This window comes from Mesotoga sp. Brook.08.YT.4.2.5.2. (assembly GCF_003351125.1).
Classification (GTDB): Bacteria; Thermotogota; Thermotogae; order Petrotogales; family Kosmotogaceae; genus Mesotoga.
In genome coordinates this window covers 1-57,671 of record NZ_JPGZ01000030.1, presented here as the reverse complement: position 1 = coordinate 57,671, position 57,671 = coordinate 1, and the positions used below count along the sequence as shown (strand labels likewise).

The following is a 57,671-nucleotide window of genomic DNA, read 5'->3' as shown; positions in this document are numbered from 1 at the left end:
TATGAGAGACTCGCAGGTAGCTATACTCCAGAAATACTCGATGTCGAAAGGTTCAACGAGATTGCATCTGGCAGATAGACTGGCCAGCGAATGGGATTCAATAGGGCGGACAATCCGCCCTTTTCTTTTGGAATTAGATATTCGGTAGTTTTTAGAGACAATTTTCCACCAAAATGGTTTCAAGTATTAAACGACTTTCTGCCCAAACATTGCTCTGGACTCGTAATGACATATAATCTTATTATATGAACACAGAGGAGGGATACGGTGGTCAGGATAGTGACGGACAGCTCATGTGATCTGCCGGTTGAAACGTTGAAGAAGTATGGTATTCCCTTTGCCTCTCTCAACATTTTCGTTGATGATATGACTTTCAAGGAAGATATCGACATCACTCCAGAGGAATTCTGGCGATTAATGGGCAAATCCCGGGAACTTCCAAAGACTTCTCAGCCTTCGCCGGCCGATTTTGCTGAGATCTTTGAGGATATTCAGAAGAAGGGTGAAACTCCACTTTGCATTACTATTTCATCAAAACTCAGCGGTGCCTATCAATCAGCGATCCTCGGCGCCGAAATGAGCGGAGGCAAGGCGATCGTATTCGATTCTCTTGCAGGTTCGATCTCCCATGGCATCCAGGTGCTGATAGCCGCTAGAATGGCTGAACCGGGCGCTGAACTGGACGAAATAGTCGAAGCGCTGGAGGAGTACCGAGAAAACGTGAAGATTATCATCCCTCTCGCGACAGTGGAGAATATTGTCAAAGGCGGCCGTCTTAGCAAATTCCAGGGTAGCCTGGTTAACATATTGAACATGAAGATTATCCTGCACGGTATAAATGGCGAAGTTAAGCTCCTTAAGAAGGTAAGAGGAAGCAGGAGATTTAGAGAAGCGATAATTGAGTTAATAGAAGCTTCCTCAAAGACCGGGAAGAAGATTTTCGGCATAACTCACGTGGATAATCTCAAAGACGCTGAGTTCTTCGCTTCGGAAATTAGGAAACGTGTCCGAGATTCCGAAGTCATAATCGGAAAGATGGGTCCTGCGATTGCCACATATGCTGGAGAGGGCGGACTGATATTGGCGCTCTAAACTCACCATTTAGAGTACCAATAAGGCCCGGAAGACTTGAGATTACAGGTTGCCATGTAGGAACATAAGAACAAGATTTTGAATCAAGCTGGAAGACAGAATAATTCAGAGCTGGGGAAGACCGTGCTTGGATGCAATGCCGATTCGCAGTTAAGCATTTTCTGTAGATCGACAGAGGCCGTACTCTTAGTCGAGAAAGACATAAGATCGAATTTCTACAAGTATTTCAACAAGAGGAAGAATTGGCTTTCTATTAATTCATTAAACGGCCTTGTTTCCATTGGGCTCAGACGAACTAATTCAATAGAAGGATTACGAATTCTGCCCCGCAGCTTCTTAAGAAAGAAGCTGGACAATGAACTCAAGGAGCAATTGATTATTCTCACGATTCCAACTTACAGATTCTTGTGCCAAACTGAGGATGCTTCTCGCACCCTTGTTTTTTTCCGCTGACAGTCTTACTTATAACCTGAAGGATCGAAGATCTCTCCGTCCCCGGAAGTTCAGTGTCAGCAAACAGCAGTTCTTTGAAGCACAACCTGCACAATTCGAAAAAACATCAGTAGATCAAGTCAATGCTGTGCCAGGCTATCTAAAGAACGGCCTTTTCGGCAATAGTTGATTAGGGACTCCTTTATCGTTTTTTTGACCATATTGGGGAACGACTGATCAGCGACGAACAGCTCTTGTTACGTCTCTTCCTATCAAACGGTATGAAAGGATGAAACTCTCGACAAAGCTTCTGCTTATCGTCACGATATGCTGAGTTCTCGTCTTCTCAGATTGAATCCACTCCTCTCCCTCACCAATACCAGTAACTGAATGTCTCTAGCGCAAGTATTTGTCAAGAAAGGCGAGCATCGCATTTGCACCTCTTATCCTATTTGCCTTCTTCTTAAATCCATGGCCCTCATCATCGAACACTACATACTCAACCGGAACCCCATGCTCTTTTAGTCGCTCAACTATCTCATCAGATTCTATCTTAAGTACCCTTGGATCATTTACTCCTTGAAGCACTAGAAGAGGCCTCTCTATTTTGTCGGCGTGAAAGAGAGGGGAAATGCTCTTGAGGTATTCTTCCTCGGTGAATGGGTTTCCGATTTTCCCGTAAAGGAGATCTTTAGCGATCTTCCACCAAGCTGGCACTTCTTTGAGAGTTCTCACCCAGTTCGAGACACCGAAAAAATCTGTACCAACCTTGAACTCCTTTGGCCTGAAAGCAAGTGCCGCAAGAACCATGAATCCACCGTAACTTCCACCGTTTATTCCTATTCTTTCTTTGTCGATGAAATCAAGGGTGGCCAAATACTTGGCGGCGGCTACGCAATCATCCAGATCCGCTTCTCCGTGTTTGTGATCTGCGGCTTTGAAGAAGCTCTTTCCGTAGCCGGAGCTCCCTCTGTTATTGACTGCATAGATAGCATATCCATGATTTGCAATGAACTGGATCTCAGGACTGTATCTTGGCAGAGACTGACCTCCCGGTCCTCCGTGAACCCATACAATCGCAGGCGCTTTCTCGTTCGGCAGAACATTTCTGGGCGGATAGAAAATCCCAGGCACTTGGAGACCGTCGTATGAAATAAAGCGGAGTACCTTTGCTTCAGAGAGGTCATTACTGTTCACTTCTTCGCTCATAGAATCAGTAAGCTGCTCTGTCTCCTTTGTATTGAGGTCTATCATGAAGATATTAGGAGAGGAGGTTGCTGAGTCACAAAGATAGTACAGGAAGCGGCTATCCTTGCTGAAGTATTGATCGTATACTACACCACCCGTCTCAACGGGAGACATCTTAGGGGTATTGTCTTTTGTATCGATTATGTGAAGTTCGGAAAAACCGTCTCTATTAACTATAAGCACAGCACTTCTCCCGTCTTCCGATATTCTCCCGTCGATTATGTCCCAACTAAAGGCAAGGATCTCTTCACGCTCTTTGCTTTCAATATCCGTTATCCAAAGCGTCATGAATTCCCCTTCAATGTCCGATAGACAGTAAAGCTTCATCGAATCTTTTGAGAAGAAGAGAGGTATGAAATTAGCTTCTCCTTCATGGGGGGACAGAAGTGTTGTATCTCCGCTTAGCAAGTCGTGGAGATATACATTCGAGTTGTTTGCAGTCTCGGGCTTATGAAGAGCGAGAAACCTTTCATTATCCGAAATTGGACCCAGTTCATACAAGTCTTTGTTTTCGAAGACCAGCTCACCTGCTAGATCAGCCTTTTCAAACCGATATAGATCGAATCTACTTCTATCAATCTTGTTAGAGTAGTAGTAAACACTATTGCCAACGGAGACGTGAAATCCTGACTTGGTCTTCTCGAAAGGGGTCAGATCTTTGATTTTCTCTTCTGTTCCTAGATAAAGATGATGTAGTTCATCGCCGCCCTTATCCATTGCAAAAATGAAGCTCCCACCTTTGTAGACGTGAGATACCAATGCGTTTTCGGTGAGTGATGTTATCTGTCTGTGCTTTCCCTTCTCCTGATCTAGTTCAAAGATGTTGTAGTTGCCCGTTTTGTCAGAAGAGTAAAGAATCCTTCTTGAATCGGGTGATACCGCGAATGACGCAATGGTCTCGTTCTCCATAAGTTCTTCAATCGAGTACTTCTTCTCAGTCATTTAATTCCTCCTTTAACGTTCTAAAGCGGATGAACAGTGAATGATCATTGGGAATAGTTCTTTATGATCCAAAGGTTCGTTGGGCTCCCTCATTGCAATCATATAATAAGCAGCCATCAATTGCGCTTGATGGTTTCCAAGAAGTTCACATTTCTTGTGAATAGAAGCTACAAAGCCACATTAAGTGGATTTCGTCATCCTCAGGATTTGAGACTCTCTTTTCTACGATTGAGTACTGTATGCTCTTACAATGTCTCTACGCACGCCGAGCCGTCTCTTGAGCCCACTAGATTTACTGAGTATTAGATTGTTGGCTGTAGAGAACCAAGAAATTCGAATACCGTTTTGCGGACCATTTTAGAGACGTGCCATTACCGTTCAATTCTCTTGTTCCCTTGAATCACTGATTTCGGGCAAGGAAATGCCTGCTGCTTTAGGAACGACTTACACTGTCATCTTGTAGATCTTTTATTCTGGATCTAATCATGTACTCGCGCCAAATGCGAACATCTCTTGATAACCAAAAACAAGATGCAGCATCAAGGTGCGGCATGACGGAGTTTTTAGGGTGTCTCGTGTCTGGAGTTTGGAGTGTGGCAAAAAGGAGACGATTTACTCTGTGGTCCTCCCGGGATCTGTCCTTTGACCCTGTCGAAGGACGGGTCCATGAACTTGGGAAGGACCAAGGACGTCTTTTATCCTCGTCCCAGCGTTCAGCGATCAGCGAAAAGCGGCTCTTGCCCCGCGTGCGCCGATTTGCTTTTCTCTCGCCTTCTTGTGAGCGCAGTGAACCTCTCGGTAACGCACTTTCTCGGTCGCTCTTTTCAGCAAACGGGTTCTTGCTCTTGGACGACTGACGGAGGACGTCTTTGATTCTATTCCGTGCGTAAAGAGGATTTTTGACTTGAAAATTCTTTTGTTTGGTGGTATTTTGTCGAGAGTTGATTGGCAGCGATGTACTAATGGGAGTGATGAAATGAGAGAAAGCAACAGAAAGAGAGGGCTGGCCCTTGCGGGACTTCTGCTGGGAATAGGGCTCCTTTTGATAGGTGCGGCAGTGATAATCCGGCCCAAAATCATGGGATTCAGTTTTGGTTCTGGCAGGTCATTCACAGGAATGAAGTTCAACGAAGACTTCTCGGTGACGATCACCGAGAAGCCGAACTCATTGGGAATCGACGGTCTTAACGGAAAGGTCGAAGTAGTGGGCTGGGATAGAGATTATGTTGAAATCAGGGTCGAACAGTCAATTAGGGTTGCAGACGAGAATCTCAAAGAAGAGTATCTTGAAAAGACTAGGCCGAACATCAACGCAGCAGATGGTAAGCTCACTGTGATTGTTCCCAGATTATCGCAAACGAATGAATTCATGGGGCAGGCGACAACAATTTATATGAATATCCCGTCGGAAACGGTGGAAGATATTTTAGTGAATACCAGCAACGGCGCAATGGTTTTCAAATCACTTAATGCCTCAATAAGAGGCAGAAGCAGCAATGGAGGTTTGGAGCTGATCTCCGTCTCGGGAAGCATGACACTTGAAACCTCTATTTCGCCCATTTTTGTCGAGGAATGCGCCGGAGTCATGGAACTTAGATCCACCAACGGTGCGTTTGAAGGAAAGGGAATATCTGGAACCCTCATTATTGAGACAAGTAATGCTCCGATAACAATCGAAAGGGGAACTCTCAGTGTTTCGGCGAATTCCACGAACGGAGCAATTACAGTCACTGAGGTCACTCTTATCGGTGATAGCAATAGTTTTGAAACCTCAAACGCGAAGATTGTCTGCGACGCGATCCTTCCAGATCTCGGTGTTCTTGAACTGCTGTCAACTAATGGAAGTATAGGAATCTTTTTAGATGACTCGATTCGTGCAGAGATAAGCGCATCTACAACCAATGGAACCGTCAATTTGAAGGGGCTTACCGTAGGCGTAATCAGTTCGAGTTCAACTAGCTTGAGAGGGACACTCAATGGCGGCAACGGCCTCCTCATAACTATGAAAACCAGTAACTCGAACATCAGCATCGACAAGCCCAATGCTGAAGATTCGATCTAGTGACAGAAAAGGGTAGATTTGAATCATGGTCCCATTTACCGAACTCATGCGTTGCGTGGATTTCAAATATCCCTAGAGTGGTAAGCCTGATTATCTTCTTCGAACTCAGGATTGAGATCTCAGAAAAAGGGCTCAAAATCACGAGTTGTGACGCTGCAAAGGATCTATTTGCCTGTCGCCTCCCTGGCACGATGTGAATCTGTACAAAGAGTGGGATTGTCAATCGAGTTAAGAAGGTGGATCATAGGATGAAGAATAATCCGAGTTCATTTGCAAAGGAAGCGGAATCTGATCCTTCGGACTGATCATTTAAGTCTCATTGAGCGGAGCAGATATGTCGAATAAAGCGCTATGTCGAATCTCACTAACTACCGATCTGCTCGGGACTGGGTGTGCGAGATGGAAGGGATGCCCATACAGAGTATTTTGTCTTGCTCAACATGCGTTGGCCGCGAAAGCGCGGATTCTCTGTCTACTCATCAATATTAGCTTCGAGAATATGTAAGTGAATGACAAAAAACCGGAGGCATATTTACCTCCGGTTTTGCTCACGCAAGTGATTCTAGTTAGAGACTGTCTGTGGAACGTTTTCTGCTAGCTCTACGAGATCTACTTCGAAGAGTCGATCTCCGATGTACTTTATGCCCTTTATTCCAAGTTCTTCCGCCAAAGTGGCCGCTTCATCACTGGATGTGAATGTGATTCTTCCTGCTGTCTCAAATGGAACTATAGACCAGTTGAAGGAAGGTGAGGGGGTAATAGTACCCTTCTCGATTATGTAGTCAATTATCACGCTTCGATTCTCGACTGTTGAAGAGAGGACGATGTCGGCATCGACTAGATGATAGCCGCCACCACCTGCGCGGTAGTTATTGGTCACGACGAGGAACTCCATATCATCTTCGATTTCTTCGCCTTCATAAGTAAGCTCGACAATCCTCTGGCCGACAGGGTTTCGAACATCGATCTGATAATTGATTCCTTCGATAATGTCGAAGTTATAGGATGAGAAACGTGCCAGAAGGTTCTGGTCCTCAGTACTGCTTGGATCGATCTGGTTGAAGTTTTCGGCACACTTTTCCAGCCAACCCTTGAGTTCGATGCCGTTCACTCTCACGACGTGTAGAGTGTTCGAGTAGATGTAGATGTCGGCCGCATTCATTATCCTTATGTCGCCAGCTTCCACATTGGTGCTCGTTCTGAAGGGCGCTGCGGCCGAAAGCAAAGGCATTCCTTCAAATTCAGTGCCTTTGAAGTAGTCTCTCGCGTACCACAGCTGGGCTTCGTTGACAAGCTGAGTTACTTCGTTATCGATTACTCTGCTGAAGTATCCCGTGATCGGTACTGTTGTAATTCCTACAGGAGCCATAACATAATCAATAGTTGCCTCATGCTGTTCCTTCACAGCCTCAACTATTTCGGAAGCGGCTTCTATCGTTTCATCCACGTACCAAAGCTGCGGGAACGAGGAGAAGACTTCCCATTTTCCGTCTCTGTTGAGAAGCTGGAAATGGATTAGACCAAGGGAGTTTCCCCAGCTGCCAGCCATGGTAACGGGGACTCCATCGATTTTTTCGGCAATTCTCCCGTGACTGTGACCCATGATAATTGCATCTATTCCTTCGACGTTTTCGAGTATAGCTTCAGCGTCTGAGGTTCCCTGATGGAGAGCAACGATTACAAGATCAACGCCTTCTTCTCTTAGCTCAGGAATATACTTGGCGGCGGCGTCTGCAATCGGTTCAACATAGACTCTTCCTTCCAGGAGAACCCTATCCCACATCATTATCTCGGGCGGCAAGAAACCGATGACTCCAATCTTTATCGGTATGCCATCGACTTCTCTGTCAAGCACTACGTAAGGATCGTATCTTAATTCTTCAGTATCGGCGTTATAAAGGTTTGCCGAAAGCATTGGATAATCAGCGGCTGCCATCGCGAGGTCGAGATACTCAAGACCGAAATTGAACTCGTGATTTCCTATTGCTCCTGCATCATATCCCATGATATTCATTGCTCTAATTATCGAGGGGATTTCTCCCATACTTAGGGGTTCGACTCTCGCTTCACGTTCTGCGAGAACGCTTCCTTGAATAGTATCGCCAGTGTCGATCAACAGGGTGTTGCTATAGATCTCTCTTGCCCATTTGATAAGAGTGTAAGTCTTTGCTGCTCCGTAATCCTCGACTTCCTGAACGGTCAGGTAGTCGAAAGGCATAACGTAACCGTGAAGATCGTTTGTCCCGAGAACAACAAGCTCATGAGCCGTGACTTTAGCGAAAACCGTTACAGGGAGTAACAAAGCGAGAATCAGGACGATGACAACTGCAGGAATTCTTCTCTTCCAGTTCAATAGATCCACCTCCAATTAGGTTGGCCAGCACTGTTGTCTGCCGGACGAATGATTGCCCCCTGACCGTGAGAATGCTTTACCGAAGATAATACAGGATTCCAAAGAATGTTTCGAAACAGTACTATTTTACTACAACCTTGTGGCTTCAACTAGAAAGAAAAAAGCACATCTCAGTAAATGGAAGTAGGCTGTCTAATTAACAGGTAAACGGAAGAACCGGGTCTGGGGTCGTGGGGTCTAGGGTCTGGCAAGAGCAGAAGTGATGCTGCATTTGGCAGGAGGCGATTAGAAAGCCAGTCAGGCTCCGCCTGGCCAGTCTCTGCCTCCGGCAGAGGCCAGTCACCTTCGGTGGCCAGTTCCGCTTCGCGGGCAAAGAACCACCTTTAGGAACGGGTTATGTAAATCGGGTTAGGAGGAGCGGGTTATTGAAGCGGGTCATCAGAACCGAGTTTTGAAGAGCGAGGTCCTGTGCAGAACCATTCACAGGATGACAGTCTCTTCTGCTGACGAAGAAAAACCGCTGCGTGCTAAGAATCAAGGACCCCCTGATCTCTGTTAACAGAGACATCATCTCTATTCTCCTCTTTGGTCATCCCGATATGAAACTGATCGGGATCTCGCATCTAGAAACCGCTTTAAGCTGTGGAGATCAGTTGCAAATTGTCAGTTATGAAAGCCAGGAACCAGAAGAGAGTTTCCGATGAGTGCTGTTTTTTCATGACTGGTTGGAGTCCAAACGCTCTTGAATCATCACCTTGCCCAAGAACGAAGAACAGATCTTCGCTCTGGAACGAATAGCAGGTTTTTTATTCGGAGAACGGAGAACCTCTCAACGGTCAACCAGTCCTATGCTCTTTCCAATCGGTGAGTAGCCCGGGGGGATTTCACCCCCAGGCTCTCTCAGAACCGGACTTGAACCTCTCGATTCATCCGGCTCCCATTATCCAGCCGCATAGATTATCCCCATTGTCCATTGTGCAAAGGAGATTTCATACGACCTCATTTTGTCTGTTTGCTCCTTCCTTGTCTCTGTTCACAGTTCCTCCCTTTCGGTTGTCTGCAGAGAGTTGGTTGACTAACCTACAAAACTGGATAACACAGTCCCTTCGCTCCACTCCCATTACAGGAGCTTCATCACTACTACGGACTGTTCCGCCCCTGAATCTGGCATCGGTACTTTCACCCTCGTGGGTCTTCCACTTGCGGCTTTTCCCTTAACATCCAGATCCAGGTTCCCAAGTTCCTAATCGAAGCCTGTACCAGGGTCACGCCACCTGTATGCCGGTCACCATCTGGACAGTAAGCAGGTTTCCTCCAGACTTATCCCGGGATAGTAGCACCCCCCGGTTTAGATGACACTAAAGGTTGTTACGACACGTTCACGGTGGTTCACTTGTATTCGTCTCCTCTGGTACTCACCTGAGGGGATCGCCGTCCCGCCTTTTCCCGTAACGTTCACTACCATGGCTCTTTACCACAGCAGCTTACGGTGGTTTGAAGCCTCCACCTGCATGGCGGCTTCGAGGGACCCTCCCTCATCTTCAATTAAGCATGGCTTGAAGTTTCCTTCTTCGCCTTCTTGGCACACAGCAACCTGCTGCCACGTTAAAGCAGTACTACGCCGCGTGGGAGCTATCCCCAAAGATCGGTGTGGTAGTTCTCCCTCTTGAGCCTGAATTTAATCTGGAAGTCAACGATTTCTTGCCACTTGAGAGCACTGGTTGTTGAAACGAAGCTTACCATTTCGCTTCCGATTCCGAAGACGGGCTCTATGCTTTTTTCTATACTGGAGTTTTTTATCACGTTATAGTCAAGCCTGTAGTCGCCAATTATGGCATGGTCTTCGTACATCTTTGCCTTCACACTCTTTCCGTTAAAGACTACTTCATCTTCAATCGGGAAGGAAAGACCCATGTTTCCCGGCATTATCTTGTCGTGCAGCTGAATGACTTCATTCACAGTTGGTTTCGTCCAGCTCTTTCCACAAGAGGAACAGGAGAACCCCGATCTGAAGCTCTTAATTGATGCGATTGCTCCACAACTAGGGCAGCGCCAGATTAACTTCTCTATGTGCTTGTAGTTTCTGTATGGCAGTTTGAAGGTGGGATCTTCTTTGCCCAAGAAGTTCATGACCTTCTCTTCAAGTTGAGGATCATCTGCTTCAATGGGGTTTCCAAATTCAACAGTCGAAGTACCAATAGAGAATGTTTTCGACCATCTTGGCCAAAGCCGCTGAACTCCGAAGAACTTCACAGGGATTATGGGTATTTTCAACATCCTGAAGAGTTTCCATATCTCCTTTTTTGTATGAAGAGGCCTCCCATCCCACGATCTTGCCGCCTCCGGTGCAATTCCGAGAGGGACTCCCTGTCTTATGGTGGAAAGCATCTGTCGAATTGCAGACGTATCGACGGCGTATCGCCTTACCGGAATTACTGCCAGCCAACCCAGCAAGCCCAATCTGTCGACATAGATTGCAGTGGCGACGAATCTAATGTAACGCCACGTGGAGTAGAAAATCAAGGGGCCGTCAAAATGCGTTTGGTGCGCCAATGCGATTACAAATGGCCTTCTATCTCGCAAGACTTTTGTGTTCTTCACTTTAGAAGGCAAGATGAAAAGAATTACCAGCTTCACAACGAAGGAAGCCACAATGAACTGCCAGGGGATAGATGTTGATTTGTCAAAGGGAATTTGCTTTCCAGCTTTGGGAATCATGAATGGAAGTTTTTCTTTGTACTCGCTGTAGCCAGTTACTCTCTTAGATGTAAGGTATTCTTGAAGCAACGAGTAAATAACGGCCAATGCACCGATTACGGAGACATATAGCACTCTCCAGTAATCGCCACAGAGGAATCCCATGCCGAAAAGGAAGAGAATGAAACCTGCGTTAAACGGATGGCGAACAAATCTATAAGGACCACTCTGAACTGTAGTTTCCGGTCCAAAAGAAGTGGTTGGAAGTCTTCCAGACCAGTAAAAGACGACCAGCGCAGAGTACACGGACAAAAGAAGTGATCCTGCGATAATTACTGATGCGATAACGGTAATCGCTACTGGTGAAGAAAAAGGCGCTCCGCCGAAAAGAAGAATGGGGATTACGATCCACATTATCACGAGTTCTATAGCTGACATAATGAGCTTCATCTCAACCCCTCCACTCTGAACACTGCCCCTCCATCTTTACAGTTCTCTGCATTGATTGAGAGCCTTAGAACTTTGCATATCTTGCTGGCAATCGAAAGACCTAGCCCGTGACCTTCCCCACCTCTTGAAGTGTCGCTTCTGTAGAACCTGTCAAACACCTTGTCTAATTCGTCTTCATTTATCCCTTTTCCATAGTCTCTAACATTAAGTGCACCATCTGAGAATGTGATCTCTATTGGGTGATCGCCGCCGAACTTCACTGCATTCTCCACGAGCACTTTAAGAACAATCTTAAGGAGGACTTTGTCCGTTTCGACTTCAATGTTCGGAACATCAACCTTGAGTTCGACCGATTGGAATGAAGGAGTTCCCAGTATGAGTTCATGTATAAGCTCCCGTAGATTGAAACTCGTTACCTGGATTTCCATGCTGGGTCGCGAGAGGAATAGCAAGGACTCGGTGATAGTCATCATTTTGGCGGCAGTATCGTAAATACTGTCAGCAGCTTCTTTTACAACTTCGGGATCTTGAGATCCCCAGCGCTGAATCAGTCTCGAGAAGCCGAGGATAGCGGTGAGAGGAGAACGAATTTCATGTGCGATGTCTGAGGAAAACTGTTCCTGCCTGCTGTATCCGTCCTGAATTCTGTCTAAGGCTCTGTTGAGATCCTCTTTCATTTCGGCGAGTTCGGAGGTTTTTGGATCACTCTCGAGCCTCCTTGAAAGGTCGTCCAGAGTTATCTCTTTCAGCAGGCGCGAGGTTTCCTTAAGCGGTTTGGAAACTCTACTTCCAAGAAGGAATCCGCCAATTACCGAAAGTACTATTCCAACGAACAGCGATAGAAGAAGAGTAGTCGACAGACTCTCGAGGAAGAAATCCAGGTCATCCATTCTCGCGCCTAGGATAACCTTCTCATCGCCGTTCCAAAAACCGTAAAGAAGATAAGAGCTTCCCTCCAATCTTGTACGGACGTATCCATCTACATCCGGCACAGAAGCTAGCTCTGTAGGATTCTGGACCACAGTGTTGTCGACTCTTACATAGAATTCAGTAGTTCCTCTGCCGATTGACATTCTGCCCATCCCAAATCTGTAACCCTTACCCATAGGAGAATCCATGAAGATCCTCCGCATCTCTGCAGAGTAATTGCGTATGAAAACATTTTCCGAAACTCCGTACACGAACAGGGCGGAGACACATAGTATGAAGACAACAAGTACTACCGAGTAGATGGCTACCTGCGTCGCAGTCGAAAGCTTCTGCTTATCTGACAACGTAGCCAGATCCCCTTACCGTCTTGATTATTCCGCCGCTCTTTCCCAATTTCTTGCGAAGGTAATTGATATAAACTTCAACAACGTTTGGATTACCCCAGTCCTCGCTTCCCCAGACCTTTTCAAGCAATCTATCTTTCGACATGACAATTCCGGCATTTGACAGCAAGACAGCCAGAAGATCGAACTCAGTTTTGCTCAACTGAAGTTCTTCCCCTCCTAGGGTGGCTTCTCGCGACTGAAGGTCAAGGGTAATCTCATGGTAGCTTATTCTTTCCCCTTTTCCCTTTCTCCGGAGAATAGCTTCGATTCTAGCTAGAAGCTCCTCAATAGCAAACGGTTTAGGCAAGTAGTCGTCTGCGCCGCTCTTCAGGCCGCGTACACGGTCCTTCACTTCGCCTCTTGCAGTAAGCATTATTACGGGTAGGTCGGTCGAAACATACTCCCTGATCTCTTCGAGTACCGAGAAGCCGTCGATTCCCGGAAGCATGACGTCGAGAATCAGAAGATCAGGAAGTTCCTTCTCAAGATACTTCAGTGCTTCCTTCCCATCACCCAAGACTTCTATTTCATACCCCTCGTGGCTTAACTCCATGCGGAGCAGTTTCGCAATATGTACATCATCTTCTACAGCTAAAATCCTTCCCTTCACTTCTTCACTCCTCTATCTCTCAACATGTACGACGAAGTCCCTCCGAATATCATACCTGCCGTCATAAGCAGCAACCCTATTACCTCCATTTTACCCGGAATCTCTCTCAGTATTATCATCGCGAAGAACAAAGCAAATGCCGGTTCGCCAACATAGATAAGTGATGCGCCGACTGATCCGAGAAATCTCTGGAATCTCAGCTGTACTGCCACGGCGAAGATAGTAGCGAATACCGCCGAGAAGAGAGCGACAGTGACTATAGATCCGCTTACCCGTACCCCGCCATCGACAAAAGGAATGAGAACCAGATTAACGATAATGACCACCACAATCTGAGGGACCAGCAGCTCCATCTCTCCTGAGTCTTCTCTTTCTGTGAAATACGAGATGAATACTACATGCAGAGCAAAGGAGATTGCACAAAGGGTTGTGAGCAAGTCGCCAAAGTTGAAACCGGCTTCCGGCGTCGTCAAAAAGTAGAGTCCAACGAGAGACACAGCGAGCGCAAGAATCTGATACCTGTTGGGAATACGCTTTTCCACAAACGGGCCGATTATCGCTACAAGCCCAACGTAGAGAGCGGTAATAAAGGCGCTTTTCGATGCTGTGGTGTGAACAAGTCCCCAGGTTTGAAACACATAACCGCCCGAAAGAAAGAGCCCGAGAATCAGTCCCTGAGTGAAGCTTCTTCTCGAAAGCCTTATTCCCAGCTTCTTCCTTATGGGGATGAGTAGCAAGAGAGCAAATGAAAAGCGAAGAGCATTATAGAAAACCGGGGAAAGCCCTTCCAGTATGTTCTTCTGAACTGGAAAGGTCAGTCCCCAGAATGCAACAACGAGTAGTAAGTTGACGTATGCCTTTGACTTCTGCTTCATCAAAGAAAGAATTATCCCTTTCGGGACACTCTTAGTCGCCTGCGCTAAGTACTATTGCGATTACAATTCCCGCGATCAGCACTCCGATTATCGAGAAGAGTATGATGTTGTCCGTTTTCTTCTCTTGCTCTGTCTTCTCAGTTAATCTGAAATCGACCGAAGTCGTCATGTCTCTGTTGATGTAGACATTCTGTTTGGAATCGTGGTAACCCCACTTGGAGACTGTTACCGTATGGCTTCCAACCTTCTCAAAATCTCTGTAAGGTGTGTCACCGGCATACTGTCCATCCACATAAACCTGACCATCGGGGATCGATGTAACTTCCAGATAACCGTAAATGTAATTTGGCAAGAGCGAGAACTGAAAGTTGCTTGAACCAGGTTGCACGTTTATTGTTGCCGGTCCGTATACGAGGTTCCTGTCTGTGTAGATGTATACCGAGTGCATACCGGCCTCCAAAGTTGTCGTGACCGGTGATTTTCCCATGAATATTCCATCGACATAGACATTTGCATCCTTTCTGTCTGCACTGATTGTAGTCCTAACCGTGAAAGGCACATAGCTGTTATAGAAGTAAGTATAACCTATCCCCCAGCTTGTGTTGAAGACAGGGTTAATCGCAATCGACAAATTGTTCACGTTCTGACCCAAATATGGGAATGGATATCTATCGAACAGAGAAAACACATTCCCTAAGAAATTCAGGGGAGAAGTCGATGCAACGACTACTATCGTCTCTCTTCCTCTGTTTGATTCGACCTGCAGATTGTATTTTGTGGTCGCCTTATCCGTCGGTAGAGTGTAGGTCCTTCCACCCTGGACGTAGTTGTCCTGATCGTAGACATTTGGAAAGAGAACCTGGACCTGCCCCGACTGATCGATATCCAGAACAGCCACATAGGCGCTTCTGTCAACGGAGAAAGACAATCCGAGCGACTCGCCACCGTAGTAAGTTGATCCGGTACCCTTGTTCAAGCTTACGTTTACATTGATGCTAGCTCCTGACCTGTTCAGGAACATAAGTCCCTGAGGGTCATAAGCGACTGACGTGGCAATAAGAGAAACACTGAGAGCAATAATCGCAATAAGCAGTACTTTCTTCACGCTAATCCCTCCTTATCCCTTTAGGCTTTCTATTGCATCGGTGATAACGCCTGTTGATTTCGAAAGTCCCTGAATTTCCTCTTCTGAAAGTCCAACATGCAGTATTCTTTCTACTCCACTTCTCCCTAGAATACTGGGAACGCTGAAAGGCACATCCTGCATACCTTCAAATTCCCTGTGTACAGATGAGACTGTAAGGACTGAGTGTTGATCGTTCGGAATAGTGGAAAGCACCTTTGATACAGCAAGCCCTATTCCGTAGTATGTTGAACCCTTCTTTTCAATAACACGATAAGCAGCGCTTCGTGTCTCTTCAAACAGTTTTTCAAACAAAACGTCTTCGCAGTTCCCGCAGAACTCCTTTATCGGAATACCTGCGATGTCGACATTCGTCCAGTTAACGATCTCACTATCACCGTGTTCACCAATAACATATGCGTGAACGTTTCTTGGGTCAAGTCCACAGTGGTCGGCTATGCTCTGTCTTAGTCTTGCCGTGTCCAAGGTAGTACCGGAACCGATGACTTTGCTCCTGTGAAAGCCAGATGTCCTCCAGGCAACTCATGCGAGTATGTCTACCGGATTCGAGACGACCAAAATAATCGGCTCTTTGCTGAATGAAAGTACTCATCGACTGCTCTCTCAACCATTTTTGCGTTGTTCTTTAAAAGCTGGAGACGACTCTCCCCTTCTTTCTGTGGCCTTCCGGCGGTAATAACAACAACATCGGAATCTGCCGACACATTGTAACTTCCACCGGATATCTTCACCGGTCTCACATACACATTTCCATGACTCAGGTCCATAGCCTGACCCACTGCAAGTTCTGTATTTACATCAACAAGCGCTATCTCTCTTGCAATTCCCTTTATCATTGTTGCATACGCAATTGACGAACCTACCATTCCGGCTCCGATTATCGAGACTTTCATCTATCACCTCCCGACAGGAGTTCATCAAACCAATGTCGGAATCGTGATTCAAGGTTCCGCTTCTCCACCTTCTCGACTATCTCTCCCTTGAGAAAAATGACTCCGCCGGATGCAGTGCCGGCGATCCCAATGTCCGCATCTTTTCCTTCCCCAATTCCGTTTACAACGCATCCCATAACGGCTACAGAAATGTCATCCTCGATATTCCCTACCCAACTCTTCACTTTCCTTGCAAGAGACTCAACATCTATTTCGGCTCTTGCGCACGTCGGACAGGAAATCACGTCAACTCCCTTTCTTAGCCCAAGTGAACGAAGAATGCTCAAGCCTACTTCGATCTCCTGAACGGGGTCTCCCGACATCGATACTCTTATGGTGTCTCCAATGCCTTTCAGCAAGAGTGTGCCAATACCAATAGAAGACTTTACGGTTGAATCAAGCCCGAAACCTGCCTCTGTAACTCCAAGGTGAAACGGATAATCGGTCTTCTCGAACAGGTATTCATTTGCACTCACAGTCTCTGATACCGATGAAGACTTAAGAGAAATCACAATGTCCTCGAACCCTGCACTCTCAAGTATTCTTACTTGCGCAAGAGCGCTCTCTGCAAGAGCGGTGGGTTTGTCGTACGAACCAAAACTTCGGTCGAGAGAGCCAGAGTTTGCGCCAACTCTTATTGGAACACCGAATTCTTTAGCAACCTTCACTGTCTCCCGGACCTTCCATTCCTGACCGATATTTCCCGGATTTATCCTTACCTTTGCTGCACCGTTCTTTATGGACTCAACTGCGAGTCTGTAATCAAAATGAATATCTGCAATTACAGGGATTTTGCTTGATGAGCAAATCTCTTTGATGGCCTGTGCTGACTCAAAATCCGGAACGGAGACTCTTACAAGATCACACCCGGCATCTGTAAGCCTATCGATCTGCTCGAGAGTTGCAGGAATGTCGATTGTCTTGGTATTTGTCATTGACTGAACCGAAACCGGATTTCCGCCACCGACCAAGACATTCCCAACTCTTACGGTTCTACTCATAACCATCTGCCGATATCGATGAACGTAATATAGATCATGAACCCCATGAGTATCATGAAGCCAATCACATTGATTAACCCCTCAATCTTCGGATCCAGTCTCTTTCTGGTAATTATCTCAAGCAAGGCAAGCAACATCCTCCCACCATCCAGCGCGGGGAAGGGAATCATGTTTATCACTCCGAGGTTGAGCGAGATGAAGCCCGCGAGGAAAAGAACTATCCTCGTCCCAAGGCTCACTGCCTGGTCAACTATTGTTACCAGTCCAATAGGACCGGTGAATTCGTTGATGTTCGCTCCTCCAGTGAAGAGGCTGCCAACAACCTTCACCATGGTTATTAGGAGATCGTTTGCCCACTGAACCCCGAGAACTGCGGCCTCAACCGGGCTATCTGGATACCAGTAGTCGCTTCCCTGAGAAAAGGCACCGACCTCACTCACGAGAGCAATCATTTCGTTCTTGGTCATCGTTAAGTCAACTACCTGTCCATCCCGTTCCAGGGTAACGACAAATTCTTCAGGGAAGCCGTATCTAGCGAAGGTAGTCTCTCTTCCTGTGAACTGAATTAGAAGTTCGTTTGGTTTCAAGGAGAGGAGCTGACTCATGGTTGTAAGATCATAACTTGTCTCGGTCGTCATCCCGTTTACCGAGACAAGAACATCTCCCTTCCTGAACTGGCCGAAATCAGTTGCAACTATCGGTTTGAAGTTTGCATAGTAGATCCCCATTGCGTAGCGTTCCTCTGCAGGGGAATAAGTCAGGAGCGTGCCGGAAAGATTCGAACCGTCGGCAAAACCAAGTCTGATAGTGCTCTCAGGAGATAGTATGCCGCCGTATCCAACGTAATCGCCGTTGAACGATGCTCCGTTTATTGAAGAGAGAGCATCGCCAAATTCACCTGAGACATTGCCGATCACAATGAAGGCCTCTTGAGGAAGCATTTCTGGGATTAGAGTTATTTCGACTTCTCTGCCTTCCCTAATAACTACTAGATCTATTTTCTCGCCCCTCACAACGGCTTCACTAAGTCTTGTATTGTCTAGTAGAGTCTTACCATTTACTGAGGCGATCCTATCTCCGGGAAGCATTCCGGACAGAGCTGCAGGAGAACCAAGCTCGACCTTGTCGATCTTGACTTCCTGAAAGCCCCAAACTACTGCTACCAGAGAGAGTATGAGAAAACCCAGAAGCAAAGAAAAGGCCGGACCGGCGAAATAGATAATGAATCTCTGCCAGGCCGGCTTGTTCTGTATCTGCTCGTTATCCGGAACGGAGGAGTCTATAGCATCTAGGTCTTCTCCGGCAGGTCTCACGTAACCGCCAATTGGAAATGCGTTTATCCTGAATGTAGTCTTTTTTCCTTTTTTTGACCAGAGCTTTGGACCCATTCCTATGGCGAATTCTAGAACTCTCACTCCAAAAACCCTCGAGAACAGGTAGTGACCGAGTTCATGAACAACCACTATCCCCGTTAGAATGAGAAGAAAGTACACTATTGCTAATAACATCTATTCACCTCTTCTTGAGCCAATCTTCTTGCCAGAACGTCAATCTCGATAATTTGACTGTAATCGACCGGATTTAGATCATCTGTTCGGGCAACCGTCCTTTCAATTATATTGTAAATGCTCCCAAAAGGCATCCTACCCTTCATAAAAGCATCGACTGCTATCTCATCTGCAGCATTATAAGCGATTTGCTTGCTGACAGTTCCACAAATCTCTCTCGCAAGTGTCAGAGCGGGAAATCTCTCTTGCTGCAGTTCTTCCAGGGCAATTGGTATGCCGGCTATCCTCTCTTCTCCGAAAAGATGGTGGTGCACTGGATAAGTCAGAGAATATGCAATCGGAATTCGCATGTCCGGGCGCCCCACATGAAGTTTCATAACGCCATCATTGTACACAACACCGGCATGAACAAAACTGTTTCTACAAATATAAGTATCAATTTCACTCGATTCGAATCCAAAGAGATATTTCGCTTCAATTACTTCTAGTCCCTTGTTAACCATTGAAGCGCTATCAACGGTTATCCTGTTTCCCATAGACCAAACAGGGTGTTTCATGACATCTTCAGGGCTTGCTTGGTGAATCTTTTCTTTCGGCCAATCCCTCAGGGCGCCGCCAGATGCGGTTATCAAGATTCTCTCAGGGCGAACAGTACCGTCAAGAAGCTGAAAGAGGCCGCTGTGCTCTGAGTCGACCGGGATAAGCTCTACCCCTCTGTCGGCACATCTGTCCGGAAGAAGATTACCTCCACAAACGATAGACTCTTTGTTCGCAAGACATAGTCTGCTGCAAACTTCAGCCGCCTTAAGGCTGAATCTCAGTCCGGCCGCTCCGCTGACCGCAAGCATCACATAATCCGGGCGGGACTTTTCGAGCATCGTTTCTATCCCCTCTTCGCCTTGGAAAAAGGTTGTTTCCGGAAAGGAATCGACTAGATCCTCTTTTTTTTCAAGAGTGGCGGCGAACTTGGGATGAAATTCTGAAAGCTGTTTAGAAAAAGAGACGAAATTGTGGCCACAGGAAATGGCCACAATTTCGATTTCTTCAATCTTGTCTACTATTTCGAGTGTCTGTGAACCTATAGATCCGGTAGAACCAAGAACAGCCAACCTTTTTTTCATGACTCAAACTTCTTTTTTATCTCGGCCGGTTCTCCAGAAGTATCTTCAATTATCTTTTGAATCTCTGATTGGGAAAGCGCCATAATCTTCTCGACTTTTTCGGGCACGTTCTGTCTTTTGCCCGGGACGCATTTGTCTGCGTTCTCTTCCTTGTTCGCGACCTTTATGGCAAAGGCAGCACAACCGGGTGATCCACAGATTCCGCAGTTTATGTTTGGAAGAATCGCAAAGACCACAGCAGCTCTAGAATTCTCTTTCAGTTTTCCCTTGTAACTATCGATTTCTTCCTGAGTCGGTCTTTTTGGTTTTGGCGGCGCTGCTTTTACTTCTTTTCCGGAGACAGCGATCAGTTTTTCCAGTGTCTTTTCCGCATCTTCCTCTGCCTCTTCAAAGAGAGCAGTGAGCTTGTCGACATCCGTGTCCATGATTAGCTTCAGTTTTTCAGGTACGCCGGATCGCTTGCCGGGAATACATCCATCCAGCGGGGCTTTGCCTTCGGCGATAGCTTTTGCAAAGGCCGAACAACCGGGGAAACCACAAGCGCCACAGTTGACGCCTGGCAAAGAGGCTTCGATGAGTGTGATTCTAGGATCTTTCTTGACCGCAAACTTCGCAGAGGCGAAAGCTAGAAAGACACCTGCTCCTATGCCAAGTATGGCCATAAACAGAACTGAATAGACTACTGTCATACACACCGCCTCACAGTTTCACGAGGCCCTGGAAACCCATGAAGGCCATCGAGAGCAAACCGGCTGTGATCAATGCAATGGCAGTGCCCTTGAAGGGCTCCGGAATTTCGGAGAGCTCCATTCTCTCTCTTATAGTTGAGAAAAGAATTAGCGCGAGGGCGAAACCAAGTCCGGCGCCGGCGGCATTAACTATTGTCTCGAGCAGCGTATAGTTCTGCTGAACATTCAGAAGCGCCAGACCGAGAATTGCGCAATTAGTAGTTATTAGGGGAAGAAATATCCCCAGTGCATCATAAAGTGACGGACTGGCCTTCTTCAGGAAGATTTCTACAAACTGCACCAGTGTTGCAATAATCAGGATGAACACTATTGTTCTAAGAAAAGGAATACCGAGCGCGTCAAGCGCGATGTTCAAGAGCCATGTGATTATTGAAGCCATGATCATTACAAATGTAACGGCTATGCTCATTCCAACAGCTGTATCTGTCTTCTTCGAAACACCGAGGAACGGACATATTCCTAGAAATCTAGATAGAACGAAGTTGTTTATTAGAATTGCTGAAAGAAATATGAAAACCAATCTGGTAGCCATCAGTCAACCCTCCTCATTTTGCTGCCTTCTTAGGTTTGCTACGCCTTATTCCAAGGTAGTTGAAGAATGCGGCAAGCATTCCCAGAGCAATGAATGCACCTGGAGGGAGTATCATGGCAAACATCTTCACATCCGAAAGGTGGTAGTTGAAGATTGAGCCATTACCGAGAAACTCTCTTACTGAGCCCAGCAAGACCAGAGAGGCGGTAAAACCAAGTCCCATTCCGAGCCCATCCAGGAAGGATCTGAAGACACCGTTCTTTGAAGCAAAGGCCTCTGCTCTACCGAGAATGATACAGTTCACCACAATCAGAGGGATGAACAATCCCAGAGTCTTCCAGAGATCATAGATGAAACCATGCATCAGCATATCGATCATAGTTACAAAGGAAGCAATTATCACAATGTACGAAGGGATTCTGATCTTGTCCGGAATGAACTTCCTTACGAGAGAGATTGTAATGTTCGACATTGCTAGAACGGCAGTCGTTGCTAGCCCCATGCCAAGACCATTCTCAGCGCTAGTCGTAGTGGCTAGAGTCGGACACATTCCCAGAACCTGAATGAAAATCGGATTCTGCTTGAAGATTCCGTTTGTGAGGACTTTGAACTTAGATTCAGCCATTATCGAACACCTGCCTTTTCCAAGAACTCGGATATAGCATTTAGTGAGAATGCGACGGCCCTTGGAGTTATCGTCGCTCCAGTCATCACGTCACTTACTGTGACTATTCCGTCTTCTTGCTTTCTAATCTCTATCTGATCTCCTGAGGGAGTCACTCCTGCGTCTTTGTCAACCCTTACGCCCTTGTCAAGGCCCTTACTAGCTATAGGGAAGAACCTCTGCTGGACGACATCGTTAGCAATATTGGCTCCAAGTCCTGGGGTCTCTTGCGAGTACTCGAGAACTTTTATTGCGTTAAGGCTAACTCCGTTTGGTCCACTGACGAAGGCAGCCATCGTCTTAACATCTCCGCCATAACCGACCGCGATTCCTATTGCTACGTATATTTCGCTGCCGTCTTCCTTGACAAACTTGTATGCAGGACTTTCAACCTTTCCCTGTGAACTTGTTGCCGTATAGATTATGCCTTCCGATGAGTCGAATCCGGCGGGAAACCATTCAAACTCCGCCAGTTCGCTGGCAGTCTCAGGGATGTTTTCTGCTGCTATAAGCAACTCTCCAGTCTCCGCATCTGTAAGGACTTCTCGGATAGCCTTTAGTTTTGCGCCTAATTCCGCATTGGCGATGGGCTCCTTAACGACAGTATAAACTACCGAAAGAACCAGTGCGGCGATAATAGTAATTACCATCAGAGTAATGCCCGTCTTCAAGTATTCACGCATTGCTCTTCACCTTCTTTGGCTTTCCAAATATCTTGGGCTTGGTCCCCATATCTATTAGAGGCACGAAGGCATTCATCACCAGAATTGCGAATGAGACACCTTCCGGATAACCTCCGAATAACCTGATGATCATAGTCACAGCTCCACAACCTATTCCGAAGATAATGTGCCCTTTGATAGACATCGGGCTAGTCACCATATCTGTTGCCATAAACAGAGCTCCAAGCATAAGACCGCCGCCAAAGATGTGATAAAGAGGCGAACCAAAGCCCGGATTCACCGCATAGAATATCGAGGCCATTATCGCAACCGTTCCGACGTAGGCAATGGGGATAAACGGTGCCACTCTCTTTCTTAACAACAACCAGCCAAAGCCCAATAGAAGCAGCAAAGCGCTGACTTCCCCGATCGAGCCGGGGATTGTACCGAGAAACATCTCTTGCAGAGAGAAGACTCTTGGTGCTCCCTGTTTCAATATGGCCATTGGCGTTGCAGTTGTTTGCATATCGAACGGATTGAACCATGTTGTCATCTGAACGGGGAACGAGATAAGAAGAAAGACCCTTCCGACCAGTGCGGGATTGAAGAAGTTCTTTCCGAGACCCCCAAATACTGCCTTCGCGATTACTATTGCAACAAAGACACCTATCAGTGCCTGCCACCACTCAACAGATACTGAAAGGTTCAGTGCAAGCAACAATCCCGTGACGGAGCCGCTAAGATCGGGTCTGAAGCTCTTTTTCTGTCTTACGAATCTCATCACGAAGAATTCAAGAGCCTCTGCTCCTAACGTACACACAAGGATAAGAGCGAGGGCCTTCAATCCGAACGAAACGACTGCCCAAACTGCAGCCGGAGAAAGCGCTATCAAAACGTCCAGCATTATCTTACGAACGTTGTCTTCTGATCTTAGATGAGGTGCTGCCATCATTGAGAGCTTCACTTCTTCGCACCTCCCTTCAAACTTCTGTAGACCTTCTTATGCAGTTTGAAGTTCTTGACTAGATCGATCTTTGCAGGACAGGCGTAGGAACAGCTACCGCACTCAATGCAATCTAGCAGGCCGTTCTCCACTTGAATGTCGTACAATCTGTTTGTGCCGTAGAGATTGAGGAGAAAGGGTTGGAGGTTCATTGGACAAACAAAAGTGCATTTCCCGCATCTTATGCATGGAAACTCTTCTGTTGGTTTGCTCCTGAGAAGCAGGGTTATCCCGGAAGTGCCTTTGACCGTAGGTACATCAGTCTTAGGAACCGTCATTCCCATCATCGGACCACCGAAGATGGCTCTTTCCACCGATTCCTGCGCGCCTCCAGCATATCTGATCAACTCATCCGCCATTATCCCGATTCTCGAGACCACGTTTACGGGTTTCTTGATTCCTTCACCCGTAATCGTCACGCCTCTTTCGACGAGAGGGCGGCCAAGTTCGACTGCCTCATAGACAGAGAATGCAGTTCCAATATTATCGACTACAACCCCTACATCTAGGGGAAGCCCGCCTGAAGGAACCTTTCTTTTCGTCAGCGCGAATATTAACTGCTTTTCGGCTCCCTGTGGGTATTTTGTTCTTAGAGTCTTCACCTGTATCGAAGTCGACCGGACCGCCTCTTTCATCTTCTCTATCGCCTTTGGCTTATTGTCTTCAATTCCAACGATAGCATCTTCAACGTTTAGTGCACGCATCAGAGCGAGGATTCCCCTGACTACTCCCTCAGAACGCTCGAGCATGAACCTGTAATCAATGGTAAGGTAAGGTTCACACTCCGCGCCGTTTATGACAAGGAGATCGATTTTCTTATCCTTCGGAGGGGACAGTTTGACGCTGGTCGGAAACATTGCGCCGCCGAGCCCAACAATACCTGCAGACTTAACCCTTTGCACGATCTCTTCGGGTAAAAACTGATCGAATGGTTTTGCTGGCTGAAGCAGGTCCCACTCATCTTCTCCGGTCCTATCTATGACAATCGCATCGTCAGGTTTTGCAAGAGTGGGATGATAATACTTGGCAATCTCTTTAACCTCGCCTGTTAGAGGAGAATGGAGATTTGCAGAAATGAAGCCGCCAGCTTCGGCAATTAGCTGGCCGGTTCTGACTCTGTCTCCAATACTTACAACAGGCTTTGCTGGGACTCCGGCGTGATTAGCAAGAAAAACATAAACCCTTTCAGGAGGCGGTAGAACACTTAGCTGAGAATCTTGGGAAAGTTCTTTTTTCTCTGGCGGGTGCACCCCTCCTCTGAAGGTAGGCAACCTCATTTAGTTATCACCTCTCAACCTTAATCAATAGATGTTTGCCTTTCTGGGATCCCGAATATCATGAAAGTGACTGCGACTCAAAATGGAAAAAGCGATTGATATTATCAAACAAAAGGAGCGGATCGCTCCGCTCCTATTATAGTACAATGTTTGCGTCTTAACTTAATCTAAAACTACTTTCTGGTTATCCTTCCGCTATCGGCGTAAGCGGTTATCGGGCTTATCTCTCCAACGAACTCAACCACTACATCTGCCAGCACGAATCCGGTGTCGTAACCGGAGAGTCCTGCAAGGACCGTATAGCCGTCACCGCCAGAGGCAAGGTAGTTATTTGTAGCAACTTTGTACACCTTATTGTCATCAATGGGAGCTCCGTTCACAAGAATATCCTTGGCCTCGCCATTCTCTATTACATAAGTTACTCCGCTTACCTGAGCCATCGCTCCCTGCCCTGGTTCTCTGGTTGCCGTGTACTCCAGAAGATCCCTGAGGGCTGTCCCCGGTACATCAACAACGTAAAGTGTATTTCCGAACGGGAGTACTGTAAGAATGTCGCGATATGTGATCGGACCAGCCTGAATTGAAGCTCTGATACCACCGGAATTGGTTATTGCAAGGTCCGCTCCGGACTTCCACACCATCGCGTCACAGATCAAGTAACCGAGGTTTGTGTCTTGGGCTCTAACTACTCCCCTGTCACCCTCAAGCTTGATCGTTGTTTCACCGACAACTGTGCCAAGAGCTTCTCCTCCGGCCTTCTTGAAGTAATCAAGAACAGTTGCCACTGCGAAGTCAGGTTTTATCTCTTCTGCCAGGACAGGAAGATTCCTGAAAGAAACGAAGATTACCGTTCCGTCGACGATTTCCAGATCGAGCTTGCCCACATTCTTTGCCCATTCTCCAGCAGAAACGATAATTGTTTCGTTGATTATTTCAGGTCTTTCATAGAAAGTGTGGCTGTGTCCGTCAACAATAACATCGATTCCGTCAACCGCCTTGGCAAGCTCCCAGGAATTCGGGCCCGCAAGAACCGGATTGCTTCCCATGTGTGTAAGAGCGATAATTATATCCGCCTGGGCCTCCAGAACCGGTATGATTTCCTTGGCAACTTCTATGACATCCATCCATTCGTAGTCCTTGGCATACAAGTATTCAAGGATTTCAGTCTCCTGAGCAGTGAATCCTACTATTGCAACCTTTATTCCGCCAACTTCCTTGATAATGTATTCCTGGAAGGCCGGTTCTCCGTCCTTGTAGATATTGGCGCTGAGGAACGGGAAGCTAGCAATGTCCATCTGCTTAGCAAGTACCGATGCGTCGTTGTCAAATTCGTGATTTCCGATAGCCATCGCATCGAGTTTCATAAGATTCAGTGCAACTATGTCTGGAGCTGCATCCTGCAGGTCCGACTCTGGAACACCGGTGTTCATGTCACCTGCGTGCAAGAAAAGAGTGTTGGGATTCTCCGCTCTAGCCTGGTTGACCAGAGTGGCTACGGCCGCAAGCCCGCCGAACTCGCCCTCTGGCCAAATGTGTCCATGAGTGTCGTTGATATGGACAATTGTAAGTCTCTGAGCCATGACAAATACGGCCATGACTAACAGTAGGGTAATCAAAAGAACTTTTTTCATACTTCTACCTCCTTATAGAATATCGGTGATTTCTCCAATTAACTCGAAATCGAAGTGCCTATCTCCTTCACTTATATGGTAATTGATTATTTCTATTTCTGCACAGTTTGAAGAGACAGTTCTTGAGCTTTTTGTAACCAGGAAACCGTTGAGTTCCGTTTCGGCCGGCTCTGCAAGATACAACGATTTCACAGTGAGAGCCAGTCTGAAATACCAAGAACCAAGGCGCCTCGCATTCATTATTGTCTCTAGGGGAACAAGCGATGTAACAATTGTCGTACAGATTATCAGTATAGCTATCAACAACGAAAAATAAGCTACTCCTTTGCCTTTACTCTCTGGGCGAGATGGTCTTGCCGCCTGCCACATCTCCCTCGAAGTCCTCCTCTCTAACGTGATTAAGAACTGCGCTGTTTCTACCTATCTTAAGATTCTCGGGAATGATTACGTCCGATCCGACAACGACAATACCCGAATCATATATGTGTGGTTGAGATTCGTGTGGCACTTCGTCTCCATAACCAACAACCACCCCATCTCTAACTGTCGTTCTCTCTCCAATTATCCCCTTGTCTATGACCACATTGCTTCCAATTTTGGAGTTTGTCATAATCACAGAATTCTTAACAACCGAACCTTCTCCGATCTGCACGCCTTGGAAGATAACTGAATTCTCTACTCGACCGTAAATCTCTGCCCCTTCGTTAATCAGGGAATTTCTGACATGAGAACTGGTTCCGACGTAAGCAGGGAGATACTCTTCCGTTTGGGTGTAAAACCTCCAGGAAGGATCGTGGAGGTTCAGTGGCGGAATAGGCCGTGTTAGCTCTATGTTTGCTTCCCAGAGAGATTCGATCGTACCGACGTCTCTCCAGTATCCTTCGAAGACGAAAGCGAAAAGCCTTCCAGCGTTATCATGTACGATCTTCGGCAAGATGTTCTTCCCGAAATCATTGTCACTCTCGGGATCCTTTTCATCTTCGATTAACCTTTCTCTAAGGAACTTCCAGTCAAAGACATAAATCCCAAGAGAGGCAAGATCCGACTTCGGTTGTTCAGGCTTCTCCTGAAAGTCGACTATTTTGTTTTCAAAATCCGTTATCATCATGCCAAATCTATTAGCTTCAGACAGCGGAACACGCATACATGCTACTGTTCCCGTGGCACCTTTCGAGAGATGATAATCGATCATTTCGTTGTAATCCATAGAGTAGATGTGGTCGCCAGAAAGGACTACAACAATTTCTGGGTCGTAATCATCGACAAAATCAATATTCTGGAATACGGCATTTGCCGTTCCCTTATACCAGTTTGAATCTCCCTGAGCGATGAACGGCGGGAGAATGACTACCCCCCCATCCTTTCTGTCAAGATCCCAGGGACGACCTATTCCGATATGCCTGGAGAGAATGTGAGGCCTGTATTGAGTAAGCACACCAACTGCGTAGATTCCAGAATTCACGCAGTTACTAAGTGCAAAGTCGATTATCCTGTACTTGCCTCCAAAAGGCACCGCCGGTTTTGCAACCTCATCGGTTAGTAATCCCAGTCTTGTACCCTGTCCGCCAGCTAGAATCAATGCTACTACTTTTTTGGCCATACAATCACCCGCCCTATATTACGCCGTGTTTTTCGATCACTGTGGGCTCTTCGCTCTCACCAACGAAACTTCTCCCAAGCCTAACTGTGCAGTACTTGTCCATAATTACGTTTTCTATGTAAGCGCCTTCTTCGACGAGGCAGCCCTCAAGGAGAACTGAGTTCTTAACGGTTGCCCCTGCCATAACTCTAGTATCTCTGAACAAGACTGAATCTTCGATTCTTCCTCCAATTACGCATCCATCTGCAATGACTGAGTTGTTCATAGATGCCGTTCCGGTGATCTTCGGAGGTGGAAGATCCTTTAGTTTCGTAAATACTCTACCGTTCTCGTAAAACAACTCTCGTCTGATCTGAGGATCCAGGATATCGAGATTTGTCTTGAAATAGCATTTCTTGCTCTGCTTGATATCCCGCCAATACCCGTTGTATCTGTACTCTCTAACATTTAGCGAAGAGAGATTAGGAGAGATAATACCCTTAACAAGCTCGTTATAGCCGTTGGGAACCGCTGAGTAGAGAAGTTCTCGCAGGAGGAACTTGTTTACGAAGTAAACACCAAGAGCAACGCAGTCTCCCTCATCAGGGTTCTCAGAGGCATTTTCCTTCTCTATCCACTTTATTACTCTTCCGTTCTTGCATATGACTCTATCCATACCTTTCATACCACATTCACCATTCTTGTTTCCTGTTAGGACGGTTATGTCGGCCACCGTATCGAGATGATACCTGAATATCTTGGTAAGGTCAGTCTTGAAAATATGATCTCCAGAACCAATCAGTACCGAGTCTTCGTTCCCTCTCCGAAGTATGTCTATGTTCTGGAACAGAGCATCTGCAGTTCCCTTGTATCCCATGGAAGGATTATACGGTGAGTAGTAAGGCTGCAGAATGAAAAGACCGCCCTGTTTCCTGTCAAGATCCCATTCTTTACCGGAACCTATGTGGTCCATTAGGCTTCTAGGGCTGTATTGAGTAATAATGCCAACCTTCGATACCCCGGCATTGATCATATTACTGAGCGTGAAATCGATGGACCTGTACTTTCCGAAAACCGGTAGTGCGGCACTTGTACGAACTTGCGTAAGGGAACTCAAGTACTCACCTCGTCCACCTGCCAGGATTATTCCGAGAACTTTCATATGATCACCGCATTCCAGGTCTGGATGCGATCTTCCTCCCTTCATCTCGAATTTGTTAGTCAGTACTCCATTAATGGTAAATTGGTCATGAGAGAGACCCCGGGTAAAGACAACTCGCCTACGCCGTCCAGATAACTCTGCATAAAGTGGACAGCCTTGTCGAAGGCATCGCTGTAAAGTTCTTCAAAGGTCTTTTTACTCTCCCATCCAGCTATACTGTGAAACCAAGGTTTCATTTCCAGATTCAGCGGATCTGTATGAGTGTCTTTGAAAAAAGCCTCTTCCGGAGAGCCTTCCTTGATGCTGAATCTCTTGAGAATGATGCCCAGTCTGGAACGACCGTATATCCCCGCGAAATACTCGTTCATAGAGTTTATTGCCTTCTGGATAGAACAACCTTTCACTCCGTAGTACTCCTCAGCAATCGCTCTGTAAAGATCTTCTAGAGCTTCAGGTAGAGACTTGGAAAACTCGGCAGTCGGATCAAGGTCAAGAATAACTGCCTCTACTCTGTTCTTCAGTATTACTTTGTCTATCATTGTCTCAAGCTGCCGATACTTATATCCATTTCCTGCACGGGCGACAATATAATGATTAACGGTTGCATCGAGAAAGTAATGGCATATCACCCCGAGAGAGTAGAAGCGAGAGATCTCTTCGGCTCTTCTGCAGACCTCTTCGGCAAAATCATCACATCTCAGCGTATGAGAAAATCTCCAGAGAGAAAACTCCGGGTCTTCTCTTGAGCAATACTGTCCAGGATCAGTAAAGAGGCACCCAAGATTGAACTCCTCTCTTTTGTCGGCTTCAAGATCGAGTCCTATTTCTTCCAGAACATCTTTTCCATACATGATATGAGTCCAGAAGCCGGGCAAAAAACTCACTCCTTCTCTACGAAGCCCCACAGACACTTCAAATAAAGGCTTTCAGGAACCTCCAAAAGCCACGGATGATCAGGTGACTGCAGAGTGATCGCCAAATGCGAAAACCTCAAGCCTCTTCTTTCTGTTGATCTTCTTACAGACTCTACTAGATGCTCAATCCCAATATTGTAGGCGCAAGTGCAGAGGCCGAGGATTCCCCCATCCTTCATTAACGGTAGCGTGCTCTCTACTAGCTTTCTGAAAAGTGAAATTCCATGCGGAAGCTCTTTCTTATGCTTAACAAAGGATGGCGGATCCAATACTACTATATCAAAATAGTCATTCTTTTCAAATTCATTAAGGAAGGCAAGAACATCGCTCTGGACTAACTGCAGCCGGTTATCCACCTTGTTCACTACGGAGTTCAGTCTTGCCCTTTCTAGATCTTCTTCCGACTTGTCAACACAAATCGCCTCTGCTCCGGAGAATGCCATGTTGAGTCCAAAGCCGCCCGTAAAAGAGAAGAGATCTAGCCCCTTTTGAAGCGACAGCTCCTTAGTAATCTTTCTGCAGAATGCTCTGGAGTCTCTTTGGTCAAAGAAGAATCCGGTCTTCTGGCTGTTCTTGACATCTACAAGAAATCTTAGGCCGTTTTCCTCAATTTCGATTGAGTCCGGTACTTTCCCGCAAAGCAGGCCGGTGTTTCTCTCAATTCTGTCGTCCACCCCCATCTCAAAGTCGCTGCGTTCGTAGATTCCCATCGGGCTCAGAAGATCTGAAAGAAGGGTGACGATCATTTGCTTTCTTTCCTGCATGATCAGATTTCTGAACTGCACTGCTAAAAAATCGCCGTATCTGTCAACTACAAGTCCAGGAAGTCTATCCCCCTCGCCATGGATAAGCCTGTAGTAAGGTGTATCGAACAGCCTGTCTCTTTTCTGCAAGGATTTATTCAGAAGCTTTCTGAAGAAAGCCTCTCCCAGTTCTTCATCATGATTAGTTAGAACCATTATCGACCTCGTTGAACCAGGGTTGAAGAAGCCTTTCCCCAGGAACTCGTAAGTAGAAGAGAAGACATTGACTTCGCTTACTCTATCTGCAGAGCCTTCAAGAGAGAGGATTTCATCTTTGAAGATCCACGGGTAAGAATTCAACACCTTTCCTTCCTTTCCTTTTTTTATTTGCGCAATTAGCATCAGAGCTGCCCTTCAATCAACAGAGAATAGTCAAGAATCTCAGTTTTGTCAAAGAAGATATTCGTTTCGCGAATTGCACTTTCAATACTGTCTGAAGCGTGGATGAGGTTCTTTCTGACGGAGACGCCGAACCTTCCACGAATACTTCCCGGGTCTGCCTGGACGGGATCGGTCTTTCCGATGAGGATTCTCAATCTCTGAACGGCATCCTCACCTTCAAGAACTATTGCCACAACTGGGCCAGATTGTATGAAACCGAGCAAAGGTTCGTAGAAGTCTTTCCCGGCATGCTCCCTGTATAGTTCTCTAGCTTTAGATTCTGAAATCATAAGCATTTTGAGAGCTAATATCTTAAGACCTTTTTCCTCGATTCTTCTGATTATCTCTCCTACGAGGCCTCGCTGAATAGCGTTTGGCTTCAGATAAGCAAATGTTCTCTCCATAATACTTCCCTCCAATCAAATTCGTCATTCATTGCTATAATTAAAACATGGAGTGGTTCAACGGAGTAGTTAGCGACAGACTTGCCCGATTCTTGGCTCGAAATTCGGGAATAAGCGTGACTTTGGTAGGCAGAGACAGCGAATACTTGAAGACTTCGGCTTTGTCATTGGTCGAGTCCGATCCAAAATGGAACAGAAAGAGATATATTGAAGATTTTCTTCTTATAGAGCCTGAGAAAGGGAACATCGGAATTGACAGAGTGCGGGATATTGAAGAGATGATGCTCCACAAGCCTTCGGGAGGCAAGAGAAAGTATGTATTGGTCCATCAATGTGAAAAGATGACAGATGAGAGTGCAAATGCCTTCCTAAAAATACTCGAAGAGCCTCCCTGTTTTGCAACGCTGATAATGACCACTACTTCATGGCAGTCTCTTCTTCCCACAGTAAGGAGCAGAACGGTCTCTGTCGTTGTTGATGTTCCTGAAGAACTGATAGGTAAATTGAGAGATAAGTATGGGAATAGCGTATCGAGAATCTACGCATGTGCGCGACAGAACTTCTCTGTTCTTCGGTTCTTTCTTGATCAGGAAGTCGAGTCCATAGACTGGGGTTCGATGGAGGTTCCTTCAGACCTCAACGGACTGGTTTCTGTACTGTCTGAGAGTGAAGTTAACGAGCCGATAGATATTGTTAGACGAAGAAGAGCATTTGCTGCTCTCTGCAGAAGCATCGTAGAATCTGACAAATTCTTCACAACCTTCAGAGAAATCTCGCCTCTATTCATTGGGCAGGGCTCATTTGAAAGATCGCGTGAGCTCGTTGAAGTAGCCAGAAGCATACTGAGAGATGTAGTAATTCTATCGGCAGATACTTCCAGTAACCCTGTTGTAAACCTCGATCTGATACAATGGCTAGTGAGTTTCGTGCCGGGAAAGGAGATCCTGGCAGATTTTGCTTGGTGTGACAGGTTCCTTAGACAGAGGACTTCATCTCAGAACTCGAATCTCGTTTCATTCAGAGCTCTGTACTCGGTTTCGAGGAGCCTCGTAAGAAGAGAAAACGGAGGTAATTAAGATGCCTGAAATATATGGAACTGTATATGGAGTCGAGTTTCACTCTGTTGGCAAGCTTTATCAGTACACATCTAGTGAACAGCTCCTAAAGCAGGGAGATCGTGTGCTTGCAATGAGTGAGTTCGGACTGGATGTGGGTAAGGTCATGTATGGACCAGTTGAGATTCGTATAGATGACTCAAAGGAAGAGCTGAAACCGATCGTTAGGGTAATGACTGATGAAGACTGGGAGACTCATGCAAAGAACAAGGAAGAGGCCGAAGCTGCTATGAATACCTGCCAGGAGCTGATAAAAAAGCACTCGCTTCCTATGAGATTGCTCGAGGCGAGATATATGTTTGATCGCTCAAGAATAGTCTTCTATTTTGGTGCCGACAGCAGGGTCGATTTCAGAGAGTTGGTGAAGGATCTTGCCAGGGCATTCAGAACGAGGATAGAGCTCAGGCAAGTTGGAATAAGAGATGAAGTTAAAATGACCGGCAGCCTCGGGTTGTGCGGCATGACAGCTTGCTGCGTCCGCTTCTTGAGACAGTTTGAGAGTATAACGCTCAAGCATGCGAAGAAGCAGCAATTGTTGATAAACCCTGCAAAGATATCCGGTAGGTGCGGAAGACTGCTTTGCTGTCTATCCTATGAACACGAGCTCTATGAAAATGAGTTATTGGATATCCCTGATGAAGGGTCTCTTGTCGACTATGAAGGAAAGACTTGCAAGGTTCTGACGGTGAACATCTTCATGAAAGTGATCACCCTGGTTGCAGATGACGGCCAGATGCTCAAGGTTCAGTTTGATGACTTTAGAATGAGCCAGAGATCTATTATTCAGGACACAAATCCCGATGAGCTAATAAAGAATAGAGACGAGGATATTTCGATTGACGGTTGAAGTGTGAATGGAGGTTGGATATGGCGCGTTTGCTGACGAAAGATGAGATTAAGAGACTAGAAAACCTTGGAAGAGTGTGCAGGGGAGACATCATAAAGATGACCACAGTTGCGAATTCCGGTCATCCGGGCGGTTCAATGTCATCGATAGACATATTCCTATCCGTTTATGATTTTGCAGAGAAAGATCCGAAGAACCCCTACGATCCCGAACGCGATAGGGTTGTTGTAAGCCACGGTCATACATCTCCCGGGGTATATGCGACACTTGGGAGATTGGGTTTTATAGACATTGACGAGGCAATTGCCGGATTCAGGCATCCCGGATCGATATTCGAGGGTCACATCACAAGAGGGATTCCTGGCGTAGAATGGACTACAGGAAATCTTGGACAGGGGTTGTCCGTAGGTGTTGGCATGGCCCTTGCTTCGAAAATCAGAGGGAAAAACAACAGGGTGATAGTAGCCATGAGTGATGCCGAACAGGCAAAAGGTCAGGTGGCGGAGGCAAGAAGAACGGCCAAGAAATACGAGCTCAATAACCTTGTTGTTGTTGTCGACTACAATGATGCTCAGATCTCCGGAAAAGCGAGCGACATAATGTACGTGGACATTAAGGCAAACTATCTCGCTGATGGATGGAAGGTTATAGAGGTCGACGGCCACGACTATGCCGAGCTCAATGAAGCTCTCGTGGAAGCGTTCGATTCAAAAATCCCCGCAGTCATAATTGGCAGAACAGTTATGGGAAAAGGTGTTTCCTTCATGGAGGGTGATGTTTCGTATCACGGCAAACCGCTGGATATGGAGAAGGCCGCCTCTGCGCTTGCCGAGCTTGGCCTTGAAAGTGATATCGAAAGATATGTCGAAATGAGGAAGGAGCTTCCTTCTTATCATGAACATGTGCGCCCCATAGACGAAGTGGTAAGACCGGTCACGGGAGATTCGATAGTTTATCCTGTTGACAAGAAGACCGACAACAGATCGGCCTTTGGAAGGGCTCTCGCAGATATTGGAAAGCTGAACAAGGGAAAAGTTCCGATGATGGTTGTTGATTGTGATTTGAAACCCTCAACGAAGGTAAACGAGTTTGAGAAGGTCTGGCCGGAGAACTTCGTTCAGATTGGAGTTCAGGAACATAATGCGGCAACGCTTGCCGGTGCTGCGTCCGTATGTGGTGTGCTTACTTTCTTTGCAGACTTTGGAGTCTTTGGAATCGATGAAACCTACAATCAGCAACGGCTGAACGACATAAACAAAGCAAACGTCAAAGTTGGGGTGACCCATGTAGGAATAGACGTGGGAGAAGATGGAAAGACTCACCACTGTATTGATTACATTGGGGCCTTGAGGAATCTATTTGGCTTCAAGCTGATCGTACCGGCAGATCCAAATCAGACGGACAAAGCTGTAAGGTATGTGAGCGCGACTGAAGGAAACTTCGTCATCGCAATGGGAAGATCTACTATGAATCCAATTTCCGATGAGAATGGAAGAGCTTTCTTCGGCGATGGATACAAGTTTGAATATGGCAAGGTCGATGTTGTCAGGAAAGGAAAGGGTGTAACCATAGTTACGACCGGTCAGGTAACCCATAAGGCCGTTGAGGCTGCAGATAAGCTCAGGTCAGAGGGAATAGAAGTCACGGTTCTTAACGTCAGCTGCCCTCTAGAAGCGGATTTCGATAGCGTCAAAGAACACTTGTCCAAAGTCGTTATAACCGCAGAAGATCACAATGTGGAGAGTGGATTAGGCACGATTCTATCGGACTATTTGATCGACTCGAAGATAATGCCTGAGAGATTTGAGAAGCTTGGTGTAGAGAGATATATGTTCTCCGGTGATAATGAGCTGCTATTCGATCTCTGCGGTCTTTCGAGCGGCAAAATGGTTGAGAAGATCAGGAGAATTGCCCGGTAATGCTAAGCGTCGAGGAAGAAAAGCAAGTAAATGAGTTTTGCAGAATAAACGGAATTGAAGCAAACAGAGAGCTCGCTTTCAGGGCTCTCTGCCATTCCTCGTTCACCAACGAGCTCGCGCAGAACGGAGAGAGGATTCTGGAGTCAAACGAAAGGATGGAGTTTCTCGGAGATGCGGTTCTTGAACTGTCACTTGCGAAAACGCTGTTTGATGAATACTCATTGTCTGAAGGCGACATGTCGAAAATCAGGGCGATGGTTGGAAGCGAAAAAGTACTTTCCGATGTCGCAAGATTCATGAGGATAGGAGACTTCGTCTTTCTGGGAAAAGGAGAGAGGCAAATGGGTGGGTCTGATCGAGATTCTATTCTCGCAGATACGTTTGAGGCCGTTCTTGCTGCAGTCTTCTTGACAAGTGGATTTGAAGCCTCGGTCAGTTTTGTTCAGTCAAAGCTTTGCGACTATATTGATCAGGCGGTCAACGGCGAGTTGATTCTTGATTACAAGACCTCACTTCAGGAGTTAACCCAAGCTCGTTTCAGTTCTAGACCATCATATGAAACGATTTTGGACGAAGGACCACCTCAGGACAAGTGGTTCAAAGTCGGTGTTTTCTTGGATGGAAAGATTGTCGGTGAAGGAGAGGGTAGGACGAAGAAAGCGGCAGAACAGCTTGCCGCGAAGCACGCTCTTGAAGCTCTTCGTAAAGGGCTCGATAAGGCAGGTGCTGAGAAGTGAAGTACAGACATTTAGTCTCTTTTGTTTCAGAAGAAGAAAGCGACTTGATTGAGGGAATCAGCTGGAATGAAGGATTCTCTAATCTCTTCTTCGAGAAGACCGTCGACTCTGGAATTGCTCTGCATGTACTTCTTGAAGAAGGGGAGGAACTACCTTACTTCCTAAGTAAGATGGAGTTCTCCGATCTAGGGTTCACCGAACAAAAGGATTGGTTCGAGAAATGGAAAGAGACTCTGGTACCGTTCGAGCTCTGCAAAAGCGTTGAAGTCCTTCCTCTTGAGGAAGAGGAAAAAGTGGTCGATCCGAATAAGATCGGAATTATACCGGGAATGGCGTTTGGCACTGGCCTTCATGAGTCAACAAAGCTGGCTGCCTCTCTTCTTGTTGAAGCCGTTGTCAGAGGCTCTAGAGTTCTTGACGTGGGTTGCGGCACAGGTATCCTCTCGGCAATTGCTGCGAAGAAGGGCGCATCACAGGTCGTGGCGCTCGACATAGACGAGCACTCGGTAGAGAAGACCAATGAGACAGCAAGGATAAATGATGTGTATATAGATGCAAGACAATCGGAATTTCTCTCCTCTGTAAAACCCGAAGAGCGTTTTGACATAATTGTCTCGAATATGATTGTAGAGCTCTTGAGAGAATTTGTTCTTGACCTAGAGAGATTTCTAGATGAACACGGCACCGTAATCCTCTCGGGAATTTACAAAGACAAGTTCAGTGAGATTGGAAACCTTATTGAAGGAACCTTTCTTATAGAGAGCAGCAGGGAAGACGGAGATTGGAAAGCGATAAAATTGAGAAGAAAATAGTCTCTCTTCAACTAGGAAGAGAACTGAAGAACGACTTCAGAGTAGCCAGAGTCTGCGAATGGGGATTTCCGCAAGTTATTGAGTCCTCCCTCATTTCTTATGGAAAGCCCTTCCCGACACTTTTCTGGTTGAGCTGCCCCTTTTTGAAGGAGAAAGTCTCCCGTCTTGAGAGCGGGGGAATGATAACTGAATTCGAGAAGAGAATCGAACGTGACGGCGTTTTTGCAGACGAGTATCTCAAAGCCCATGAAGAAACCACGTTGATCAAAAAGAGAATCCTCGGTCGGTGCACTCTATCTGAATCGCAGAAGTTGCTGCTGCTTGGTAGAGGTATTGGAGGGATAAGAAATCTGAAAATGGTTAAGTGTCTTCACCTGCAGTTGGCTAACTTTCTTGGAGGTGTGAACAACCCCATTGGACGAGAAGTATGGAGTCTCTTAGAAAGAACCCGTTGTTCATCTGAGAGAGTCATTTGCAGAGAGTTGTTGAACCGAAATGAATGAACAAATACTGAACAAGGCTTCACAGCTTCCGGAAGAACCCGGAGTTTATATCTTCAAGGACGAAAAGAATGCAATAATCTACGTAGGAAAGGCAAAGAAGCTGAAGAGGAGAGTCCTCTCATACTTCAGAGAGTCGACGTGGTCTCAGAACGAAAAGGCCAGACTCATCGCCGAAGAGTCGGAGGATCTGGACTTCATAATGGTCACATCCGAAAGAGAGGCTCTGCTTCTCGAGGCCAACTTAATCTTCAGTAAAAAGCCGAAGTACAATGTATTTCTGAAGGATTCGCGTACTTATCCATACATATACATCTCCGCTGAGGAGTATCCTTATATTGCGATCACGCGAACAAAGGAGCTCGAAGGCACTTATTTTGGTCCATACACGAGCGCCGGACTTGTCAGAAAGCTACTCGAATTCCTACAGAAAGTCTTCAAGATTCGCACATGCACATATGATCTCGGCAGGATAAAGAGACCCTGCTTTCTATATCATCTGAAAATGTGTTCGGCACCTTGCGTTGAAAAGGTCTCTCCTGAAGAGTATCAAGAGCAGCTTTCTGCGCTAACCGAATTCCTTGAAGGGGACACGATAAAAGTTAGAGAAGCTCTCCTCAAGAGGATGACTGTATTGTCGGAGGCTCTTCAGTTCGAAAGGGCGGCAGAAATAAGGGACATTCTGTCGTCGATGGATGACCTTTACGCCTTTCAGGGGGTTGAAGCCCCGCTAGATTTGAAGGCAGACATATTGGCCGTTTCGGCCGGGCTCGCTGCCCTGCTGCAGGTAAGGGGAGGAATGCTCTTGGGAAAGCTGGTTTTCGACTTCCCGGATGGTACTCCTATGGATTTCATTACCCAGTTTTACTACGCCAAGAAGAACAGAATTCCAAAGTCTTTAATCGTAACCGGTCTGAAGAAAAAAGATGTGAGGCAATTCAGAAGAGATTTTGATTACATTGGAGATCCCCGTGATGAGCAGGAAGAGAGACTTCTGAGTATCGCCTTCAAGAATATCGACGAAGAGCTGAAGATAAGACTGAATGCGGCTCATTCGCTGCGACAGGCTCAGCAGATACTTGGACTGAAGAGATTTCCCTCGAGAATCGAGGGAATCGATATCTCTCATACACAAGGTCTCTACACAGTCGCTTCAGTAGTAGTTTTCGATAACGGTAAGCCGAACAAGTCGGAGTACAGAAGGTACAGAATAAGCGAGCTTGAAGAACCAAATGATTTCGAAGCAATGGCAACCGTAGTCAAACGGCGATACACAAAGTACCCTCTCCCCGATCTTCTGCTTATAGACGGAGGAGAACCTCAGTTGAGAGCAGTTGAGAAGGCATTTGCAGAGATAGGGATCGAAGAATACGAGATAGTTGGACTCGCAAAGGAGTTCAACGAGCTTGTGTTTCTTGATAATCGCGACAGAGTAAGACTCAAAGAAGAACATCCGGTGTTGAGAATGATCATCTCTATAGATAATGAGGCGCATCGATTCGCAGTTAACTATCACAGAGTTCTGAGGGAGAGGAGATTTCTAACTTCGAAGATAGATGATATTCCAGGAATAGGACCCAAAAGAAAGAAGGCACTCTTGAAGGCCTTTGGAAGCATCAAAGGAATCTCAAAGGCCTCTGAAGATGACCTCCGCTCTGTCTTGAAAAACAGTAAGGCGGTTGAAGCCGTAACGAGATGGGCTAGTGAAAAAAGTGGAGACTAAGCTCCACTTTCATCTCTTATCGGCAGGACAATTATTACTGAACTTTCTCTTTTAGCTCTTTGCCAGGTCTGAATTTCGGAACCTTCCCGCCAGGAATCTCGATAGCTTCCTTCGTTCTCGGGTTGACACCCATCCTGGGCTTTCGCATGGTAACTTCAAACGTTCCGAAACCTATTAGCTTAACTTCCTGGTTCTTTGAGAGTTCTTCCCCTACCACGCCGATAAAACTATCAACTACGTCTCCGACAAGTTTCTTGGTTGCTCCAGTTCTTTGTGCAAGAACAGCGATAAGTTCTTTCTTATTCACAGGTACACCCCCTAGCTAGAATTCAGATCACAACCAAATTCTAACATTTTCTAATTGACTTCTGCAACATAGAATCATCTGAAACCGTTTGACGAAAAGGATTTCAACAAGTCAATGCTCTACAATGCCTTATGGGCGCAGGTTGTCGAAGTTGAGCACGTCCTTATGCGCCTCGATTGTGCTAGTGTAAGAAGAGAGGTCTAGAACGCCATTCCCGCTCAGAGTGAACACAATAACCTTCTCTTCTCTGTTTTTCCTTGCCTCAATTGCTCTTCGAACAGCACCTGCAATTGCATGGGTTGACTCCGGTGCGGGAACAATACCCTCCGTTGTAGCGAAGAGAAGACCTGCTTTGAAAGTCTCTTCTTGAGGGAAAGCTTCCGGAGTGACAATGCCTTCTTTCACTAATCGCGACACGAGAGGAGCCGCACCGTGATATCTGAGACCACCGGCATGAATTGCGGGTGGAACAAACTCTCTCCCAAGCGTATACATCTTCAGCAGCGGCGTGAATCCAGCAGTGTCTCCGCTGTCGTACCGATACTCGCCTTTAGAAAGCGTAGGACATGATTCTGGCTCGCAGGCAACGAACTCAATTTTCTCTCCTTCGAATACCCTCTTCACAAACGGCAAGATTGATCCGCCGAAGTTTGACCCGCCACCGTGACAGCCAAGAATCGATGAAGGCTTTTCGCCGAGGATCTCCAGCTGCTTTTCAATTTCCAGACCAATCACTGTCTGATGAAGAAGAACATGATCGAGAACACTTCCGAGAGAGTACTTTTTCGTCTTAGAATTCAGAACGATTTCGATAGCCTCGCTAATTGCCATTCCCAAGGAACCTGAGAAATTCTTCCTGTCTTTGAGGAACTTCCTTCCGCTTTCGGTGTGTTCACCAGGGCTCGGCTCAACCTCTCCATTAAACATTCTCATCATGTGCTGTCTCATTGGCTTCGACTGGAAACTGTTTCTCACCATGAAGACTCTTACCGTCAAACCGAATTTCCTGCCCGCATACGAGAGGGCGCTACCCCACTGTCCAGCCCCCGTTTCCGTAGTTAGCTCGGTTATTCCATCGGCCTTGTTGTAATAAGCCTGCGCTATTGCCGTATTCGTTTTGTGACTTCCGGTCGGGGAGTTGCCTTCATACTTGTAGTATATCCTCGCTGGAGTGTTGAGATACTCTTCGAGAAAGGTCGCCCTTATAAGTGGACTGGGGCGGAATACCACATACTCATCCAGAACGGGCTCAGGAATAGGGACGAACCTTTCTTCACTCATTTCCTGCTCAACAATCGACTTCGGGAAGATCGCCATCATATCTGCAGGATCGATCACCTCATTGGTTGCCGGATTCAAAGGCGGATCCATCTTGAATGGTAAGTCAGCCTTTATGTTATACCAGCTTCGTGGAAGCTCCTCCGACTTCAAATTCACAATAATTCTTTTCTTCATGCCAATATACCTCCTCAAAAGTAAAGGGGCTCTCAACTATGAGAGCCCCTTCAATATGGGTTTACCCTAGTAGCGAAAGGCTAACCCCCACCGAAGGGGCAGCTCCACCACCAGAACATATTCAGTTTATTTAGAAATTGATTGACAACCATAATAATCCCTCGCTGAATTAGCTTAACCAAATATACTACTTCGGTATGTTACAAGTCAAGCAGAGGTCTCTTGAGTAGATTTAATTATGATGCATTACGTAGGCCGACCGAATTCCACCATTGACCGGGCACGTATTGTGACTTTACCGGAGTCATATAGCATCTGCCATCGACGTTCCTCAAATCGTAGGCTGATGGGACAACACCGGCAACCCCTACCCGGCCGGCCATGAGGAAGACAAAGTAAAGGCAAATGATCGAAAGCGAGAGATATTTCAACTCTTTGAGGTTCAGGGGTATCCTTCTTCCAGACAAACCGTGCTGATCGCCATCATGGTACAGTAGCATTATGAAATAAACGGAATGAAAAATAGCTTTCATCTTCGGTCACAACCATATTCATCCCTTGTTTGTCTACTATTCCTCACTTACTTGTCTTACTCCCCTGGGGGTCACCAAAGACCTCTGCTCTCGTCGAATAAAGGAGAACCAACAATTCGTAACCTTTGAGTCTGGAATGGTTCTTTCTAAAGAAAAGCGCGAGACAGCCTGAAAGGAGTGGTTGTTCAAGGATGATCAGTTGTAAAGTCTGCAAATACCATTTCTCAATTCCGCCTTTGATGTGCTAGATTGTGAAATATAGGTACTTTTTATGTTAAATGAAAGGATTGCTGACTATGAAGAAGTTTGTGGCCGCAGCTATTCAATTTGAAGCAGAACCAATGAGGGTGGCAAGGAATCTGGAAGCTGCATATCGCTGGATAACCAGGTGCAAACAAGAAACGGGAGCCTCGCTGATAGTTCTGCCTGAAAGCTTTACTACGGGTTTCACCCCGCTCGGAAACGCAAATTCGCTTTGGGATACCGTGGAACCAATTCCCGGCCGTCTTACACATGAGGGAGTGAAGTGGGCTCGTGAATTTGGGATATATTTGTGTTTCCCCACCTATGAACGCGGAAGAGAGCGAGGGGTTATATACAACAGCGCTGCTATTCTCGGCCCCGAGGGAATTCTAGGAGTATACAGGAAGACACATCCTTTCCCCACGGAGAGACTGTCGGCGGGAGGTTGGACAACTCCTGGAGTCGATCCGTTAGTTGTTTCGACACCCATTGGCAACATCGGTGTGGTGATCTGCTATGATGGGGACTTTCCCGAGTTGGCAAGAGTTACGGCTCTTAAGGGGGCGGAAGTAATCTGCAGGCCCTCGGCATTTATGAGATCCTTTGATCAATGGGAGCTCACGAACAGGGCGAGGGCGTATGACAATCATGTTTACTGGGTTGCTTCGAATCTCGTTGGCAAGGACGCAAGCGGAGCGAATTTCTTCGGCTCGTCAATGATAGTCCACCCTTCTGGAGCAAAGCTAGTTCAGGCTTCAGGGTGTGAAGAATTCGTTTCTGCCGAACTCGATGAGGATCCGATTAAGAAGATAGTTCCTGGGACGTCTAGAGACCAGATCTTCGACCACATAGAAGACAGAAACCTAGATTCGTACAGGGATATTCTTGCTGAAGGAAAAAGCGTGTTTGAACCTTCAAAACGAATTCCGTACAGGAGGAGATAATTTTGGGTAAACCCCTTGAAGGGCTTTTCGTATTAGATCTTACCCGTGTTCTAGCGGGACCGTTTTGTACGATGCTGCTCTGCGACATGGGCGCAGCTGTTGTCAAAGTTGAACGACCCGATGGGGGCGACGATTCGAGATCATTCAGCCCCTTTGTTGGTGAAGAAAGCGCTTATTTCATGAGTATAAACAGAGGAAAGAAGAGCATTACTCTCAATTTGAAGACCGAGGAGGGAAAGAAGCTTCTCGAAAGGCTGATCGAGAGATCCGATGTTCTGGTCGAGAATTTCAGACCGGGCGTTTTCGAAAGGCTGGGCTTCTCCGCCGAAAGGCTGAAAGAGATGAATCCGAGGCTCATATATACTTGTTCTTCGGGCTTCGGGCACTCCGGTCCCATGAGCCAGAGAACAGCCTATGATTTGATCATACAGGGATTGAGTGGAATCATGAGTATAACCGGTCCCGATGAACAGTATCCAACGAAGGTAGGAAGCTCCATTGCAGACATATTTTGTGGAACATTTGCGTGTATAGGAATACTTGCGGCACTTCAGAGTCGAAACAGCACGGGGTCTGGACAAAAAGTGGATGTTGCTATGCTAGACAGTATGGTCGCTGTCTTGGAGAACGCAATAGCAAGATATGCGGCAACCGGAGAGATTCCGACTCCAATTGGAAACAGGCATCCATCAATTGCGCCATTTTCTTCCTTTGAGACTCTGGATGGAATGATAAACATAGCTGTGGGAAACGATGGCATCTGGAAGAAATTCTGCAAAGCTATCGAAAGAGCAGACATCTGCGAAGATCCGAGGTTTGCGAATAACCCGTCAAGGGTGAAGAATATCGATCAGTTGATGGAGATTATAGGAGTTCAGCTTAAGAAGAAAACATCCAAGGAATGGCTCGGCACCTTTGAGGCACTGGACATCCCCTCGGGCAAGATAAACAACGTCGCCGATCTTTTTGAAGACGAGCAGATCAAAGCAAGAGAGATGATTGTCGAGGTAACTCACAGGAATGGAACTGTGAAAATGCCTGGTGTGCCAATAAAGTTCTCTGAAACACCGGCGTCAATTTCCGGACCTGCGCCATTACTCGGTGAGCATAACGAAGAGATCTATTCGGGAATGCTGGGAATAAGTCTAGAGGAGATTGAAGAATTGCATGAAAAAGGGGTAATATGATTCTTCTTTATCCTTTTCAGAGAAGCGCAGATTGGGGAAACAAAGTCGAAAAGCTTACTGTAAGAAGTGCTTATAGAACGGCCTTGAACCTGATGGATCATTGCGGGAGAAGATACTCTGTCTTGCTCGACCCTGAGCACTATCTTCCAAGATCGTCATTAATTGAGGCATTTCCTCCCCTTGAGGTAGGTCAAGAGATTAGGGTCGGTATTGACGGTGCCTCTGTGGGCTTTGATCCATCTCAAATCGACGGTTTACGGGATAAGAAGCTGAGAGGCCTTTGGCTTGAATGGTTGGAGTTCATGGATGCAGAGGAGCTTAGCTACCTTCATGAAGCTATTGATGAACCGGAGAGATTGATAGGACTTGGACCGGGGTATACACCGGCAGGTGATGACTTTTTGGTTGGCTGGATAATGGCTCTCCGTTTCACGGGTAGAAAGAAGAGCTTGTTGACAATCGAAGGAGAGATGCTTGATCGAAAAACGAGCTGGTTCTCTTCAGAAATGATAAAGGATGCTCTTGAGGGTAGATTCTGGAAGAGAGGAATCGAAATGGTTTCAGCTATTGCAGACGGTGATGCAACCCGGGTACTTGAAAAGACAGACAGTATCACAAAATGGGGTCATCTGTCGGGAAAGGCATGGCTTGCCGGCCTTGCCTATGGACTTGAACTTGGTGAATGACCGTATTAGAGATATTGTTAGGCTTAATGGGAAAGACTAAGATAAATCGTTCTATCGGTATCGATAGGTTTCGGAATCAAGTCGGAGCAACGGGGATTTTCTTGTATTACCTTTGTTGCTTGTGGAGGTTCAAATGAAGAGAATCGAGGTCGTGAAAGGCGAATACTACGATAGCGTCACTCTGATGCTTGTGGCTAAGGAGCTTAAGAAGATTGAGGGAGTCACAGATGCTTCGCTGAATATGGCAACAGAGGCAAACATAACCATCATGAGAGCGGCCGGGTTCGAAGTAGACACGGGTTTGCTTTCACCCGACGATCTGCTGATCGGAATCGACTACGAAAGAGAAGGGATAGAGGACATCTTCGAAAGGGCCCGTTCCTATCTTGCCTCGCCTCCCTGGAAGAAGGAAGAGAAGGACACCGAGTATTCACCGGCAACTCTTCAGGGAGCTCTCTCTGTACTTCCCGAAAGCAATCTTGCTCTCATTTCTCTGCCCGGTAGATATGCAGCAGCAGAGGCTATGAAGGCCCTCAAGAACGGTTTGAACGTAATGCTTTACTCCGACAACGTCACAGTTGAAGATGAGATTGAACTTAAACGTTTCGCGGAGAACAACGATCTAATCGTAATGGGCCCGGATTGTGGTACAGCTGTTATCAATGGGAAAGGACTTGCCTTTTCTAACGTGTGCCCCACAGGTTCGGTTGGAATTGTGGCGGCATCAGGCACCGGTCTTCAAGAAGTCATGGTGCAGCTCTGCCGCCGGGATGTTGGCGTCAAGCATGGAATTGGAACCGGAGGCAGAGATGTGAAGAAGTCAGTTGGAGGAATATCATTCCTGAGAGGCATACGAGAACTGGCAAAAGATCCCGACATTTCGCTGATTGTAGCCATAGGGAAGCCTCCTGCGCCGGAAGTAAGAGAGAAGATTCTGGCTTGCCTCAAAGAAACACAAAAGAAGAGCGTGATTTGCTTTATGGGAGATGATCCTAGAAAAGATGAAGACAAACTCTTCTACACTACGGAACTTGAAGAGTGCGCAGTTGTGGCCGAGGCCCTTATAAAAGGCAGAGACGTTTCTATGGCTCGAGATAAGTTGAAGGCAGAGTACGTGAAGTTGGCCGAAAAGAGATCCGTAAGCGCGGTTCATGGAAAATATGTAAGAGGGCTTTTCACTGGCGGCACTCTCTGTTACGAAGCGCAGTATATAGCTCAGGCACACATAAATCCAATCTACGGAAATGCTCCGTTGAGGGAAGATCTCAAACTGGAGAACAGCTTGAAACCTGTCGGACACTCATTCATCGACTACGGCGAAGACGAGTTCACTCAAGGGAGATTACACCCCATGATAGACCCATCCTTCAGGGCCGAACAGGTGAAACAGCAATCTGAAGACCGTTCGGTAGCTGTCATCCTTTTCGATGTTGTCCTCGGGTATGGAAGTGCTGATAATCCTTCGTTCGATGTTGTTGAGGCAATCAAGTCTGTAAATAGAGAAACGAAACCGATATATATAGCTTATGTCTGCGGGACCGACGGGGATCCTCAAGATCTTGGCAGGCAGAGGACTCTGTTGGAGGAAGCAGGTGTTATAGTCTGCGAGAGCAATGCAAGAGCAGCTCTTCTGGCTGCCAGTTTAGTTTCGAGAAAGGAGCGTTGACTATGTCCTTCAAAGATCTACTCGATTATGGTCCGAAAGTAGTTAATCTTGGAATGGAAAGATTCTATCTCGATCTTCAGGATCAGGAGGTACCTGCAGTGAAGGTCAACTGGAGACCTCCTCTTGCGAAGAGCTCACTGATGGATAAATTGAGAAAGTTAAGAGGTGAGGAAGTTGAATAGTATTGAAACGGCAAACTCCATCGCATTTGAAAGGCTTCTGAAAGCCGAGCCCCATATTGTAGATCTCGGCATGGCAAAAGATGTTATTCCGGACTTCAAAGAGAAGATGATACTTCATGCAGGACCGCCAATAACCTGGGACAGAATGTCGGGACCTATGATAGGTGCCGTGACCGGCGCGATCCTTTATGAAGGCTGGGCCGAAACTCCGGAGAAAGCAAGGGAGTTTGCTTCGAAAGGAAATATCTCATTTGAACCTTGCCATCATCATAACGCTGTCGGCCCAATGGCAGGGATAATATCCCCTAACCTGCCGGTTTGGATCATTGAGGAAAAGAATTCTGGAAAGAGGAGCTATGCAACGCTGAACGAGGGACTCGGTAAGGTCTTGCGAATGGGAGCGTTCAGTGAAGAGGTTATTGAGAGACTGAACTGGATGCGAGAAGTTCTGTATCCTGTCTTGAGAAGCGGGGTCCGGAAATTCGTGAGCGATAACGGGGGTCTTAACCTTAAGAGTCTTATATCTCAGTCTCTACACATGGGGGATGAGCTTCATAACCGAAACAGGGCAGCTACTTCACTTCTCATTCGTACCCTCGTACCTTCTATGATTGATGCGGAGGGGAGCAACCCTGATCTCTCCAGAGTTGTTAAATTTGTGGCGGGAAATGATCATTTCTTTCTTAATCCCGGTATGGCGGCGGCAAAGGTCTCGCTCGACAGTGTTGGTTACGTCGAAGGATCGAGTATGCTCACCATAATGGCTCGCAACGGTACAGACTTCGGGATCCAGGTCGCCGGAATGAAGAACAAATGGTTCACCTGCCAGGCGGCCTTGCCGGATGTCTTGCTCTTCCCTGGTTTCACAAGGGAGGATGTCAATCGAGACATAGGAGACAGTGCGATTATGGAGACTTACGGCTTAGGTGGTTTTGCCCTGGCTGCGGCCCCTGCGATCGTCCAGTTTGTTGGAGGTACGCCTCAAGATGCGGTGAACTACACAAAGGAGATGTATGAAATCTGTATAGGAGAAAACAAGCACTTCACAATTCCCGCACTGAACTTCCGTGGAACTCCCACAGGAATTGATCTAATCAGAGTTGTGGAGACAGGCATCACTCCTATCCTGGATACAGGCGCAGCTCACAGAGAGGCCGGTAAAGGGCAGGTGGGTGCCGGAATTGTTAGGATGCCTTCTGAAGCTTTTGTAAAGGCAGCGGAAGCGTTCGTCGAGAAATATTCCAAATAAAGGAGGAAGAGTATGATACCGAAAAACTGGGACAAGATCAAGATTTACGAGTTATCTCAACCGATCAGTCATCTGACACCACCATGGCCAACTTATGAGCCGCTTCAGATCAAATTCTTCAAGAGGTTGGCTCCAAACGGTGCGAACGGTCAACTTCTTACTCACTCTAACCATGTCGGGACCCATCTGGATGGTTCGCTGCACTTTTGCACTCATGGTAGAGACATCGCAAGCATACCTCTGGACGAACTCGTTGCGCCAGGAGTTATCGTTGATCTCTCGGACATTGCAGAGGATTACGGGATCTACACATCAAAGGACATAGAAGAAAGAGTGGAAGTAAGAGAAGGCGACATCCTTATCATCAACACAGGGTATCACAAGTACGCTTACGACCAGCCGGAGGCAGACGAAGTAAGATACATGATCAAACACCCTGGGCCGACAAGAGAGTTTGCCGAGTGGTGCAAAAAGAAGAAGATAAAGTGGATAGGAGTTGACTGCGGTTCTGCCGACCATCCAATGAATACAAAGATCCGTGACTGGATGCCTGTTCAGGCGAAAGAGTGTGACCGCTATATGCAGAAGAAGTATGGTAAGTCCCTTCAAGAGATCTTCCCCGACGAGGACTACCAGCTTATGCATGTGCTTCTCTTCCCATACGACATTATTCACGCCGAGAACGTTGGTGGAGAGATAGACAAAATATTGAACAAGAGAATGGTTATCGGGTGCTTCCCGTGGAGATTTGTCGGCGGAGAGTCTTGTATAAGTAGAATAGTTGCGTTCGACGAAGAGGAATAAATCCAAACGAAAGAGTGGCGATATGGATGCGTGACTTCGTTCTGGAAAGGCCGCGCTCACTTTCCGAGGTCCTGGATGCACTTGGACGTCATGGAAAGAATGCCATAATCAAGAGCGGCGGTACTGACGTTATTGTCTGGCTACATAAATCCATAAAGGAGCCGGACTATATAATCGACCTAACGGGAATCGAGCAGCTAAAAGGAATAACGATAAACGAGGACAATGTGGAAATCAGGGCGCTCGTGACTCTTAGTGAGATTATAGAAGACAGCTCAATGAAACGTTACTTCCCTGCGCTGGTGCAGGCTTGCAGGGCGCACTCGGATCCACTGATAAGGAATCGTGCAACCGTTATAGGCAACGTCTGTGCTGCGGTTCCTTCCGGAGATATGATAGCTCCTCTAGTATGCTATGACGCCAAAGTTGAAATCACAGGATCAAACGGCACCCGAAACGTCCCGGTATCCGAATTCATAATCGGACCCAAGAAGACCTCCCTGGCAGTCGACGAGGTTGTGACAGGAATAAGAATCGCCATACCCGTAGTTGAAACAAGTGGTTGCTATCTCAAAGCAATCAGAAGAGAGGCTCTGGATATAGCTCAGGCAGCCGTCTGTTGTACGCTCTTCAAGGGGGATAACAGGGAGTTCAGGATTGCCTTCTGTGCCGTATCTCCCAGACCGCTGAGAGCGACGGAGGCGGAAAAACTCCTCAATTCTTCCGGTAATATAGATGACGGGGTTATCAAACGAGCCGCAGAGCTTGCAGCTGGAGCTGTTGATCCCATTACGGACGTGAGAGCATCCAGAGAATACAGGATCGACATGATTGCCGAACTGACGAGCAGGGCGATTTCTTGTTGTCTGGAAGGTCCCGTGGAAGAAGGTGTTCGCAGATGAAAGACAAGCATGTAACTCTGACACTCAACGGCCGAAAAGCCACCTTGATAGTCGAGGACAGAACGACCCTTCTCAATGCTTTGAGAGAATACGGTGTTACAAGCCTGAAGCGAGGCTGCGAAGAGGGAGAGTGCGGAGCATGCACGGTTATCATAAATGGACTTCCTCAAAAGTCTTGTCTTGTCCTTGCGCGAGAAGCCGAGGGTGCGGAAGTGCTAACAGTAGAAGGGCTTGTCAAAAAAGGCAGGCTTCATCCGATTCAGCAGGCCTTCGTAGATGAAGGCGCAATACAGTGCGGTTACTGTACTCCGGGGATGGTCATGACAACCTATGCATTGCTCAAGAAGAATCCGTCTCCTTCTGAGGAAGAGATAAAAGAAGCTCTCTCGGGAAATATCTGCAGATGCACGGGTTATCTCTCGATTATCCGGGCGGTCAAGAAAAGTGCCGCCATTCTTTCCGGAAAGGTTAAAGGAGGTGAGTTGCGTGAAGACGATTAAGACAAAGACCGGAATTGGGAAGTGGTTGCCAAGAAAGTATGATCTCGAGAAGGCGGAGGGCACACTTCAATTTACCGATGACCTCAGGTTCGGTCCCGAACTGCTTCACGCAGCGGTCGTACGCTCTTCTGTAGCACACGGAGAGATTCTGAAAATCGATTATTCAGAGGCGCTGGAGATTCCCGGTGTACTTAAAGTCCTGATTGGAGAAGACTTTCCACATCACTTCGGTCTATATCTAAAGGATAGAACGCCCATGGCAATTGGGAGAGCAAGATATGTTGGAGAGCCCGTTGCGCTAGTTGTTGCCGAAACCGAGCAGGCCGCGAGAGAAGGGGTCAAGAAGGTTAAAGTAACATACAAAGAGCTCGAAGCTATCTTCGATCCGGTTAAGGCAGCTACCACAAATTCAGTGCTTGTTCATCCCGACCTCCACAAATACGAGCACGTAGACTTCATTACTCCTCAGCCAAATACCAATATTGCCAACTGGTTCAGGATAAGAAAAGGAGATACCGAAGCGGCCTTCAAGAATGCGGCTCACGTCTTTGAAGAGACGATTACGTGTCCTCAGATTGCTCATGGTTATATTGAAACGCTGTGCTCAATTTGCAAGCAAGATCCCGCATCTGGAGAGATAATGATCTGGACCTCGGCGCAGTCCGCCTTCACAGTAAGAGACATAATCGCCAAGGGGATAAAGTATCCACTGAACAAGATTCGGGTGATCGCGCCTCCGATAGGCGGCGGCTTCGGAGGGAAGGCAGGGATGACTATCGAGGCTCTCTGCCTTGCAGCAGCTATGGATGAGGATCTGAAAGGAAGGCCTGTAAAGCTTTTCATACCAAGAGAAGAAGTCCTCTTGACCTCGTGGGTCCGCCAGGGATTTGTGGCTAGAATCGAGCTTGCAGTCAGTGAAGACGGCCTGATGCAGGGTATACGCCACACATTCTGGTTTGACACGGGAATCTCTGCCGAATATGGAGCAAACCCGGTTAGAAGCGCCGGTTACACATCAATGGGAGCTTACAATATTCCGAACGTCTGGTCGGACTGCTATGCAGTTTACACAAACAAGCCATTTGGAGGTGCTTACAGAGGGTTCGGTTTGCCGGAGCTAATGAGCGCACTTGAAGTCGTGGTTGATATAGTCGCTCACAAACTGAACATAGATCCAGTTGAGTTCAGAAAGAAGAACCTTTTGAAGAAGGGGCAGACTACCTGTACCGGAATGCCAATGCATGACCATGCTCTCGACAAAATAATCGACAAGGTTGCAAAGAGCATAGATGTCCTCAAAGAAGAGCCTCCAATAAGAAAGGGCTGGAAGAGAGGGAAGGGAATCGCGCTGGCAATAAAGGCGCCTGCAATTCCCGCCGACGCTTCTTCATCAGCCATTGTCAAACTCAACGGAGACGGAACGGTTGAAGTTCTTGCCGCCACAATGGATATGGGTCAGGGAACGTATAGCGCTTATGCTCAGATAGTCTCCGAAGAACTCGGGATTCCTTATGATTGGATAAAGGTCTACTATCCAGATACACAGAGCCATCCTTACGACTGGCAAACTGTAGCAAGCAGATCCTGCTGGTCGATGGGCATGGCGGTAAAGCTAGCTGCAAGCGAGCTAAGAGAGAAGCTCCTCGCTCTTTTCTCCGAATACTGGCAGACGCCTGTCGAGACGATAAGCATAGAGCATGGAGTCGTTAAGTGTCACAAACTTGGCAAGAGCGAAAGGATTGACGAAAGAGTTCAGAACGGTTTCAAAATGCCAGACGGAATTCTGAAGGGCGGCCCAATAATCGGAAGCGGCTCATTTACACCGCCTGACTTGATCTATCCCGATCCAGACACCGGGCAGTCTCCCAAGAGTGTCGTTCACTTCACTCTTGGCGCAGTGGGAATAGATTTGGAAGTAGACCCTGCGACTGGGAGAATCATTATAAACAAAGTTTGTGCGGGTTACGATGTCGGCAAAGCTATCACTCCAATAAACATCAAAGGTCAGATTGAAGGAGGAACAGTTCAGGGTCTTTCTGCCTGTCTAATGGAAGCTATGATCTACGATGAATATGGAAGATTACTCACTCCAGACTTCACGGATTACAAGATTGCCACGATAAAGGATATTCCAGGTGAGATCGACGCTTTCTGGGAAGAGACACCAGAAGAGATTTCACCTTACGGAAACCGCGGAGTCGGTGAACACTCGATGATAGCCCCTGCACCGGCAACAAACAACGCATTGTTCAGGGCGACTGGTATGAGAATTCACAGTTACCCGCTCAGCAGAGAAAGAGTTTACAAGGCTTTGAAAGCTAAAGATAAAGGTGAGACTGATTTCTGGGAATGGCCTTATGCTCTTGATCTGGCTTATGAGCGAGCAAAGAAGGAATGGTGAAATAAGAGCGTATTTTGTAAGAGATCGAAACAATCTCCAATTCATTGAAGCATCCGCCCTGCGCGGATGCTTCGTTTAGATTTCTGGTTGTCGATTTTGCTTGACAAGTTTGAAATGTATTGTATTATATTATCTATAAGCGGCTATAACCGTTGAGAAGGAGAAGAAATCTATGCCTGGTACAACTTCAGAGCCGGGGATTACAGAGTAAGACGCTTTTCTAGGACAGATTGCCTGCCCAGTCTCTTCACAGGCACTCTTCAAGTTTTTCTATTCTTAAAGCAAAAATTGACAGATACCCTCATAATTGAACTACATTATTCGACGAATACTTCAAGACAGGAGGAGACGAAGTATGCCAAGGTTTGAAGAAGTAGACCTTAGACGCCCTGCAGCTGATAGAGAAGAAGAAGTACTCTCCTATTGGAGGCAAGATGATCTAGCGAACAGAAGTGTCACTGTTAGGGAGGGGAGTCCCGAGTTTGTTTTTTTCGAGGGTCCGCCTACTGCCAACGGTATGCCCGGAATTCATCATGTAATTTCGAGAACGTTGAAGGATGCAGTCTGTCGCTTCAAAACGATGCAAGGATACAAGGTGAAGCGAAAGGCCGGCTGGGACACGCATGGTCTTCCTGTGGAGATCGAAGTTGAAAAGCAGCTGGGCTTCTCTTCGAAGCAGGAGATTGAGGACTTTGGCATAGAGAAGTTCAATCACAAGTGCAAAGAATCCGTCTGGAAGTACGAAAGTCAGTGGAAGAAAATGACAGAGAGAATCGGTTACTGGATAGATATGGAGCACCCGTATATAACGATGGACAACGACTATATAGAATCTGTCTGGTGGATCCTTAAGCAGTACTTTGACAAAGACTACATATATGAGGGCCACAAAATAATGCCATATTGTCCGCGATGCGGTACTCCCCTCGCTTCTCACGAGGTTGCTCAGGGCTATAGAGATGAGACTATTGACTCTATATACGCGAAGTTCCGACTGAAAGGAAAGGAAAACGAGTACTTCATAGTATGGACGACGACTCCATGGACGCTTCCTTCTAACGTTGCTCTAGCAGTGAATCCCAGATTCAACTACGTAAAGGTTGAAGCGATGCTGGATACCGGCGAAGTCGAATATTACTACCTGGTCAAGGAGCGCCTCAGTGCTTTGTTCGGTGAAGAAGGCAATTACAAGGTTATTGAAGAACTCAAAGGCAAAGATCTTGTCAATCTCGAGTATGAACAGCTGATCCCCTTTGCCAGCGTAGACAAGAAGGCATTCTTTGTTGTCTACGGGGACTTTGTCTCTCTTGAAGACGGCTCGGGTATAGTGCATATGGCTCCTGCCTTTGGAGAAGATGACAACATACTCGGAAGGAAATTCAATCTCCCGCTTCTCCAGCTTGTCGACAAGGAAGGTAAGATAACAGAAGAAGTGACACCGTGGGCAGGGATGTTTGTAAGGGATGCCGATCCACTCATTGTTCGCTATCTGAAGGAGAGGAATCTGTTATTCAAAAAGGAGCGTTTGACCCACTCCTACCCGTTCTGCTGGAGATGCGATACGCCGCTTCTCTACTACGCAAGAAAGTCGTGGTACATAAAGACTACAGAGTATAGAGATAAAATGATCGAAGTGAACAACTCCGTGAACTGGTACCCAAAGTTTGTTGGGGAGGGCCGCTTCGGTAACTGGCTCGAAAACATGGTAGATTGGGCCCTTTCGAGAGATAGATACTGGGGAACTCCTTTAAACATCTGGAAGTGCGATGAATGTGGCAAGTTGACTTCGGTTGGATCACGAAAGGAACTGGCAGAGAGAGCAGTCGAGAACATATCAGAAGATATCGAGCTTCACCGCCCATATGTAGATGACGTTCATTTAAGATGCGAATGTGGTGGACAGATGACTAGGACCCCTGAGGTCATTGACTGCTGGTTTGATTCAGGGGCAATGCCAGTGGCCCAGCATCACTATCCATTCGAGAACAAAGACAATTTCATGGGAGAGCTATTTCCAGCAGATTTCATCTGCGAAGGTATAGATCAGACTAGAGGCTGGTTCTACTCCCTTATGTCGATTTCTGCATTCCTCTTTGGCCAGTCTCCTTACAAGAACGTTCTGGTTAACAATCTGGTTCTAGACAGGACCGGTCAGAAGATGTCGAAGTCAAAGGGAAATACTGTTGATCCGTCGGAGATAATCGAGAAGTACGGTGCAGATACACTCAGATGGTATCTGCTGGCCGTCTCGCCACCATGGGTTCCCACAAAGTTCGATGAGGACGGAGTGAAGGACACTTACAGCAAGTTCTTTGGAACCCTGCATAGTGTATTCTCATTCTTCACAATGTACGCAAATGTTGACGACGTTGACCCTGCGAATTTCGACTTGCCTGTTCCTGAAAGGGAAGAGGTTGACAGATGGATAATGTCCAGACTGAACACTCTGGTAAAGGAAGTGACAGAGCTTCTGAACAATTATGATCTTACGAAATCAGTGAGAGCGATTCAGGACTTTGTCGTCGAGGAAGTCTCTAACTGGTATGTGAGAAGGACACGAGACAGATACTGGACCAGCGAACTCGACAACAGCAAGAAGGCAGCCTATCTCACGCTTTATGAAGTACTGCTGACCATCGCAAAACTCATGGCGCCAATTGCACCTTTCACGGCCGAAGAGATTTTCAGAAACCTTACCCACAAGGAAAAGGAGTCTGTGCATCTGGAACTGTATCCGGTTGCCGACGAGAGCTTGATCGAGCCTGAACTCGAAAAGAGAATGGCCACAGTCATGGACATTGTGACACTGGGTAGAGCATGTAGAAACAAGGTCCAGATAAAGGTCAGGCAACCTCTGCCGAAGATTCTAGTGGACGGGAATATAAGAAAGATCGTCGAGTCAATGCGCGAGCTGATCCTCGAAGAGATCAACGTCAAGAACATAGAATACATTGAAGAGCTGGGAGACTATGTGAACTATGAAGTCAAGCCGAATTTCAGAGTTATGGGTCCTAAGTTCGGCAAAGATCTCAAGTCGATCGGCAATGCCCTAAGGTTAATGAAACCTTCTGAGGTTGTCGCAAGAGTCAAACACGACGGTAAGATCTCCGTTGAAGCTAACGGAAGGCTCTTCGATCTGACGGAAGAGGATCTGGACATAAGAATACAGGAACTGGAAGGCTTTACTTTCGAGATGAGCAACGACAACTTTGTCATTCTCGATACCGAACTCACTCCCGATCTTCTGCAGGAAGGGCTTGCAAGAGAAATGGTTTCGAAGATACAGACAATGAGAAAAGAAGCCGACTTTGAGATTACAGATAGAATCACTGTAGCTTACTTCGGGCCCGATGCTCTTGTAGAAGCAATAGAGACATTCAGTGATTACATAAAAGAAGAGACGCTTTCAAACAGCGTCAATTTCCAGGAGGGACTCGATACCGGGACCGAATGGAACCTAAATGGTTACAACACCAGAATCAAGGTAGAGAGAGTCTAGACATATGAAAAAAACCGGGAGCTTCATGCTCCCGGTCTCTTATTGGAATGTAAATCAGACAGTGAGCTTTACTATGATCGCCGGATCAAGAACTCTGAAAGTAAATGATTCCGTTATGAAGAGCTCTACCTCATCGTCTGTGCTGCTTTGATAACCGATTTCGAAATCTCCGCCGATTACCATCTCAAGATCTTCGTGATCCTTCGGCAGAAGAAGCGCATCTTTCAACACTCTGCTGACCACAATCTCACTTCCCAGGAAGGACTCGATTCTCTTCACCAGAGGATAACCGGAAACATGTGAGTTCAGCATAGACATAGTATCTGGATTGACCACAAGGACAAACGGTCCGTCAGTGAAGTTGTCTTTCAGAACCTGGACTGCTCTAGACAAAGACTCAATGATTTCATTTGGCTTCGATCCGAGAGGAATGGGGTCGTTTTCGATAGCTTCAACGATTCCCTCGACTGAAGCCTTTTCGTAGCCGTTATAGATGACTCTCTCTTCAAAGAGCGCGATTTGCTTAACCGCATCTTCAAGAGGTGCAAGATCTGAATCCTTTGCGCCTCTTTCTATATCATCCATCTGCCACCGAACCAGCTTGAACGGGATTCTAGCCTCTATTAGAGGTTTTGCCTTTCTCAAACCCACCCCGATTTCACCTTCTCTATCCAGGAGCATCACTCTTCCTTCGGGCAGGAAAGAGTATTCCCAGCCCTTAGGTCCAACAACGTTGACGATCTTTCTTGCCGATAGGTAGCTCTTGAGTACTTGCTTTGCTCTCTCGTTTATCTCTTCCCATGCCTCGCTTGATAACGGGGCCAATTGTCTCTTGAAAAGGTCCATCGCAATCCCTCCTATTTCATCTTTCCGATGTTGAGACCGCCATTTCCGGAAGAACCTTCACCGGCTTCTTCAACTTCGGTTATCGGGGCATTCGTGAACAGATATGTCTTTAATTCCTCATCCCATCCGTCCATATTTCTTCTGAGCCATTCAAGAGTCATACACGCATGTTCTATCTCTTCATCTCTGTTGTGAGCCATGACTGCCTTGAGTTCAGGGTCATCCGAAACATCGACTCTCTGGTTGTACCAGTCAACTGCCTCGATCTCTTCCTTGAGGCTGTTGAGAGCTCTGGAAATGTCTTTTGCCTTTTCGCTAAGCTTTTCAAACGGTTCGTGATAATTGCTCATTTGCACGCCTCCTTCTAAACTATCGTGTACTCCATACTATACAAACTATTTTATCATAATTTAAATTGTAACATAGCAAGCCTGTCGGTTAAGAGCCGCTGTACGCTTAAGAACGAGGACCCGCTGAACGCTGGAAGAGCCGCTCAGTTGCAAGTTCCAAGATGCAAGTTGTAAGAAAAAGCATAAGAACGGGGTTGGGGGTAGCGGGTTCGTGGTAGGAAAGAACGAGAGAACCTGGTTGACCGTTGAACGGTTCACCGTTTGCCGAGAAAAGCATCAGTTGCAAGTTCCAAGGTGCAAGTTGTAAGAAAAAGCAAAAGCCGGGGTTGGCGGTTGCGGGTTCGTGGTAGGAAAGAGCAAGAGAACCTGGTTGACCGTTGAACGGTTCTCCGCTCTCCGAGGATAATCGGTTCTTCGTTCCGGAGCGAGTACCTGATCTTCGTTCTTGGGCAATCGACGACGACGAGGCGGATCAGAGGTAAGGGGAATGAGGCTAGAGGTAAGAAGATCAAGATCGGTTCTGTCTCTTTTTTTGTGTAAACCCCTTTTTTGTAATGGGTTTAAGAATCAGCTTATGTACTTAGCTAATCTTTCATACTTTATCACAAGTTGAGTTAGGATCTTTGACCATTCAAGGGTTCTTACTGTCCATTTCTTTGTTATATTTATTATTGCTAGATAAGCCATCTTTAAGAGAGAAGTATCCGTAGGAAAGACTCC

Annotated in this window: 51 protein-coding genes (1 of these 51 running past the window's edge); 21 read left to right on the top strand and 30 right to left on the bottom strand. The window is 46.7% G+C overall.

Translation table 11 applies throughout. The features are described 5' to 3' along the window. Both Q502_RS07230 and Q502_RS07225 read left to right on the top strand, forming a co-directional pair. Positions 1–78, top strand: partial view of a DUF2202 domain-containing protein gene (locus Q502_RS07230; protein ID WP_099828628.1) — the end only. It extends 486 nt beyond the left edge of the window; the window shows 78 of its 564 coding nt (coding positions 487–564); its start codon lies beyond the left edge, outside the window; the stop codon is at positions 76–78. Positions 79–267: 189 nt separating this feature from the next. Next, positions 268–1,092 carry a DegV family protein gene (locus tag Q502_RS07225; RefSeq protein ID WP_099828627.1) on the top strand — a complete coding sequence of 275 codons (825 nt, stop codon included), beginning with the start codon at positions 268–270 and terminating at the stop codon, positions 1,090–1,092. Between the two features lie 828 nt (positions 1,093–1,920). Here the strand turns inward: Q502_RS07225 and Q502_RS07215 are convergent. Continuing rightward, positions 1,921–3,714, bottom strand: a complete 1,794-nt coding sequence (locus Q502_RS07215; protein WP_099828625.1) for a S9 family peptidase — start codon at positions 3,712–3,714, stop codon at positions 1,921–1,923. 904 nt (positions 3,715–4,618) lie between these two features. Between Q502_RS07215 and Q502_RS07210 the strand changes: the two genes are divergently transcribed. Continuing rightward, on the top strand, positions 4,619–5,776 hold the full coding sequence (locus Q502_RS07210; RefSeq protein ID WP_243392188.1) for a DUF4097 family beta strand repeat-containing protein: 1,158 nt from the start codon (positions 4,619–4,621) through the stop codon (positions 5,774–5,776). Positions 5,777–6,338: 562 nt separating this feature from the next. Here the strand turns inward: Q502_RS07210 and Q502_RS07205 are convergent. The 24 genes from Q502_RS07205 to ndk form a co-directional block, all read right to left on the bottom strand. Next, entirely contained in the window at positions 6,339–8,138 is a 1,800-nt protein-coding gene (locus Q502_RS07205; RefSeq protein WP_243392205.1) for a bifunctional 2',3'-cyclic-nucleotide 2'-phosphodiesterase/3'-nucleotidase, read from the bottom strand. A 1,623-nt stretch (positions 8,139–9,761) separates the two neighbouring features. Next, the gene (locus Q502_RS07200) at positions 9,762–11,276 is read right to left on the bottom strand and encodes a 1-acyl-sn-glycerol-3-phosphate acyltransferase (protein WP_099829348.1); all 1,515 of its coding nucleotides are present in this window, start codon (positions 11,274–11,276) and stop codon (positions 9,762–9,764) included. Further along, entirely contained in the window at positions 11,273–12,550 is a 1,278-nt protein-coding gene (locus Q502_RS07195; protein ID WP_099829347.1) for a HAMP domain-containing sensor histidine kinase, read from the bottom strand. The genes Q502_RS07200 and Q502_RS07195 overlap by 4 nt, the downstream gene beginning before the upstream one ends. Continuing rightward, on the bottom strand, positions 12,540–13,202 hold the full coding sequence (locus tag Q502_RS07190) for a response regulator transcription factor (RefSeq protein ID WP_099829346.1): 663 nt from the start codon (positions 13,200–13,202) through the stop codon (positions 12,540–12,542). Before Q502_RS07190 ends, Q502_RS07195 begins: the two co-directional genes overlap by 11 nt. Beyond that, complete coding sequence (locus Q502_RS07185; protein ID WP_099829350.1) at positions 13,199–14,077, bottom strand: DMT family transporter; 879 nt, start codon at positions 14,075–14,077, stop codon at positions 13,199–13,201. Before Q502_RS07185 ends, Q502_RS07190 begins: the two co-directional genes overlap by 4 nt. 31 nt (positions 14,078–14,108) lie before the next feature. Next, on the bottom strand, positions 14,109–15,182 hold the full coding sequence (locus Q502_RS07180) for a DUF4384 domain-containing protein (RefSeq protein ID WP_099829345.1): 1,074 nt from the start codon (positions 15,180–15,182) through the stop codon (positions 14,109–14,111). A 12-nt stretch (positions 15,183–15,194) separates the two neighbouring features. Then, positions 15,195–15,686 carry a hypothetical protein gene (locus Q502_RS14645; RefSeq protein ID WP_243392260.1) on the bottom strand — a complete coding sequence of 164 codons (492 nt, stop codon included), beginning with the start codon at positions 15,684–15,686 and terminating at the stop codon, positions 15,195–15,197. Between the two features lie 71 nt (positions 15,687–15,757). After that, positions 15,758–16,114, bottom strand: a complete 357-nt coding sequence (locus tag Q502_RS14640; RefSeq protein ID WP_243392259.1) for a lactate/malate family dehydrogenase — start codon at positions 16,112–16,114, stop codon at positions 15,758–15,760. After that, complete coding sequence (gene ispG / locus Q502_RS07170; protein WP_099829349.1) at positions 16,111–17,154, bottom strand: flavodoxin-dependent (E)-4-hydroxy-3-methylbut-2-enyl-diphosphate synthase; 1,044 nt, start codon at positions 17,152–17,154, stop codon at positions 16,111–16,113. Before ispG ends, Q502_RS14640 begins: the two co-directional genes overlap by 4 nt. Next, on the bottom strand, positions 17,151–18,662 hold the full coding sequence (locus tag Q502_RS07165) for a site-2 protease family protein (protein WP_099829344.1): 1,512 nt from the start codon (positions 18,660–18,662) through the stop codon (positions 17,151–17,153). The genes ispG and Q502_RS07165 overlap by 4 nt, the downstream gene beginning before the upstream one ends. After that, entirely contained in the window at positions 18,653–19,783 is a 1,131-nt protein-coding gene (dxr, locus tag Q502_RS07160) for a 1-deoxy-D-xylulose-5-phosphate reductoisomerase (RefSeq protein WP_102818941.1), read from the bottom strand. Before dxr ends, Q502_RS07165 begins: the two co-directional genes overlap by 10 nt. Beyond that, complete coding sequence (locus tag Q502_RS07155; RefSeq protein ID WP_099829342.1) at positions 19,780–20,472, bottom strand: RnfABCDGE type electron transport complex subunit B; 693 nt, start codon at positions 20,470–20,472, stop codon at positions 19,780–19,782. Before Q502_RS07155 ends, dxr begins: the two co-directional genes overlap by 4 nt. A 10-nt stretch (positions 20,473–20,482) precedes the next feature. After that, a complete protein-coding gene (gene rsxA / locus Q502_RS07150; protein ID WP_099829341.1) occupies positions 20,483–21,064 on the bottom strand; it encodes an electron transport complex subunit RsxA in 582 nt (193 codons plus the stop codon). A 13-nt stretch (positions 21,065–21,077) separates the two neighbouring features. Continuing rightward, positions 21,078–21,689: an electron transport complex subunit RsxE gene (gene rsxE, locus Q502_RS07145; RefSeq protein WP_165775344.1), complete on the bottom strand. Its 612-nt coding sequence runs from the start codon at positions 21,687–21,689 to the stop codon at positions 21,078–21,080. Next, entirely contained in the window at positions 21,689–22,411 is a 723-nt protein-coding gene (locus tag Q502_RS07140) for an RnfABCDGE type electron transport complex subunit G (RefSeq protein ID WP_099829339.1), read from the bottom strand. The genes rsxE and Q502_RS07140 overlap by 1 nt, the downstream gene beginning before the upstream one ends. After that, the gene (locus tag Q502_RS07135; protein ID WP_102818942.1) at positions 22,404–23,354 is read right to left on the bottom strand and encodes an RnfABCDGE type electron transport complex subunit D; all 951 of its coding nucleotides are present in this window, start codon (positions 23,352–23,354) and stop codon (positions 22,404–22,406) included. Before Q502_RS07135 ends, Q502_RS07140 begins: the two co-directional genes overlap by 8 nt. Then, entirely contained in the window at positions 23,351–24,670 is a 1,320-nt protein-coding gene (gene rsxC, locus Q502_RS07130) for an electron transport complex subunit RsxC (RefSeq protein WP_102818943.1), read from the bottom strand. Before rsxC ends, Q502_RS07135 begins: the two co-directional genes overlap by 4 nt. 173 nt (positions 24,671–24,843) lie before the next feature. Further along, on the bottom strand, positions 24,844–26,301 hold the full coding sequence (locus Q502_RS07125; protein ID WP_112109499.1) for a 5'-nucleotidase C-terminal domain-containing protein: 1,458 nt from the start codon (positions 26,299–26,301) through the stop codon (positions 24,844–24,846). Between the two features lie 12 nt (positions 26,302–26,313). Further along, positions 26,314–26,670 carry a hypothetical protein gene (locus Q502_RS07120; RefSeq protein WP_099829335.1) on the bottom strand — a complete coding sequence of 119 codons (357 nt, stop codon included), beginning with the start codon at positions 26,668–26,670 and terminating at the stop codon, positions 26,314–26,316. Then, the gene (locus Q502_RS07115; protein WP_102818944.1) at positions 26,633–27,901 is read right to left on the bottom strand and encodes a glucose-1-phosphate adenylyltransferase; all 1,269 of its coding nucleotides are present in this window, start codon (positions 27,899–27,901) and stop codon (positions 26,633–26,635) included. The genes Q502_RS07120 and Q502_RS07115 overlap by 38 nt, the downstream gene beginning before the upstream one ends. A gap of 13 nt (positions 27,902–27,914) precedes the next feature. Continuing rightward, a complete protein-coding gene (glgD, locus tag Q502_RS07110; RefSeq protein ID WP_102818945.1) occupies positions 27,915–29,042 on the bottom strand; it encodes a glucose-1-phosphate adenylyltransferase subunit GlgD in 1,128 nt (375 codons plus the stop codon). 59 nt (positions 29,043–29,101) lie between these two features. Next, complete coding sequence (locus tag Q502_RS07105; RefSeq protein WP_258394245.1) at positions 29,102–29,926, bottom strand: zinc dependent phospholipase C family protein; 825 nt, start codon at positions 29,924–29,926, stop codon at positions 29,102–29,104. Next, positions 29,923–31,101: a class I SAM-dependent rRNA methyltransferase gene (locus tag Q502_RS07100; RefSeq protein WP_112109498.1), complete on the bottom strand. Its 1,179-nt coding sequence runs from the start codon at positions 31,099–31,101 to the stop codon at positions 29,923–29,925. Before Q502_RS07100 ends, Q502_RS07105 begins: the two co-directional genes overlap by 4 nt. Beyond that, the gene (gene ndk / locus Q502_RS07095) at positions 31,101–31,544 is read right to left on the bottom strand and encodes a nucleoside-diphosphate kinase (RefSeq protein WP_099829330.1); all 444 of its coding nucleotides are present in this window, start codon (positions 31,542–31,544) and stop codon (positions 31,101–31,103) included. Before ndk ends, Q502_RS07100 begins: the two co-directional genes overlap by 1 nt. 47 nt (positions 31,545–31,591) lie before the next feature. Here ndk and Q502_RS07090 point away from each other — a divergent pair, with 47 nt between their 5' ends. The 7 genes from Q502_RS07090 to uvrC are packed head-to-tail and all read left to right on the top strand — an operon-like array spanning position 31,592 to position 39,197. Further along, complete coding sequence (locus Q502_RS07090) at positions 31,592–32,620, top strand: hypothetical protein (RefSeq protein WP_102818948.1); 1,029 nt, start codon at positions 31,592–31,594, stop codon at positions 32,618–32,620. 1 nt (position 32,621) lies between these two features. Beyond that, on the top strand, positions 32,622–33,506 hold the full coding sequence (locus Q502_RS07085) for a regulatory iron-sulfur-containing complex subunit RicT (protein WP_102818949.1): 885 nt from the start codon (positions 32,622–32,624) through the stop codon (positions 33,504–33,506). A 20-nt stretch (positions 33,507–33,526) separates the two neighbouring features. Continuing rightward, positions 33,527–35,425 (top strand): transketolase, encoded by a 1,899-nt coding sequence (locus Q502_RS07080; RefSeq protein WP_102818950.1) that lies wholly within the window; start codon positions 33,527–33,529, stop codon positions 35,423–35,425. Beyond that, complete coding sequence (gene rnc, locus Q502_RS07075; protein WP_099829326.1) at positions 35,425–36,162, top strand: ribonuclease III; 738 nt, start codon at positions 35,425–35,427, stop codon at positions 36,160–36,162. Before Q502_RS07080 ends, rnc begins: the two co-directional genes overlap by 1 nt. Next, positions 36,159–36,974 (top strand): 50S ribosomal protein L11 methyltransferase, encoded by an 816-nt coding sequence (locus Q502_RS07070; RefSeq protein ID WP_102818951.1) that lies wholly within the window; start codon positions 36,159–36,161, stop codon positions 36,972–36,974. The genes rnc and Q502_RS07070 overlap by 4 nt, the downstream gene beginning before the upstream one ends. Beyond that, entirely contained in the window at positions 36,944–37,477 is a 534-nt protein-coding gene (locus Q502_RS07065) for a DUF501 domain-containing protein (protein WP_112109497.1), read from the top strand. Before Q502_RS07070 ends, Q502_RS07065 begins: the two co-directional genes overlap by 31 nt. Then, the gene (gene uvrC, locus Q502_RS07060; RefSeq protein ID WP_112109496.1) at positions 37,470–39,197 is read left to right on the top strand and encodes an excinuclease ABC subunit UvrC; all 1,728 of its coding nucleotides are present in this window, start codon (positions 37,470–37,472) and stop codon (positions 39,195–39,197) included. The genes Q502_RS07065 and uvrC overlap by 8 nt, the downstream gene beginning before the upstream one ends. A gap of 34 nt (positions 39,198–39,231) precedes the next feature. Here the strand turns inward: uvrC and Q502_RS07055 are convergent, their stop codons facing one another. From Q502_RS07055 to Q502_RS14220, 3 genes are all read right to left on the bottom strand, one after another. Further along, entirely contained in the window at positions 39,232–39,504 is a 273-nt protein-coding gene (locus tag Q502_RS07055) for an HU family DNA-binding protein (RefSeq protein WP_099829322.1), read from the bottom strand. Positions 39,505–39,633: 129 nt separating this feature from the next. Continuing rightward, the gene (locus Q502_RS07050; protein WP_099829321.1) at positions 39,634–40,959 is read right to left on the bottom strand and encodes a TrpB-like pyridoxal phosphate-dependent enzyme; all 1,326 of its coding nucleotides are present in this window, start codon (positions 40,957–40,959) and stop codon (positions 39,634–39,636) included. 236 nt (positions 40,960–41,195) lie between these two features. Beyond that, complete coding sequence (locus tag Q502_RS14220) at positions 41,196–41,492, bottom strand: hypothetical protein (RefSeq protein ID WP_133117320.1); 297 nt, start codon at positions 41,490–41,492, stop codon at positions 41,196–41,198. A gap of 296 nt (positions 41,493–41,788) precedes the next feature. On the opposite strand from Q502_RS14220, the gene Q502_RS07045 reads away from it, so the two are divergent. The 11 genes from Q502_RS07045 to ileS all read left to right on the top strand — a co-directional run bounded on the left by Q502_RS07045 (position 41,789) and on the right by ileS (position 55,755). After that, complete coding sequence (locus tag Q502_RS07045; protein WP_099829320.1) at positions 41,789–42,679, top strand: carbon-nitrogen hydrolase family protein; 891 nt, start codon at positions 41,789–41,791, stop codon at positions 42,677–42,679. 2 nt (positions 42,680–42,681) lie between these two features. Beyond that, entirely contained in the window at positions 42,682–43,866 is a 1,185-nt protein-coding gene (locus tag Q502_RS07040) for a CaiB/BaiF CoA-transferase family protein (protein WP_099829319.1), read from the top strand. Next, entirely contained in the window at positions 43,863–44,552 is a 690-nt protein-coding gene (locus tag Q502_RS07035; protein WP_099829318.1) for a DUF2877 domain-containing protein, read from the top strand. Before Q502_RS07040 ends, Q502_RS07035 begins: the two co-directional genes overlap by 4 nt. Positions 44,553–44,685: 133 nt before the next feature. Beyond that, positions 44,686–46,218: an acyl-CoA synthetase FdrA gene (gene fdrA / locus Q502_RS07030; protein WP_099829317.1), complete on the top strand. Its 1,533-nt coding sequence runs from the start codon at positions 44,686–44,688 to the stop codon at positions 46,216–46,218. A 2-nt stretch (positions 46,219–46,220) separates the two neighbouring features. Next, positions 46,221–46,400 (top strand): hypothetical protein, encoded by a 180-nt coding sequence (locus Q502_RS07025; RefSeq protein ID WP_099829316.1) that lies wholly within the window; start codon positions 46,221–46,223, stop codon positions 46,398–46,400. Then, entirely contained in the window at positions 46,384–47,649 is a 1,266-nt protein-coding gene (locus Q502_RS07020; RefSeq protein WP_099829315.1) for a DUF1116 domain-containing protein, read from the top strand. Before Q502_RS07025 ends, Q502_RS07020 begins: the two co-directional genes overlap by 17 nt. A 12-nt stretch (positions 47,650–47,661) precedes the next feature. Beyond that, complete coding sequence (locus tag Q502_RS07015; RefSeq protein WP_099829314.1) at positions 47,662–48,453, top strand: cyclase family protein; 792 nt, start codon at positions 47,662–47,664, stop codon at positions 48,451–48,453. Between the two features lie 26 nt (positions 48,454–48,479). Then, positions 48,480–49,355 (top strand): xanthine dehydrogenase family protein subunit M, encoded by an 876-nt coding sequence (locus Q502_RS07010; protein ID WP_099829313.1) that lies wholly within the window; start codon positions 48,480–48,482, stop codon positions 49,353–49,355. Further along, positions 49,352–49,855: a (2Fe-2S)-binding protein gene (locus Q502_RS07005; RefSeq protein WP_099829312.1), complete on the top strand. Its 504-nt coding sequence runs from the start codon at positions 49,352–49,354 to the stop codon at positions 49,853–49,855. Before Q502_RS07010 ends, Q502_RS07005 begins: the two co-directional genes overlap by 4 nt. Further along, a complete protein-coding gene (locus Q502_RS07000) occupies positions 49,842–52,256 on the top strand; it encodes a xanthine dehydrogenase family protein molybdopterin-binding subunit (protein ID WP_099829311.1) in 2,415 nt (804 codons plus the stop codon). The genes Q502_RS07005 and Q502_RS07000 overlap by 14 nt, the downstream gene beginning before the upstream one ends. Before the next feature lie 355 nt (positions 52,257–52,611). Further along, on the top strand, positions 52,612–55,755 hold the full coding sequence (ileS, locus tag Q502_RS06995; RefSeq protein WP_099829310.1) for an isoleucine--tRNA ligase: 3,144 nt from the start codon (positions 52,612–52,614) through the stop codon (positions 55,753–55,755). A gap of 54 nt (positions 55,756–55,809) precedes the next feature. On the opposite strand, the gene Q502_RS06990 is transcribed toward ileS, so the two are convergent. Both Q502_RS06990 and Q502_RS06985 read right to left on the bottom strand, forming a co-directional pair. Next, positions 55,810–56,601, bottom strand: a complete 792-nt coding sequence (locus tag Q502_RS06990) for a family 1 encapsulin nanocompartment shell protein (RefSeq protein ID WP_099829309.1) — start codon at positions 56,599–56,601, stop codon at positions 55,810–55,812. An 11-nt stretch (positions 56,602–56,612) separates the two neighbouring features. After that, complete coding sequence (locus tag Q502_RS06985) at positions 56,613–56,951, bottom strand: encapsulin-associated ferritin-like protein (RefSeq protein ID WP_099829308.1); 339 nt, start codon at positions 56,949–56,951, stop codon at positions 56,613–56,615. Between the last annotated feature and the right edge of the window lie 720 nt (positions 56,952–57,671).

Coding starts and splice junctions, on each gene's coding strand:
- Q502_RS07215 (WP_099828625.1), bottom strand. CDS start 3,714: ATGACTGAGAAGAAGTACTCGATTGAAGAACTTATGGAGAACGAGACC.
- Q502_RS07200 (WP_099829348.1), bottom strand. CDS start 11,276: ATGAAGCTCATTATGTCAGCTATAGAACTCGTGATAATGTGGATCGTA.
- Q502_RS07185 (WP_099829350.1), bottom strand. CDS start 14,077: ATGAAGCAGAAGTCAAAGGCATACGTCAACTTACTACTCGTTGTTGCA.
- Q502_RS14640 (WP_243392259.1), bottom strand. CDS start 16,114: ATGAAAGTCTCGATAATCGGAGCCGGAATGGTAGGTTCGTCAATTGCG.
- ispG (WP_099829349.1), bottom strand. CDS start 17,154: ATGAGTAGAACCGTAAGAGTTGGGAATGTCTTGGTCGGTGGCGGAAAT.
- Q502_RS07165 (WP_099829344.1), bottom strand. CDS start 18,662: ATGTTATTAGCAATAGTGTACTTTCTTCTCATTCTAACGGGGATAGTG.
- dxr (WP_102818941.1), bottom strand. CDS start 19,783: ATGAAAAAAAGGTTGGCTGTTCTTGGTTCTACCGGATCTATAGGTTCA.
- Q502_RS07155 (WP_099829342.1), bottom strand. CDS start 20,472: ATGACAGTAGTCTATTCAGTTCTGTTTATGGCCATACTTGGCATAGGA.
- rsxA (WP_099829341.1), bottom strand. CDS start 21,064: ATGGCTACCAGATTGGTTTTCATATTTCTTTCAGCAATTCTAATAAAC.
- rsxE (WP_165775344.1), bottom strand. CDS start 21,689: ATGGCTGAATCTAAGTTCAAAGTCCTCACAAACGGAATCTTCAAGCAG.
- Q502_RS07140 (WP_099829339.1), bottom strand. CDS start 22,411: ATGCGTGAATACTTGAAGACGGGCATTACTCTGATGGTAATTACTATT.
- rsxC (WP_102818943.1), bottom strand. CDS start 24,670: ATGAGGTTGCCTACCTTCAGAGGAGGGGTGCACCCGCCAGAGAAAAAA.
- Q502_RS07125 (WP_112109499.1), bottom strand. CDS start 26,301: ATGAAAAAAGTTCTTTTGATTACCCTACTGTTAGTCATGGCCGTATTT.
- Q502_RS07120 (WP_099829335.1), bottom strand. CDS start 26,670: ATGTGGCAGGCGGCAAGACCATCTCGCCCAGAGAGTAAAGGCAAAGGA.
- Q502_RS07115 (WP_102818944.1), bottom strand. CDS start 27,901: ATGGCCAAAAAAGTAGTAGCATTGATTCTAGCTGGCGGACAGGGTACA.
- glgD (WP_102818945.1), bottom strand. CDS start 29,042: ATGAAAGTTCTCGGAATAATCCTGGCAGGTGGACGAGGTGAGTACTTG.
- Q502_RS07100 (WP_112109498.1), bottom strand. CDS start 31,101: ATGCTAATTGCGCAAATAAAAAAAGGAAAGGAAGGAAAGGTGTTGAAT.
- ndk (WP_099829330.1), bottom strand. CDS start 31,544: ATGGAGAGAACATTTGCTTATCTGAAGCCAAACGCTATTCAGCGAGGC.
- Q502_RS07090 (WP_102818948.1), top strand. CDS start 31,592: ATGGAGTGGTTCAACGGAGTAGTTAGCGACAGACTTGCCCGATTCTTG.
- Q502_RS07085 (WP_102818949.1), top strand. CDS start 32,622: ATGCCTGAAATATATGGAACTGTATATGGAGTCGAGTTTCACTCTGTT.
- Q502_RS07080 (WP_102818950.1), top strand. CDS start 33,527: ATGGCGCGTTTGCTGACGAAAGATGAGATTAAGAGACTAGAAAACCTT.
- rnc (WP_099829326.1), top strand. CDS start 35,425: ATGCTAAGCGTCGAGGAAGAAAAGCAAGTAAATGAGTTTTGCAGAATA.
- uvrC (WP_112109496.1), top strand. CDS start 37,470: ATGAATGAACAAATACTGAACAAGGCTTCACAGCTTCCGGAAGAACCC.
- Q502_RS07050 (WP_099829321.1), bottom strand. CDS start 40,959: ATGAAGAAAAGAATTATTGTGAATTTGAAGTCGGAGGAGCTTCCACGA.
- Q502_RS14220 (WP_133117320.1), bottom strand. CDS start 41,492: ATGAAAGCTATTTTTCATTCCGTTTATTTCATAATGCTACTGTACCAT.
- Q502_RS07045 (WP_099829320.1), top strand. CDS start 41,789: ATGAAGAAGTTTGTGGCCGCAGCTATTCAATTTGAAGCAGAACCAATG.
- Q502_RS07035 (WP_099829318.1), top strand. CDS start 43,863: ATGATTCTTCTTTATCCTTTTCAGAGAAGCGCAGATTGGGGAAACAAA.
- fdrA (WP_099829317.1), top strand. CDS start 44,686: ATGAAGAGAATCGAGGTCGTGAAAGGCGAATACTACGATAGCGTCACT.
- Q502_RS07025 (WP_099829316.1), top strand. CDS start 46,221: ATGTCCTTCAAAGATCTACTCGATTATGGTCCGAAAGTAGTTAATCTT.
- Q502_RS07015 (WP_099829314.1), top strand. CDS start 47,662: ATGATACCGAAAAACTGGGACAAGATCAAGATTTACGAGTTATCTCAA.
- Q502_RS07010 (WP_099829313.1), top strand. CDS start 48,480: ATGCGTGACTTCGTTCTGGAAAGGCCGCGCTCACTTTCCGAGGTCCTG.
- Q502_RS07005 (WP_099829312.1), top strand. CDS start 49,352: ATGAAAGACAAGCATGTAACTCTGACACTCAACGGCCGAAAAGCCACC.
- ileS (WP_099829310.1), top strand. CDS start 52,612: ATGCCAAGGTTTGAAGAAGTAGACCTTAGACGCCCTGCAGCTGATAGA.
- Q502_RS06990 (WP_099829309.1), bottom strand. CDS start 56,601: ATGGACCTTTTCAAGAGACAATTGGCCCCGTTATCAAGCGAGGCATGG.
- Q502_RS06985 (WP_099829308.1), bottom strand. CDS start 56,951: ATGAGCAATTATCACGAACCGTTTGAAAAGCTTAGCGAAAAGGCAAAA.